Source organism: Frateuria sp. GZRe12 (genome assembly GCF_051900535.1).
Taxonomy (GTDB): domain Bacteria; phylum Pseudomonadota; class Gammaproteobacteria; order Xanthomonadales; family Rhodanobacteraceae; genus Frateuria_A.
Genome location: NZ_JBHZGI010000004.1, coordinates 336,443 through 386,929 on the forward strand (window position 1 = coordinate 336,443; position 50,487 = coordinate 386,929).

Below are 50,487 nucleotides of genomic sequence, written 5' to 3' on the forward strand. Positions count from 1 at the left end.
GCCCGAACAAGTGGAACCGGCAGTGATCGCGCGCCTGGCCGAGGCCGGCGTGCGCGTGGTCGCCGGCCACACCGCCGCCGACTACGCCACCACGCGCGCCGCGCTCGATGCCGGCGTGTGCGGTTTCACCCACCTTTACAACGCGATGACCCCGCTCACCAGCCGCGAGCCGGGCGTGGTCGGTGCGGCGCTGGACGATCCGGCCAGCTGGTGCGGGCTGATCGTGGACGGCCATCACGTGCATCCAGCCTCGCTGCGCATCGCCATCAACGCCAAGCCGCCGGGCAAGTGCGTGCTGGTCACCGACGCGATGCCGCCGGTGGGGAGTGCGCGTGCCGAGTACGTGCTCAATGGCCAGACCATCGTCGCGCGGGGCGGCATCTGCATGAACGACTCAGGCGTGCTCGCCGGCAGCGCGCTGGACATGGCCGGCGCCGTGCGCAACACCGTCAACCTGCTCGGGCTTCCGCTGGCCGAGGCCTCGCGCATGGCCAGCGCCTATCCCGCCGAGTGGCTGGGACTGGAACAGACCCACGGCCGCATCGCGCCCGGCCAGCGTGCCGACTTCGCCGTGCTGGACGACACGTTGCACGTGCGCGAGACCTGGATCGGCGGCGAGCGCCGGGCCGCGTGACCGCTCTTTCTGCCCACTGACGCCAGTCCGGCTGCCGCAACGACCGCGAGGCGATCCAACGAACAACCCGGGCCACCGTCCGGAGGCCGCAGGCTTGCATCCCGTCCCGGCGGACCGAAACCGCTACGGTCGCGACGGCGCGAGTCCCGCGGACTGCAGGTCGCTGCCGGCGATGCGCAGGCTGCGCGCGAGGTACTCGCGCAGCGCCGGATCCAGCGGCTCGGGCGCGGCGCCACCCAGATGGCGATGCAGCATCAGCACGATCAGGTAGAGCTGTGCTTCGCGCGCCACCGGATCGGCGTTGGAGTGCCCGGCATCGGCATCGACCAGCAGGCTCACGTCCTTGCCAAGTTGCTTCAGCCGTGCGGCGTAGCCCAGCACGCCTCGGATGGCCACGCGCCGGTCCTCGCCGCCCGCGTACAGCAACAGCGGTCGGTTCATTTGCTGCGCGTGGGCCAGCGGCGACTGCGCGTGCAGGCGCGCCATGGTGGCCGCATCGCGCGGGTCGAGCGAGAGCGCCGCGAGCCAGGATCCGAACGGGATGTAACGCGCCAGCGCCAGCGACTCGGTGGTGCGCCCGACCCAGTCCAGGACCCAGGCGAAGTCCGGCGGCGGCACCATCGCCACGCCGACCTTGAACAGCTGTGGCTGGAACGTGACACCCAGCAGCGTGCTGTAACCGCCGAAGGACGCGCCGATGATGCCCACGCGGTCGGCATCGCCGATGCCCCGGCCGAGCAGCCAGCGCGTGCCTTCGACAATGTCCTGCTGCACGCGCCCGTTGCCGAAATCGCCCTGCGCCGCCATCGAATAGCGCCGGCCCAGGCCGGTGGACCCGCGGAAATTCGGTTCGAACACCGCGTAACCGCGGTTGACCAGCGCCTGCACGAAGCCGCCGCCGAACTCGTCCGGACGCGAGGCGTTCCAGGGCCCGCCGTGCACCAGCACCACCAGCGGCAGGCGGGCCGGGTCCACCCCGGGCGGCAGCCACACGAAACCGTGCAGGCGCATGCCGTCGGAGGCAATCCATGCGAGCGGCAGCTTGCGCGGCATCGCCGTCTCGGGCAGCCATTGCGCGGGACGACCGTCGCGATCGGCCAGCGGGGGAAAGGCGAGGATGTCGCGCAACCCGCCAGTGCGCACGTCGTACAGATGCCAGCGCGCACCGTGCAGGGTGCTGGCCTGCTCCTCGACGAGCCAGTGCGTAGCGCCGATGGCGACCTCCAGGTTGCGCCCCGGATAGCGTGCCTGAAGCTTGTCCAGTGCGTCTTGCGCCGCCGCGTCGAGCCCATGGCTGGCCGCCACGGTGCCGCGGTAGCTGGCGATGCGCGGCGTGCCGTCGACCGGGTCGAGCGCGAGCGTGTCCAGGTCGGCCTCGCCACGCGGGTCCTCGTGCAGCGTGGTGAGCATGCCATCCGGCTCGAGCCGGCGCAGGCCGTCGAAACCGTCGCCGAGATCGCTGCGCAGGAGCAGCCGTCCCTGCGCGTCGGCCAGCGGCAGCGGCGCGCAACGATGCAGTCGGGTACAGCGCAGGACCTCGTGCAGCTCACCGGATGCATCGACGCGGTGGAACACCAGCGCCGCACCTTCCACGCGCTCGACGAAGGCCAGTCGTCCGCTGCGCTCGAGCGTGGCATCGACCAGTTGCCGCGCGTCTTCCCGCAGCAGCGTCCGATGCCCCTGCATGCCCACCCGCACCAGACGCCAGCGCTCGCGCGCGTCCGGCGAGGCCGGTACGCGCTCGCGCAGCAGCACCGCGGCCGGTTGCGACGGGTCGATACGCAACAGCTCGCGCTGCTCGCGCCCGCCCAGCGAGGCGACCAGCCGCGAACCGCCCTGACCCGCAGCCGCCACGGCGAACAGCTGGGTGGGTGAGGCGAGCACCAGCCAGCGGCCGTCGTGCGACCAGTCGATCTGGCGTGCATCGGTACCGCCCAGCAGGCGCCGGGGTTCGCCGCCGTCGGCCCGCAACACCCACAGGCTGCGGTGACCGGCTTGCTCGCGCAGGTAGGCGACCTGCCGCCCATCGGGCGACAGCGCCACGGCGGGAGTCGCGCTGCGGACCAGGAAGTCGGCGCGGGGGAAGCGCGGCGCGACCGGTCGGGCGCGTTCGCGCGCGACGGCCGCGGGGAGCGTGTCGTCGGCGGCGCGGCAAGGCAGCGCCGGCAGCAGGAACGGCAGGACGCACAGGAGGCGCAAAAGATGGATGGTCGAGCGCATGAGCGTCTCCTCGGGCGTCGGACGCTTCGTCGGTGGGTGCGAGGCAAGAGCGACCCCTCACCCCAACCCTTTCCCCCCTCTTCGATACGAGCAGGGGGAGAGGGAGCGGTTCCGGGCCAGGCGGGAACTGCGGGCTACGCGGCGGCCGGTTCCAGGCGCGTGCGGGGCACCGGTTCGCCGGCCGGATAGAGCAGCCACAGGCTGGCCAGCGCCGGCAGGCCGATCGCACCGCAGGCGACCACCCAGGCGACCTGCCCCGGCAACGACAGCGGGCGGCGGCGTACCAGCCCCAACGCTGCCAGCAACGCCGCCAGCATCAGCGCGCCGGCCAGCCACAGGATCGCTCGCGGCCTCGGCTCCGGGTTGGCGACCTGCATCGGATCGGGCGCGGCGAACAGGCCGGTCACGCCCTGGCGCAACGCATACAGCGCGGGCGAGGGCCACCACGACTGGTAACGGAACCATGCGGGGTAGTCGAACGCGATCGGCCGCCGCGCGGCGAGCGTGACGCGGCCGTCGTCGTGCACCCAGGTGACGGTCTGGTACGGCGCGGCGCCCGCCATCGTGTAGTCGTAGTTGGTGTACGCGTTGGAAACCAGGTAACCGTCGACCAGCTCGATCAGTTCCAGGTTGTGCAGGCCGCCGGGACCGCCGGGAATGGGCATGCGCTGGCGCGGACGGAGCAGGTTTTCGCTCGCCACTACGTCGCGGCCGTCGAAGAAATACAGCGCCCGGTTGCTCAGGGCGACCAGGTTTTCGCCCACCGGCGCGGTGGCGAGCAGCCATTCGCCGTCCGGCAGCCGGAGGCGCGGGAACACGCGGCCGGTTTCGCTCACGTAGTGGTAGAGCATGTTGCCGGCCAGCAGGCTGCGATCTTCCTTCGGCTGACCGGGGAGTCCGCGGGTGGCCACGGCCGGCGCCGGGAACGCCGCGTTGGCGCCGCCGACGCCGAGCGTACCGATGGCACGGCCGCCGGCGATGCGGTAGCCGGACAGGCGCATGCGGTCGTGGCTGAAGGTCCAGCGCACGCCGCGCGCCGGATCGTCGAAGTCGACCGGCGCGGCGTTGGTGAGCGCGCCGCGGACCGGCACCTCGTCGAGGTCCGGCGCGATCGCCACCACGTCCGACAGCGCCACCTGCTCGCGCCACAGCGGCGCTTCGGGTGCGGCACTGGCCGCCAGCCCGGCGAGCATGCGCCGCTGCGGCGTCATGCGCTCGGTTTCGTTCTGGCCGCCGCGCGGCGGTGTCTCGGTGTTGTTCGGATGGGTGCCCTGGACCATCCAGATCACCTGCGCGCCGACCTGCACCACCACGATGATGGCCACATAGACGGCCATTTGCAGCGGCAGGGCCAGCAGTACGGTCGCCCCCGCGCTTCGCGGCGGCGCCGACAGGTCCGGCTTGAACGACGCCACCGCCATCGCGGCAAGCCATGCCAGGGCGAAGACCTGCATCAGCAACGCCCACGCACCGCTGGCCTGGCTGGCGACCGGCACCAGCAGCAGCGCCAGCGCGGCGATCGCGCTGCGCGGGCGGCCCAGCATGCAGCAGGCACCGGCGAGGTAGCCGCAGGCGGCCAGCGACCATGCCGCCAGCGGCAGCAGCCAGTGGCGCAGGTCGACCACGCGCGCGGTAAGCCCGGCCTGGTAGGCGGCGGCCAGCAGCACCGGCAGCGCCACCGCGACCGCCAGCCACACCAGCCCCGCGCCGAGCAGCGCGGTGGCGATGCGCCCTGGTGCGAGCGGGCGGTGCAGCAGGTTGAGCCACACGTTCGGGCGGCGGTAGCTGCCCATCTGGTAAAGCCCCAGCAGCACGCCGGCCAGCACGTCGACACCACCGAATACGCGGTAGACGAAGATCGGCTGCTGGGCCAGGTCGACCAGGCGGGTGAAGAACAGCAGCACCAGCAGATGCACCGCGAACGCACCGAGCGCCCAGCCGCGGAAGCGCAGCAGCTCGGCCTGGATCAGGTCACGCGTGTCGCCCCTCCTCATGCCGCCGCCGGCATCGCGTGGTTCTTCGCCAGGAAGCCGTTGACCGCGCGGTCCAGGCTCACCGGCATGCTCTGCACCGTGCGCGCGCCGGCGCCGCGCAGGAATTGCGCGAACGCCTCGTCCTGGTCGAGCACCAGGTAGTGGTGCAGGCCGTCGATGCGCTGCACCTGCAGCAGGCCCGGCACGCTGGCCGGCGGCGGGCCGGCGAACGGGATGTCGGCGACCCAGTGCGTGACGCGCGCGCAGAACTCCTCCGGCGCCGACATGTGCGCGAGGCGCCCCCGCTCGAGGATGATCAGGTTCTCGGCGACGCGCTCGATCTCTTCCATCTGGTGCGAGCAATAGATCACCGTGCAGGATTCGGCGGCGCTGGAATACATCAGCGATTCGAGGAACGCGCGCTTGGCGACCACGTCCAGGCCCAGCGTGGGCTCGTCCAACACCAGCAGCTCCGGGCCCTGCGCCAGCGTCAGCGCGAGGTTGAAACCGGCGCGCTCGCCGCGCGAGAGCTGGCCGACCTTCTGCTCGGGCAGCACGTGGTAATGGCCGATCACCTCGTCGTACGCGCGCTGGTTCCAGCGCGGGTACTGGTGGCGCTGCATGGCGGCCACCGCCGAGACGCGCATCCAGCCGGGCAGCGTGTGTTCCTCGTTGACGAAGCCGATGCGCCCGCGATCCTCGGGCGTGAGCCGCTGGCTGTCGCGGCCCAGGATGCGCGCGCTGCCGCTGGTCGGCGGCAGGAAGCCGAGCAGGATGCGGAACAGCGTGGACTTGCCGGCGCCGTTGGCGCCGACGATGGCGTGGATGCGGCCGGCGGCGATGGAAAGGTCCAGCGCGTCGAGCGCGAGCTTGGCGCCGTAGCGCTTGGTCAGGGCGCGGGTTTCGATGACGTGGTCGGTCATGGCTCAAGGTCTCGGGACAGGTCAGGCGCTTTTGCGGGACAACACCTGCAGCGCGCGGTCCAGTCGCGACAGCGCGCGCTCGGGCGGGTAATCGAGCGCCGCCACCTCGTGCACGAAGGCCTGGATGGCCTCGTCCATGCGCCGATCGCGTTCGCCGTTGGAGAGCCGCTGGCGCGGCGTGGCGACGAACAGGCCCAGGCCCTGGCGCGACTCCAGCCAGCCTTCGGCGGTGAGCTCGGCGTACGCCTTCGCCACGGTGTTGGGGTTGATCGTCAGCTGCTGGGCCAGGCCGCGCACGCTGGGCAGCTGGTCGCCCGGACTGAGTTCCGCGGTGGCGATCTTCATGCGCACGCCGTCGACGATCTGCTTGCTGATCGGACGCGCATCGCCGGTGGCGATCTGGAGCATCAGGGCCTGGCTGCGGGGCATGGTCGTCTGTCCTGTCTGTACTGTGTGTAGTAGTACAGGCGTCTTTATGGCCTGTCAAGCGCCGTAGATGCGCTTCAAGCCACCATCGCCTCGGCACGAAGTTGCGGCGGACCAAAGCCCACCACTGCAAGTGGCCGCCGGGGCAGGACAGCGCAGCGCCGCCCTTCGCCCCGTCGATCTGCTACGTTCCCGGCCCTGCCCGTTTGCCGCTGGACGTTCCCGATGTCGCTCCGCCCGCTGTTGCCCCTGCTCGCCGCCGCCGCGCTCGCCGGCTGCGCCTCCAGCCCCACCACGCCCGCCGCGGCACCCGATGGCACCCGCGCGGACGTGGCGATCCTGGAGACCACCGACGTCCATGCGAACGTGCTGAGCTGGGACTACTTCAAGGCCAAGGACGACCCGACGGTCGGCTACGAGCGGGTCGCTACGCTGATCCGCCGGGCACGCGCCGAATTCTCCAACAGCTTCCTGTTCGACAGCGGCGACACCATCCAGGGCACCGTGCTGGCCGACTACCAGGCGATGGTCACGCCGCTGGGCTGCGCGCAGGAGCTGGCCATCTACCAGGCGATGGACGCGGTCGGCTACGACGGCGGCACCGCCGGCAACCACGAGTTCAACTACGGCCTGCCGTTCCTCTCGCAGGTCACCGGCACGCCGATGGAGATCGACGGCAAACGCACCACGCATTGCGCGGGCCCGCACTTCCCGCTGGTGCTGTCCAACGTGTTCGACGCCAAGAGCGGCAAGCCGATCTTCAAGCCGTGGACGATGGTGACGAAGACCATCGAGGCCTACAGCGCCGACGGCAGCCGCCTGCAGGTGCCGCTCAAGGTGGCGATCATCGGCTTCACGCCGCCGCCGATCCTCAAGTGGGACCAGCGCAACCTGCAGGGCAAGGTCACCGTCAGCGGCGTGGTCGAGGCGGCCCAGCGCTACCTGCCGCAGATCCAGGCAGAGCATCCGGACCTGGTGGTGGCGATCCTGCACGGCGGTCTCAACACCGCGCCTTACACCAGCGACATGGAGAACGGCGGCTGGTACCTGGCTGGCGTGCCTGGTATCGACGTGCTGCTGCTGGGCCACTCGCACACCGAGTTTCCGGGGCCGCGCTACGACGGCATGAAGGACGTCGACGCCAAGCGCGGCTTCGTGCGCGGCAAGCCGGCGGTGATGGGCGGCTTCTTCGGCAAAGACCTGGGCGTGATCAAGCTGGCGCTCGAACGACAGAGCGGTCGCTGGACCATCGACCGCGACGACACCCACTGCGAAGTGCGCCCGATCTGCCCGCAGAAGAACCGGTGCGTGCCGGCCGACCCGACGATCGCACCGCTGGTGGCGCAGGCGCACAATGCCACGGTGGCCTACGTGAACACGCCCATCGGCGAAGCGAAGCTGCGCCTGTCGAGCTATTTCTCCGACGAGGGCGACATGACCGCGCTGGCGGTGGTCAACGCCGCGCAGCGCGATTACGTGCAGCGTGAGCTGCCCAAGCTGCACCCGGAACTTGCCGGCGTGCCGGTGCTCGCCGCGGCGGCCGCTTTCCGCACCGGTTTCGGCGGTCCCGACGACTACACCGACGTGCCGCCGGGCCCGCTCACCCTGCGCAGCGCGGCAGACCTGTACTTCTATCCGAACACGCTCGCCGCGGTGAAAACCGACGGCGCGGGCGTGAAGGCGTGGCTGGAGACCTCGGCCGCGCGCTTCAACCGCATCGACCCGGCCACGCCCGGCGAGCAGGCGCTGATCAACACCCACGTGCCGGGCTTCAACTTCGACCAGATCCAGGGCGACCTCGCCTACGTGATCGACGTGAGCAAACCCGTCGGCGAGCGCATCGTGGAGCTCCGGTACCAGGGCAAGCCGGTGACGCCGTCGCAGCCGTTCATCGTCGCCACCAACAACTACCGCGCCAGCGGTGGCGGCAACTTTCCCGGGCTCGACGGCCGCAATATCGTGCTCGATACGACCGATGGCGTGCGCGAGATCGTAGCCGCCTGGCTCAAGCGCATCGGCACGCTCGATCGCGCCGAATTGCCCGGTACCTCGTGGCGCTTCGCAGCGCTGCAGACGCGGGGCGCGGTGACTTTCACCGCCGCCGCGGGCAAGCAGGCCATCGCCGCCGCCGACGGCGTGGCAGGCATCCGCCAGTTGCGCGAGAACGGCGACGGCACGGCGACGTACGCTATCGACCTTGCCGGACGCGTGCCGCCCAAGGTCGACGGCCAGCCGGCCCACCGTCGTCGCCATGCCGGCCACTGAGCCTTTCCCATCGGTCGCCAGTGCGTTCGCCCCCGCCTGCGTGGGCAACGTCGGCGTGGGCTTCGACATCCTGGGCCACACCCTCGCCGGCGCCGGCGACCGCGCGCAGGTCCGCCGCATCGACGAGCCGGTGGTGCGCATCGCCGCCATCGAGGGCGTGGTGCGCGACCTGCCGCTGGAGGCCGAACGCAATACCGCCGGCGCCGCGCTGCTCGCACTGCGCGCCGGTCGGGATCTTTCGCACGGCTTCGAGCTGACCCTGCACAAGGGCATCGCGCTGGGTTCCGGGATGGCCGGCTCGGCGGCCTCCTGCGTGGCCGCGCTCATCGCCGCCAACGCGCTGCTGGATGAGCCGCTCCCGCGCGAGGCGCTGTACGGCTTCGCGATGGACGGCGAGGCGGTGGCCAGCGGCGGGCGCCACGGCGACAACGTCGGCCCGCAATTGCTCGGCGGCCTGGTGCTCGCGACCGCCACGCGGCTGGTGCGCATTCCGGTGCCGGCGGCCTGGCATTGCGCGCTGGTGCACCCGCACTGCGTGCTGGAAACGCGCCGCTCGCGCGCGGTACTGGCCGGAAGTTATGCGCTGTCGGAATTCGTCGCGCAAAGCGCCAACCTGGCGCAGGTGATCGCCGGCTGCTGGCGCGCCGACGCGGCGCTGGTGCGCGAGGGTCTCAAGGACGTGCTGGTCGAACCGCGCCGCGCGCCACTGGTGCCCAATTTCGCCCGCGTGCAGCAGGCCGCGCTCGACCACGGTGCCCTGGGCGCCAGCATCTCCGGCGCAGGCCCCAGCGTGTTCGGCTGGTTCGAGGACGCGCACCGGGCGACCGCCGCCGCCGAGGCGATGCGCGCCGCGTTCGCCGACGCCGGCCTGGACAGCGACGTGCTGGTCGGCGCCATCGACGGCCCGGGCGCGCAGTTGCTCGCATGAGCGCACTGCGCTACCTGAGCACGCGCGGTCGGGCGCCCGCGGTCACCTTGAGCGAAGCGATCGCCGCCGGCCTGGCGCCGGATGGCGGGCTGTACGTGCCCGAACGCCTGCCGTCGATCGACCTGGCCGCGTTCGATCCGGACGGCGACCTGGCCGCCACCGCGACCACCCTGCTCACGCCCTTCTTCGCCGGCGATCCGCTGGCCGACGCCCTGCCCGCGATCTGCGCCGAGGCATTCACCTTCAATGCGCCGCTGCGCCCGCTCGCGCGCCCGGACGCGTCGTTGCTGGAGCTTTTCCACGGCCCGACCGCCGCCTTCAAGGACTTCGGCGCGCGCTTCCTCGCCGCCTGCCTGCGCCGGCTGCGCGACCCGGATGCGCCGCCGTTGACCATCCTTGTCGCAACCTCCGGCGACACCGGCGCCGCGGTGGGCGCCGCGTTCCACCAGCGGTCCGACCTTGAGCGCAGCGGCGTGCGCGTGGCGATCCTCTATCCGGACGGCCGCGTTTCGCCGCGTCAGGCGCACCAGTTGGGCAGCTTCGGCGACAACGTGCACGCATTGCGCGTGGCCGGCAGCTTCGACGATTGCCAGCGCTTGGTGAAGGCGGCCCTCAACGACGCCGGCCTGCAGCGCGAGGTACCGCTCAGTTCCGCCAACAGCATCAGCCTGGGCCGGCTGCTGCCGCAGATGAGCTACTACGCCCATGCGGCCCTGCGCTGGTGGCGCGCCCATGGCCGGCCGCTCGATTTCATCATCCCCACCGGCAACCTCGGCAACGCCATGGCCTGCGTCTGGACGCGCGGCATGGGCCTGCCCGTCGGCGACATCCGCCTGGCCTGCAACGCCAACGGCACGCTGCCGGACTTCTTCGCCGGCGCCGGTTACCGGCCGCGCGATGCCATCGCCACGCTGGCCAATGCCATGGACGTGGGCGCACCAAGCAACTTCGAGCGGCTGCGCTGGACTTTCGGTGGCGACGATGACGCCGTCCGCCACGCCCTGCGTGCCGCGAGCATCGACGATGCGACCATCCGCGCCACGCTGCTGCGCCACGCGCGCGACCACGACGAAGTGGTCTGTCCGCACACCGCTACCGCACTGGCAGTGCTCGACCGCGAGCCGCGAGGGGATGCGCGTCACTGGGCGGTGGTCGCGACCGCGCACCCGGCCAAGTTCGATGCGGTGCTGGAACCGCTGCTCGGCCACGCGCTCACGGTGCCACCGGCATTGGCCGCCATGCTCGAGCGTCCCGCGGTGGCGGCGCCGATGGGAGTCGACGAGCAGGCCCTCGGGCAGTGGTTGCGCAAGCTGGCCTGACCGTCCCCGCGATGCGGGGGACCACGAAAAGGTCGAGCGCCGTGCGGCGCACGCGACGAACGGCATCCGGCCGATCGGGCTATCCACGGAAAGGCGGCCAGTCCCGACGCTGCGTTTCGTCACTACGCGGTGCGGGTGGATACCGTGGCTGTGTGGTTGATGGGGCGCTGGAGGGACAGCGCGGGCGCGCAGCCAGCGCCCTGGCGCCGTTGGGCAACCCATCCGGACGTCTGGACGTCCGCAGTCGGCCGGCTCAGAACAGGTCGATGCTGCCGGTGCTCATCGGCTCGGCCACCAGCGCACCCTGGCGGACCAGTTCCTCGTAGCCGTGGGTGCGGTTGCGGCCGTGCTCCTTGGCGAAGTACAGCGCCTTGTCGGCGCGGTCGATCACCGTCTCGGGGTAATCGCCCATCGCGGCCAGCGCGTAGCCGACGCTGACGGTCACGTGGCCGACCTGCGGGAACAGGTAGCTTGCGACCCGTTCGCGGAAGCGTTCCAGCGCGCGGCGGGCCTCGGCCTCGTCGTGGCCGGCCAGCAGGATCACGAATTCCTCGCCGCCGAAGCGGAACAGCACGTCGCCCTGGCGGAAGCTGGCGCGCATCTGCTGTGCCAGCAGCAGGATCACCTCGTCGCCGTAGATGTGCCCGAAGGTGTCGTTGATGCGCTTGAAATGGTCGATGTCGAAGATCGCCAGCCACACGCCATCGGACGCGGCGCGGCCGGCGCGTCGTTCATCTTTTTCCCTGGCCGCGCCCGGGCAGTGGAACAGCCGCTGCAGGTGGCGTTCGAAGGTGCGCCGGTTGTACAGGCCGGTGAGCTTGTCGCGTTCGCTCTCGTTGAGCAGGGTGATGTAGTTGGCGTAGATCCGCGCGAAGCCTTCGGCCAGTGCGTGGGCCGCGTCCAGCGGAGCGTCGGATTCGAGCTGCAGCGCACCCAATGCGCGTCCTTCGTGCAGGATCGGCACGTACAGGCGATGGCCGTCGGCGTTCGCCTCGGCGTGGCTCTGCTGCCGGTCCATGCAGCGCCAGACCGGTGCCAGCTCGGGATCGTCCGCGGCCGGGGTGCAGGCGCGCAACGAGAACACGCCCTGCGCGTCGGCGGTGCAGCGCACCAGGCTTTCCACTTGCCGACCGTCGACCGCGCGCTTGCACAGAATGACCGCCCGGGCCGGTGCGAGCTCGGCCAGCGACAGCGCCAGGCTGTGGTCGAGCGCGTCGATGTCGCGGTGATGGGTGAAAGCGGCCACCGAGTCGAGCAGGCGTGCGTGCGCCGGCGCCATCGGGCTTCGTGAGGGCGGCGCAACCGCGGGGATGGCCCGAGCGGGCACGGCGTCCTGCGCGACGATGTCGTATGCCACGGACATGCCCGGCCTCCTGCGCAAAAGAAGCTCTCGCCTCGGGCCGTCGCTTGCACGACGGGTATCTTCGTCCGGGTTATCGGCCGCGACAGGGCGGGCTTGAGCGGCGAGCCCGGCACGGCGGTGCAGCACACCCTTTGCACGCGCTTGACGGGCGTTGCGCAACGCTGGCGTTCCTCCATCCCCGCCCTGGAGCCAAGATCATGCCGAACAACCCCCAGCATCCCGAGCCGCCGATTGCGCAGCCCGGCAAGCAGCGCCCGGAAGAGGAAATCCGCAACCCGGGCCACGCCAGCCCCGCACAGGACGCCGACGCCGATCCGCTCGGCAGCCCGCTGACCGAGAACGACCCGCTGGACCCGCTGCCCTGAGCTTTGCTTGAGTCCTCTCCCCCGCCGGGAAGGATTCGGTAGACGAGGTTGGCGAGGAGAAAAGCGCCGTGCCGCCCAGATACCCGGCGACACGCCGGGCTAAACTGCCGCGCATGGCTCCTCCTCCCCGCAAGCGCCAGCGCCGTACGCCGCCGACCACGACGCGGCCGCGTCCCGCGGCACCCGCCCGTCCGGTCCGCCCGGCCGACAGTTCGACCCGCGCCACGCGCGTGCTCGACCTGCTGCTGCGTCCGCTGCCGCCGCACTGGCGCGAAAAGGCCGCGGACTACCTCGTGCTCACCCGCATGGACCGCCCGATCGGCGCGCTGCTGCTGCTGTGGCCGACCTGGTGGGCGCTGTGGCTGGCCGCCGGCGACTTTCCGCCTTGGGGTCCGCTGGTGATCTTCACCCTAGGCGTGTTCGCCATGCGCTCGGCGGGGTGCGCGATCAACGACTATGCCGACCGCAAGCTCGACCCGCAGGTGGCGCGCACCGCCGGACGGCCGATCGCCAGCGGCCGGGTCAGCCCGCGCGAGGCGCTGGTCGTGTTCGGCGCGTTGCTCGCGTTCGCCTTCGTGCTGGTGCTCTTCACCAATGCGCTGACGATCAAGCTGTCCTTCGCCGGCGCCGCGCTGGCGGCGATCTATCCGTTCACCAAGCGCTGGACCTATCTGCCGCAGGTCGTGCTGGGCGCGGCGTTCGGCTGGTCGATCCCGATGGCGTTCGCGGCGGTGACCAACACGGTGCCGCCGCTGGGGTGGCTGCTGTTCCTGGGCAACATCCTGTGGTCGGTGATCTACGACACCCAGTACGCGATGGTCGACCGCGACGACGACCTCAAGGCCGGCGCCAAGTCCACCGCGATCCTGTTCGGCGATGCGGACGTGCCGATCCTGGGGATGCTGATCGGCACGTTCCTGCTGGCGATGCTGTTCGTCGGCCAGCGCGCACAGCTGCCCTGGCCCTACTGGCTCGGCCTGCTCGCCGCCGCCGGCCTGTTCGGCTACCAGCTTTGGCTGATCCGCGCCCGCGCCCGCGACGCCTGCCTGGCCGCGTTCCGGCACAACAACTGGGTCGGCCTCACCTTGTGGATCGGCATCGTGCTCAGCCTCGCCGTGAAATGAAGCTGCGTTGTGCCGCGCGGTGAGGGAATAGCCCCCTTTCGCAGTCGAAGGCCGCGCGATCCGGGATCACCGCTGCCGCGACGACGGCGCCCGGGCCAGCGCCCAGACGTCCACCCGCGCCACGCCCGAGCGCTTGAGGACCCGCGCGCATTCGGCCAGCGTCGCGCCGGTGGTCATCACGTCATCCAGCAAGGCCACGTGCGCGGGCAGCGGCGCCCCGTCGCGAAGCGCGAACGCCCCGCGCACGTTGCGCCGCCGCGCCGCCGCATCCAGCTCGGTCTGCGCCACCGTGGCGCGCGAACGGAGCAGCCCGTCGTGACGCACCGGGATGCCCAGCGCCCGGCCGAGCGGCCGCGCCAGCTCCAGTGCCTGGTTGTAGCCGCGCTGGCGCAGGCGCGCACGATGCAGCGGCACCGGCAGGATCAGCGCCGGTCGCGCGACCGGCGTCGCCGCACGCTGCCACAGCGTGGCGAGCGTGCGACCGGCGGCGAGGTCACGGCCGAACTTGTAGCGCGCCTCCAGCCGGTCCAGCGGCCAGCCGTAGCGGAACGGCGCCCATGCCGCATCCCACGGCGGCGGCTTGCGCTGGCACGCGCCGCACATCGCCACCGCACTGGGCAGGGGCAGCGCGCAATGCGCGCAACAGCAGGTATTGCGCGGCAATTCCGCGGCACAGGCGCGGCAGAGGTCCAGGCCGTTGCTGCCGGCGTCGCCGCAAAGCAGGCAGCGCCATGGCAACAGCCAGGCATGCAGGCTTGAGAGCGGGCGGAAAAGCGCATCCATGCGCATCGGTGCGCTTCAGTTCCCGGGCTTGTACAGCGCCGCGTCGAGGATCGACCACAGGTGGATGATCCAGCCCATCCAGAAGATCCACAGCGCAGCGGCGAGCACGAACATGATGATCGCCTTGAGCAACCGCCCCTGCACCAGCTGGCCCAGGCCGGGAATGAAGAAACTGCACACCGCCGCGATGACGTTGCCGGTGCTGCCCTGACCTGCGCTCATCTGCTTTGCTCCGTGGGGTGGGTACGCCGATGGTAGCGGACGGGCGCGGACGTAAAGCCCGTCAACCCGACGCCAACCTCGTCGGTTGACAGACGCGAGGGCCCTTCCCACACTGCCGCGTCCCCACGGAGCCGCGCCATGTCCCCTGCCCCGATCCGCCACGACTGGACGCGCGCGGAAGTCGCCGCGCTGTTCGCGCTGCCGTTCAACGACCTGTTGCATCGCGCGCACACGGTCCATCGCGAGCATCACGATCCCAATGCGGTGCAGGTCTCGACGCTGCTGTCGATCAAGACCGGCGGTTGTCCGGAAGACTGCGCCTACTGCCCGCAGGCACAGCGCTACCAGACCGGCGTAAAAGCCGAGAAGCTGATGAGCGTGGATGCCGTGCTCGAGCGCGCGAAGGCCGCCAGGGATGCCGGCGCCAGCCGCTTCTGCATGGGCGCGGCCTGGCGCAGCCCCAAGGACCGCGACGTCGCGAAAGTGGCCGAAATCGTTTCCGCGGTGAAGGGCCTTGGCCTGGAAACCTGCGCCACGCTGGGCATGCTGAGCGGCGAGCAGGCCGACGCGCTCAAGCAGGCGGGCCTGGACTACTACAACCACAATCTCGACAGCGCGCCGGAGTTCTACGACCAGATCATCCACACGCGCGAGTACCAGGACCGCCTGGACACGCTCGACCACGTGCGTTGCGCGGGCCTGAAGACCTGCTGCGGCGGCATCGTCGGCATGGGCGAATCGCGCGAGCAGCGCGCGGGCCTGCTGCAGACGCTGGCCAACCTGCCCGAGCACCCGCAGTCGGTGCCGATCAACCAGCTGGTGCAGGTCGAGGGCACGCCGCTGCATGGCACCGCGGCACTCGATCCGTTCGAGTTCGTGCGCACGATCGCGGTGGCGCGCTTGTTGATGCCGGCCTCGATGGTGCGCCTGTCCGCCGGCCGCCAGCAGATGGACGAAGCGGTGCAGGCGCTGTGCTTCCATGCCGGCGCCAACTCGATCTTCTACGGCGAGAAGCTGCTGACCACCGGCAACCCCGACGTCGCCTCCGATCGCGCGCTGTTCGCCCGGCTGGACCTGCATCCGCTGGAAGTGGTCGAACGCTCGGGCACGGTGCACGCCGACATCCTTCAATCCGCCTGATCGCCGCCGTGCGCGCCGACCTGTTACAGCGGCTGGGCATCCAGACGTCCGAACGGTCGCACGGAAACCTGCTGCGCCGGGCTCGCATCGTCGATCATGCCGAGGGCCCCTGGCTCGAGATCGGCGACCGCCGCCTGCTCGCCTTCTGCTCCAACGATTACCTGGGCCTGGCCCGGCATCCCCAGCTGATCGCCGCCTTCAAGCGCGTGGCCGACGACGAAGGCGTCGGCAGCACTGCCGCGCACCTGGTCTGCGGCCACCGTCGCGAGCACGCGATGCTGGAGGAGGCGCTGGCCGACTGGACCGGCCGCGAGCGCGCGCTGCTGTTTTCCACCGGCTACATGGCCAACCTGGGCGTGATGCAGGCGCTGCTCGGCCGCGGCGACCTGTGCGTGCAGGACAAGCTCAACCACGCCTGCCTGCTCGATGGCGCCACGCTCGCCGGCGCCACGCTGCGCCGCTATCCGCACGGCGATGCCGCCGGTGCCGCACGCCAGCTCGCCGGCACCCCGGAGGCCGCCACGTTGCTCGCCACCGACGGCGTCTTCAGCATGGACGGCGACCGCGCGCCGCTGCGCGAGCTGGCCGCGCTGTGCCGCCGCGAAAACGCCACGCTAATGGTCGACGACGCACACGGGCTTGGCGTGCTCGGACCGGAGGGAGCCGGCAGCGTCACCGAGGCGGGCCTTGGCACGCGTGAGGTACCGGTGCTGATGGCCACCCTGGGCAAGGCGCTGGGCACTCATGGTGCGTTCGTCGCCGGCTCTGCCGGGCTGATCGAGGGCCTCACCCAGTTCGCCCGCACCCACGTCTACACCACCGCCATGCCACCGGCAGTGGCTGCCGCGACGCTCGCGGCGGTGCGGCTGGCACGCGGGGAAAGCTGGCGGCGCGAGAAGCTCGTCGCGCTGATCGCGCGCTTCCGAACCGGCGCCGCGCACCTGGACTTGCCACTGGCCGCCTCGGACACGCCGATCCAGCCGCTACTGCTGGGCGATGCCGACAGCGCACTCGCGGCGGCACGGGCATTGGAAGCGCGCGGCCTGCTGGTGACCGCGATCCGTCCCCCCACGGTGCCGGCCGGCCAGGCGCGCCTGCGCATCACGCTGAGCGCCGCCCACGAGGAGGAGCATGTCGACCGCCTGCTCGAAGCGCTGGCGGCGTTGCCGCGGGGCGAAAGCGCCGCGCCGGTATAATCGGCGACTCGCCGCGCCCCTTCCCGCATGATCGTCAACGTTGCCGCCTACCGTTTCGTCCCGCTCGCGGACCTGCCCGCGCTGCGCGAATCCCTGCGCGCGCGCGCCGAGGCGCTGGCGCTCAAGGGCACCATCCTGCTCGCGCCGGAGGGCATCAACCTGTTCCTGGCCGGCACCCGCGAGGCGGTCGACGATTACCTCGGCTGGTTGTGCGAGGACGCGCGCTTCGCCGGGCTGCCGGTGAAGGAGTCGTTGTCCGTGGCGGTGCCCTTCGGTCGCCTGCGCGTGCGGCTCAAGCGCGAGATCATCACCCTGCGCGCGCCGGTCGCGCCGCACCAGGGCCGCGCACCGGCGGTCGAGGCGGCCACGCTGAAGCGCTGGCTCGACCAGGGCCATGACGATGCGGGTCTTGAGGTGGTGTTGCTGGATACCCGCAACGACTACGAAACCGACGCAGGGCGATTCGCCGGCGCGGTCGACTACCGCGTGCCCAGCTTTACCGCCTTGCCCGGCGCGGTCATGGCCGACCGCGAGCGCTATCTCGGCAAGACCATCGTCTCCTATTGCACTGGCGGTATCCGCTGCGAGAAGGCCGCGCTGCACCTGAGCGAGCTGGGGTTGGGCGAGGTGCTGCAGCTCGAAGGCGGGATCCTGAAATACCTGGAAGAAACCGACGGCAGCCATTGGGAAGGCGAGTGTTTCGTGTTCGACGGACGTGGCGCGGTGGACAAGAAGCTGCGCCCCTCGCCCCAGCCCTCTCCCCCGCGAGGAGAGGGAGTCGGGACTGCGCCATGACCCTGCATATCGACACGTTCGGCGACGGCACGCAGCCGCTGGTACTGCTCCACGGTTGGGCCATGCACGGCGGCGTGTTCGCTCCGCTGGTCGAGGCACTGGCGACGCAATGCACCCTCTACGTGGTCGACCTCCCCGGCCATGGCCACTCGCGCGCCTGCGGCTTGCCCCTCGAACCGCGCGCGATCGCCCAGGCCATCGCCGCGGCCACGCCGCCGGCCCCCTGGCTGGGCTGGTCGCTGGGTGGCCTGGTCGCACTCACCGCGGCGCTCGACATGCCCACCCAGGTGCGCGGCCTGGCCATGCTCTGCGCCACCCCCCGATTCGTGCGCGGCGCGGACTGGCCGCACGGCAGCGACGCCGCCCTGGTGCACCAGCTCGCGACGGACCTCGAAACCGACTACCACGCCACGCTCGAGCGCTTCCTCGCACTGGAAGCGATGGGCAGCGCCGATCCCAAGGCCGAGCTGCGCCGCCTGCGCGCGGAGGTGTTCGAGCGCGGCGAGCCGGAGCTGCGGGTGTTGCAGGAGGGCATCGGCCTGCTCGAACGCAGCGACCTGCGCGCGCGCCTGCCGCAACTGGCCGTGCCGAGCGTGTGGATCGCCGGTCGTCGCGACCGCCTGGTGCCGCCCGCCGCGATGGCCTGGTCGGCCGAGCGCTGCGGCGGACGCTTCGTGGAAATCCAGGGCGCCGGCCATGCACCCTTCATTGGCCACGCCGGTGCCGTGGCCGACGCCCTGCAGCCCCTGTTCGCGGAAACCCCGGCATGAGCACGTTCCATCTCGACCGCGCCCGCGTGCGCCGCAATTTTGCCCGCGCCGCTGCGACGTACGAGCAGCACGACGTGCTCCAACGCGAGGTGCAAACCGACCTGCTTGGCCGTCTGGACTTCTATCTGCAGGCGCCCGAGCGCGTGCTGGACGTGGGCGCCGGCACCGGCCGCGGCAGCGCGCTGCTGAAAAAGCGCTACCCGAAGGCGCAAGTGATCGCGGTGGACCTGGCGCAGCCCATGCTGCACGCGGCGCGCAAACACCAGGCGCTGCTGCGGCCGTTCCAGCGCGTCTGCGCCGAGGCCACCGCACTGCCCCTGCCTGACCGCAGCGTGGACGTGCTGCATTCCAACCTGTGCTTCCAGTGGATCGACGACCTGCCGGCGCTGTTCGGCGAGTGCGTGCGCGTGCTCAAGCCCGGCGGCCTGCTCGCCTTCTCCAGCTTCGGGCCCGACACGCTGAAGGAATTGCGCTCCGCGTGGGCCGCGGTCGATGAGTACTCCCACGTCAGCCGCTTCCTGGACATGCACGACGTCGGCGACGCGATGATCAACGCGGGCCTGCGCGACCCGGTGCTGGACGTCAACCGCTACACGCTCACCTACAGCGAGCCGCGCGCGCTGCTCAAGGAACTCCAGGGCCTGGGCGCCACCCATGCCGACCGCGCGCGGGAGCGCCACCTCACCGGCAAGACGCACTACCGCGAGATGCTCGCCGCCTACGACGCCATGCGCGTGGACGGCCGCATCCCGGCCACCTGGGAAGTGGTGACCGCGCACGCCTGGGGTCCGCCGCCCGGCCAGGCGCGACGCACGCCCGAGGGCGAGATCGCAACGTTCTCCTTATCCAGCCTGCGCGGCTCGCGCCGACGGTGATGCAACCCACAGGAACGCACTTGGGCGCGATCGCCACCTGGCCGGCCGCAGGCGCACCTACGCAGTAGCTGGCAGCTCCGCGGCCATGCCCTGTTGGCGCTTGTCCAGCCGCTCGCGCCAGCGCAGGAACGGCCGCTCCACCGCGTAATGCAGCACGGCGCCCACCAGCAGCGCGCCGACGGCGTACAGCCCGAACGCGGCTAGCCCGTGCAGCTGCCACGGCCTCACCCACCACGTCGCCACCGCATGCAGCGCCAGCTTGTGGCTGAGGTACAGGCTGTAGGACATGCGCGCCATCCAGCCCGCTCCCGGCACCGCCCATCGCGTCGGCAGCGCGGTGGCCGCGCCCACGCACGACGCGAGTGCCAGCGACAGCAGCGGGTAACCGAGCACCGACGGCCAGAACCCCAGCCGCTCGCGGAACAACCACCACGCCAGCACGAACAGGCCCAGTCCGGCCACGAGCACGACGCCGGCATGCCGCTGTACGCGCATCCACGCCTGCGGCCGGCCCACCCGCAACGCGGCCAGGGCCACGCCGGCGAGCAGGCCATCCAGCCGCGCCCAGGTCGGGTAGTAGATGCCCTCGACGAAGCGCAGCCCGAACGCCGGCCCCGGCTGCCACATGACCGGCGCCATGGCGTGCAGCCAGACGTAGCCGCGCACCACCATGCCCAGCGCGACCACGCCCAGACCCACCGCCAGCGCCTTGGCCATCGACGGCCGCCGGAGCAACCACCAGGCCAGCCACGGGAACAGCAGGTAGAAATGTTCCTCCACGCACAGCGACCAGGCATGCGAGAACGCCTTGTCGTGCTCGTAGTCGATCAGCAGGTTGAGCGTGAAGCTGAGGAATTGCCACGCCGGCGCCAGGGCGCTCGCTTCGCGCAGCGTCGGCCATGCAACGTAGACCGCGAGCACCACCAGGAAGGCGGGAAGGATGCGGAACGCGCGCCGCCGGTAGAACGCCCGCCATGCAAGCGGCTCACTGCGCGCGAGCGGTGCCAGCAGCTGGTAGCCGATCAGATAACCGCTAAGGACAAAGAACAGGTCCACGCCCATCCAGCCGTCGTTGCCCAGCCAGGCGAACGTTTCGCCCAACCCGCCGACCACGTAGGAGTGGAACAGCATGACCCACACGATGGCCCAGGCACGAAGCAGGTCCAGGCCGGGAAGGCGATGCATCGGAATTCCTTTCGCATGCAATGGAACGCGCAGTCTGGCTGATGCCGGCTTCATGTTTCAGGCGGATCGCGGGCGGATCGCGGCCCGCCCGATGGCCGCGCGTCCCTGGCCCTTCGCTGGCGCGGTCTTCACCCGCCGAAGCCTAGGCTGGGCAGCCTCATCCACTTCCCAAGGAGCCGCGATGGGGTTGCAAGGCAAGGTCGCGCTGGTCACCGGCGCGGCACAGGGCATCGGTCGCGCCATCGCACTGCGGCTGGCGCAGGACGGGGCGGCGGTGGTGATCGAGGACCGTGTCGCCAACGACCGCGCCCGCGAGACCCTGGCGGAGGTGCAGGCCACCGGCGCGCGCGCCTGCCTGATCGAGGGCGACATCGGCCAGGTCGAGGCCGTCCAACGCGTGATGGCCGAGGCAGTGGCGCAGATGGGCCGCGTCGACATTCTGGTCAACAACGCGGGGGTGGAACGGCGCGCCGGCTTCCTGGACGTCACCGAGGCCGATTATGACCTCGTGCTGGACGTCAACCTCAAGGGCGTGTTTTTCCTCACCCAGGCGTTTGCCCGCCACGTGCGCGACCGCGGCGAGGGTGGGCGCATCGTCAATATCAGCTCGGTGCATGAGGAGCTGCCTTTCCCGCACTTCGCCAGCTACTGCGCCAGCAAGGGCGGCCTGAAGATGCTGATGCGGGACCTGTCGGTAGAGCTGGCGCCCCTGGGCATCACGCTCAACAACATCGCGCCGGGCGCGATCAAGACGCCGATCAACGCGCACCTGATGAGCGACCCTGCGTTGATGAAAGCGCTGATGAAGAACATCCCTTTGCAGCGGCTGGGCTCGCCCGAGGAAGTCGCGGGCGCGGTAGCCTTCCTGTGCGGCGACGACGCCCGCTACATGACCGGCAGCACGTTGTTCGTCGACGGCGGACTGTTGTGGAACTACGCCGAGCAATGAGCGACGACACCAAGCGCAGGAACGAGGAAAACGCGGCCAGCGTCCCCAGGGCCGACACGCTCACGCCGGCGGACCGCTACCAGGAGCTGTTCATCGCGGTGCAGATGGGTGGCGTGTTCACCGACAGCAAGACCTTCGTCGACTGCGTGCCGCGCGGCGATCCGGAAGACATCCTGGAGTCCTACCGCGAGCGCTGCGACGACGAGGGCTTCGACCTGGCCGGCTTCGTGCACGCGAATTTCGATCCGCCCGAGGTGCACACAAGCCACTACAAGTCCCCGCCCGGGCAGTCGCTGAAGGCGCACATCGACAGCCTGTGGGACGTGCTCACCCGCCATCCGCGCCAGCACCCGCCCAACGCCTCGATCCTGCCGCTGCCCAACGACTACGTGGTGCCGGGCGGGCGCTTCGCCGAGCTGTACTACTGGGATTCGTACTTCACCATGCTCGGCCTGGCCGAGAGCGGCCGGCACGACCTGCTCGCCGCGATGGCGAACAACTTCGCCTACCTGATCGACACCTACGGCCACGTGCCCAACGGCAACCGCACCTATTACCTCAGCCGCTCGCAGCCGCCGGTGTTCGCGCTGATGGTGGAGCTTTTCGAATCGCATGGCGTGTGCAAGGCGGTCGAATACCTGCCGCGACTGCGCAAGGAATACAACTTCTGGATGGCCGGCGCCGAGGAGATGCGCAAGGGCGACGCCCGCGGCCACTGCGTGTGCCTCGACGACGGCAGCATCCTCAACCGCTACTGGGACGAGCGCGATACACCGCGCGAGGAGTCCTACCGCGAGGACGTACTGACCGCGCGCAAGTCGCCGCTCCCGGCGCACCGGGTGTACCGCGAGCTGCGCGCCGGCGCGGCGTCCGGCTGGGACTTCAGCTCGCGCTGGTGCGACGGCACCGAGTTGTGCACCATCCGCACCACCTCGATCCTGCCGGTGGACCTGAACGCGTTTCTGTACAAGCTGGAGCGGCAGATCTGCCTGCTCAACCATGCCGTTGGGCAGCGCAAGCAGGCGGAGAAGTTCCAGCAGCGCGCGGAGGCGCGCAAGCAGGCGATCGAGCGTCTGCTCTGGAACGACAAGGCCGGCGCCTACCTCGACTACGACTGGCAGCGCGAAGAGCCGCGCGAGGCTCTCAACAGCGCCGCGGCCGCGCCGCTGTTCATCGGCCTGGCCAGCCGCGAACAGGCCCACCGTACCGCCAAGGCTCTGCGCGACCGGCTGCTTCGCCAGGGCGGCATGGGCACCAGCGAACAGGACAGCGGCCAGCAATGGGACCAACCCAACGGCTGGGCGCCGCTGCAGTGGATGGCGATCCGCGGCCTGCGCAACTACGACCTCGACGCGGACGACATCGCCTGCAGCTGGCTGCGCACCGTGGGCACGCTCTACAAGAAGGAAAGCAAGCTGGTGGAGAAGTACGTGATTACCCACGACGGCGAAGATGCCGAGGGCGGTGGCGGCGGCGAGTATCCGCTGCAGGACGGATTCGGCTGGACCAACGGGGTCACGCGGCGGTTGCTGCACGAGGATCCGGGCAACGAGGCGAACGAGGCGAAGGCGGCAAGCAAGCCGTAGCGTTCTCCGGGCTTCGGCTTCAGTGGCACGTCGGCCGCATGTCAGAGGCCAAGCTTGCGCATCAGCGACTGCGCATCGAACGGCGCGTGCACTTTCGCATCGTTGTCGAAGTAGCAATACACGTCACGGCCAGCGCGCTTCGGCGGCGGCCGCTTGCTGGCGCGCACCGGATCGTCCGGTTCGCCGCCCTGCGACCACGCACGGATGCGCACGGCCCAGCGGTCGAGCGCCGCATCACTGTAGCCGCTGGTGTAGAGCTTCTCGTCGCCGTGCAGGCGCAGGTACATGAAGTCCGCGGTGACGTCTTCTAGGTAAGGCCAGCGGCCGGCAGTGTCGGCCACCACCAGTGCCACCTTGTGCCGGCGCAGCAGCGCGATGAACGCCTCGCAAATGAAGCTCTCGTGGCGGATCTCCAGCGCATGGCGCAGGCGCCGCTTGCGGTCGGGCGTGACGGTGGCGCCGTGCTTGAGGCGGTGGTCGTGGTGGCGCGCCCGTTCGGCGGCCTGGAAGGTGTCGCGGGGCAGTGCGCCGAGGAAATGGTCGAACAGCGCCTCGTCGAAGCGCTGGTTCGGCGGGCATTGCCACAGGATCGGCCCCAGCTTCGGGCCCAGCTCGAACAATCCCGAGGCGAGGAAGTTGGCAAGCGGACCGTCGAAGTCCCGCAGCCGCTTGATGTGCGTGATGAAGCGCGGCCCTTTCACTGCGAACACGAAGCCGCGCGGCGTGTCGGCGTTCCAGCGCGCGTAGCTGTCCGGTCGTTGCAGGCTGTAGAAGGAGCCGTTGAGCTCCACGCTGCCGACCTGGCGCGAGGCGTATTCCAGCTCGGCCCGCTGCGGCAGGTCCTTGGGATAGAACACCCCGCGCCAGGGCGCATAGCGCCAGCCGGATATGCCGATGCGCAAAGTCGCCACCGCGGTCTCCGTCGTACGGGAAGGCCATCATGCAAGCGCACGTGCGGTGAGCGCGTGGTGAGACGTCGATCCGTTTCACGGATGACCGGCGCGTCGCCGGCGCGCGTGCGCCGGGAGGTCCAGGCCTTCCCCTGCAGCGCGCAGGGGAGCCCGCGGTCAGAACAGGTACTTGGCGGTGGCGCCCACGCCCCAGTCCGGGCTGCCGTCGGCCATGCCGCCCATCACGTAGCTCTGCAGCCGCCAGTCGGCGCCGATCTTGTGGTTCCAGTACGCGGTCAGCTCGCTCTGCGCGGCACCGCCCTCGGCAATCTTCTCGCGGTAGTAGTAGTAGGCGCCGACATCGTCGGCCTGGCTGAGCTTGAAGCCTGCGCCGAGGTTGGCGTTGAAGCCGTTCTGCAGGCGGATGTAGTCGGAGCTGCCGTACTTCATCCAGCCCATGCCGCCGAACACGGTCCAGTCGCCCCAGGCCTTGTAGCCGTCCAGCGCCAGGCCGTAGTCGTTCTTGCCGGTGCCCAGGCCCTTGTCCGCGTCGGCGGTACCGAACTTCACCTTGCCGGTGAGATCCAGGCCCGCGCTGTAGTCGGCGCTGGTGAAGAGCTGGTAGCCGGCCGAGGCGACGACATCGCCCAGGCCGGAGGCCGAGCCGGTGGTCGAGGTGGAGCCGCCGCCACCGGTGCCGCGGCCATGGCCACGGCCGCGCGGATTGCCGTTGTTGACACCGCCGGTGCCGGGGATCACGTCGTTCGAGCCGCTGATGCCGATGTAGGGCACGGTCAGCTTGAGGGTCCAGCGGTCGTCCTGCCAGCCGGCCGTGACCGGTACCGACCAGATGTCGGTGGTGGTGTCGGTGCCGTACTTGCCGGTGCTGTAGTTGGCGCCCGCGCCGACGCTGAAGTGGCCGTCGTCGGCGTGGGCCGCGCTGACGCCGAGCAACAGCAGGCCCAGCGCGCAGAAAGTGCTACGCATGCAATGTCTTTCCTGTGTGTCGTGGGGAGGGCGACGCCGGCCAGGTCGGCCGGCGTCGCGGGTGGAACTCAACCGCCGGGGCGGCCGGCGCGGTCCGGACGCTCGGGGCGTTCAGGCCGCTCGGGACGCGTCGGGTGTTCGGGACGCTCCGGGCGGTCGACGCGTGCGACATGCTCCGGCGCGGCCGGATGATCCGCGGCGTGGCCACCGGCGAACGCCACCTTCTCTACCTTGGCGGCCGCATGGTCGCCGGCGTGCGCCGCGGCGTTGGGCGAGCGCATCACGTCGCCGAGCTTGACGCCCATGGCCTGGGCAATCGCGCCCCAGCCTTCACCGTCCGCGCGTTCGGTCAGCACGCCGTCGAAATCGATCGAGGTGCCGTCCTCGAGCGTGAGCGTGCCGCCATTGAGCGCGGCGGCGATCTCGTCGGCCGTGGGCTCGGTGATGCCCGCGCCGGCCAGGCTGGCTTCGGCGAGCGACAGGGCGATCTTCACGTTGCCGTAGCCGAGCGCGCCGGTGGCCGGCTGGAAGGTGGTCTGGGTGGTGGTGCCGTCCGCCTGGGTGGTGGTCTCCTCCAGCGTGATCTCGCTGCCGTCACGCAGCCCGTCGACCAGCGCCTGCGCATTGGCATCGGAACCGGCGAAGCTTTCGAACTGGCCGGCCAGCTGCTGCGCGGCGTGGTTGTCGCTCGTCGTCGTCGGCGTGTCGCCCTCAGGCGCGGTCTGCGCGATGGCCGGGCTCAGGGCAAGTACCGCCGCCAGAGCAGCGGCAAGAATGGAAACGCGGGTATTCATGGCACTCTCCGGTGGTTGACGGGCTGCGCCCGTCCAGCCGTTGGAACATTCGTCATGCGCGGCCGATGGGTCGCGTCCGGTGCGCATGCTTTGCCCTTGGGTGGTGTCCGCGCAAGCGCTGTCGACGCGGCGCATTCAGCGGTGTTTCACCACGTTCCCTTGGCGCGTGACCGGCATCGCGGATGCGTTGCGCACGCAGTCACACCTGGCGGTGGCGGAAGCAGCCGACCAGGTGGTCGTTCACCATGCCGGTGGCCTGCATGAGCGCGTAGCAGATGGTGCTGCCGACGAAGCGGAAGCCGTCCTTCTTGAGTGCCTTGCTCATGCGGTCGGAAGCGGCCGTCGTCGCCGGTACCTCGGATGTCGTCTTCCAGCGGTTGCGCAGCGGCTCGCCGTCGACGAACGACCAAAGGTAGGTATCCAGGCTGCCGTGGGAGGCGATCGCACCGAGCGCGGCACGGGCGTTGTCGCGCGTGGCGGTGACCTTCAGGCGGTTGCGGATGATGCCGGGATCGGCGAGTGCCCTCTCCAGTTCGCGCTCGGTCATGCGCGCCACGCGCTCGATGTCGAAGCCGTGGAAGACCTCGCGGTAGCGCTCGCGCTTGGCCAGCACCGTGCGCCAGGACAGGCCGGCCTGCGCGCCTTCCAGGCAGAGGAACTCGAACAGCATGCGGTCGTCGTGCAACGGCACGCCCCACTCGGCGTCGTGGTAGGCGCAAAGCAGGTCGTCGGTGGCCCAGGCGCAGCGCTGCATGGAGATTCTCCTGATGGCAGGGCGCCAATGTAGCGCAGCACGCGGCGTACACTGGCGCACTTTCCCTGCGCGCGCTCCCATGTCGAACCCTTCTCCGCAGCGCGGCGCGCTGGCCGCCCTGGCCGGCACCATCCTGATCTGGGCCTACAGCTGGGTGGTGATGAAGCAGGCGCTGAATTGGGCCGGACCGTTCGACTTCGCCGCGATTCGGTACCTGCTCGGCGCGGTCGTGCTGTTCGCCGCGCTGGCCGTGAGCCGCCAGTCGTTGCGTCCGCCGCCGCTGGTTCCCACGGTGCTGATCGGCCTTTGCCAGACCGCCGCGTTCCAGGGGCTGGAGCAGTGGGCGCTGGTGGGCGGCGGCGCCGGACACGTGGCGCTGCTCGCGTACAGCATGCCGTTCTGGTCGGTGCTGCTGGCCTGGCCGCTGTTGGGCGAGACGCCCTCGGCACGGCACTGGCTGGGCCTGGCGCTCGCGGCGGCCGGACTGCTTTGCATCCTCGAACCCTGGCATGGCCTGGGCAGTCCGTTGAGCACGATGCTGGCGCTGGCCGGTGGCGCCGCCTGGGCGGCCGGCACGGTGCTCAGCAAGCGGCTGTTCCAGCGCCACGCGGTGTCGGCGCTGTCGCTGACCAGTTGGCAGATGCTCGTCGGCGCGCTGGTACTCGGCGCGGTGGCGCTGCTGGTGCCCTCGCGACCGATCGCGTGGAACTGGGCCTTTGCCGGCGCGCTGGCCTACAGCGCGGTGATGGCGTCCAGCGTGGCCTGGGGCTTGTGGCTGGTGGTGCTCAAGCGCCTGCCCACCACGGTGGCGAGCCTGTCCAGCCTGGGCGTGCCGGTGGTCAGCGTGCTGCTGGCCTGGCTGATCCTGGACGAGCGGCCCGATGCGATGGAATGGCTGGGCATCGCGCTGGTGCTGGCGGGGCTGGCGGCCGTGGTCGGCGTGCGCCTGGGCAGGAGCGAAGGGCGGCCCTTGTAGGAGCGCAGTCTGTACGCGACCCGCTTCTGCGGAGGCTCGCCATCGCGCACAGGGTGCGCTCCTGCAACCCCGCCGGGGTTACCAGGGCAGCGCGTCGAGGTCGACGTTGCCGCCGGTGAGCACCACGCCGACGCGGCGGCCGGCGAAACGCTCGCGATCTTTCAGGATCGCGGCGAAGGCGGTGGCGCTGGACACTTCCACGACCTGCTTGAGCTCCTGCCACAGCAGGCGCATGGCGGCGATGGTGTCCTCGTCGGTCACCGTGACGATGTCGATCCGATGCTGGCGCAGCGCGTCGAGGTTGGGCTCGCCGACCAGTGCGCGAAGGCCGTCGCAGATCGTGTGGGGCACCACGTCGGTGACACGCACGCCGCGGGCGAGGGAACGCGCGGCGTCATCCGCACCGGCCGGTTCGCCCGCATGCAGGGTGATCGTCGAACGCACGGCATGCGCGGCAATGGCCACGCCCGAGGCCAGTCCGCCACCGCCGACTGGCGTGACGATCGCCTCGATGTCCGGCGCCTGCGCCAGCAGTTCCAGCGCGATCGTGCCCTGCCCCGCCATCACCTGCGTGTCGGCATACGGATGGACCAACACTGCGCCGGTCTCCTGCACCAGCTTCGCGGTGGTCGCCTCGCGCGCGGCCTGGGTCGGTGCGCAGCGATGCAGCACCGCGCCGGCGCGTTCGATCGCCTCGAGCTTGGCGCGCACCGCGCCCTCGGGCACCACCACGTGGGCGCGGATGCCGCGGGTCGCCGCCGCCAGCGCCAGCGCGTTGCCGTGGTTGCCGGAGGAATGCGTGACCACGCCACGCGCGGCGGCTGCCCCGTCCACTGCCCACACCGCGTTGCAGGCGCCGCGGAACTTGAACGCGCCGCCGCGCTGCAGGTTCTCGCACTTGAAGTGCAGTTGCGCGCCAGAGAGCGCGTCGAGCGCGTCGCTGCGAAGCACCGGCGTCACGCGCGCGTGCGGTGCGATACGGGCGGCGGCGTCCTGGATCTGGGCGAAGCTGGGCAGGGCAGTCATGGGGTATCGATCTCCACGCCGCAGCGGAACGTGCGTGCGGCACCAGGTTCAAGTCGAATCGCCTCGGCGCAATCGGGCCGGTTGAATGCGTCGGGCAGGCTTTCCATCGGTTCGAGCGCGAGCGAGTGGCGCGCGCCCCGCTCGAGCGTGTCGCCGGTGTAGGCGAGCAGCACGCCATGTTCCTGCCACACCGCGATGCCGATGTTGCCTCGCGGATCGCGCAGCCGAGCGCGCACGCGACCGTCGGCCTCGCTCTGCAGGTCGGCGTAGGTGTGGTTGAGTTCGACCCCGCCGATGCCGCGGCGCTGGCGGAAGTCGAGTGCGGGCGCCTGGGCGAGCGGTTGGTAGGCGGCCTGACCCGGCAACGGGATGTGGTCCGCGTCGGTACGGATCACGCAGGCGGCGGGAATGGTGAGTTCCCATGAAGCCAGCGCGTCGTTGCCCAGGCGAAAGTACGGATGCCAGCCGACGAACGCCGGCGCCACGCGATCGCCGACGTTGCGCAGGGTGGCCTCCAGCGTGAGCCCGTCCGTCGCGAGCAGGTAACGCACGGCCAGGTCGAGCGCGAACGGATAGCCCGGCTGCGGCGGGATGTGCGTCGCGAACAGCACGTTTGCCGCCTGCTCGTCCGCATCGAGCGCGGCCATGGCGAAGTCCGCATCGCGCACGAAGCCGTGCCTGCTGGCGCGCGACGTTTCGGTCGCGCCCGGCATGAGGTCGTACTCGTTGCCGTCGAAGCAGTAGCGCGCGTTTGCCACCCGGTTGGCAAACGGCGCCAGCACGGCGAAGCGCGAGCCCGGTCGGGCCGCCAGTTCGGTCGCATCGCGATGGCCGTCAGCAAGTTCCACGCGCTCGCCGCGAACGGTCGCTTCGATGCCGAGCACACAGGCACCGCGGCGCGCGATGCGCACGCGGCGACCACGCGCGCCGTCGTTCAATACGACGACCGGCTGCGTGCCCAGCCACTCGATGGCGACGTCGAAAGCACCCATGTCCCGTCCGGTCGCGAAAGCGTCGCATGTTAGCCTGAGCCTTCCCCCAGCGGCTTCTCCCCATGACTGCGCGCGACGAACAAACCCCCTCGCCCATCCACCTTGCCGACTACCGTCCACCGGCCTGGGCGGTCGAGCAGGTCGAACTCGAATTCGACCTCGGCATCGACAGCAGCGAGGTGCGCTCGCGCCTGCATCTGCGCCGCGATCTGGCGCAGGACGCGCCGCTGAAGCTGGACGGCGAGGGTCTGGAGCTCGTCGCCATCGAACTGGATGGCCGGCCGCTGGACGAGAGCGCCTATCGCTACCGCGACGACGCGCTGGAGGTCGACGGTGTCGCTGATGGCAGCGTGCTGGAGACCCGCGTGCGCGTGCGTCCGGCCGCCAACACCGCGCTGGAGGGCCTGTACCTGTCCGGCGCGCGCGAACGCGGCTTCCTGCTGACCCAGTGCGAGGCCGAGGGCTTCCGCCACATCACCTTCTTCCCCGACCGCCCGGACGTGCTCGCCCGCTACACCGTCACGCTGCGCGCCGACCGCGAGCGCTTCCCGGTGCTGCTCGCCGGCGGCAACCCCGACGGTACCGGCGATCTGCCGGACGGTCGCCACTGGGCCCGCTTCGTCGATCCGTATCCCAAGCCCTGCTATTTGTTCGCGCTGGTCGCCGGCCGCCTGCAGAAGCTCGAGCGCGACTACCGCACGGCCGACGGCCGCGACGTCAGACTGGTGATCTGGGCCGAATCCGACGTGATCGAGTGCTGCCACTACGCCATGGACGCGCTCGAGCGCGCCATGCGCTGGGACGAGCAGGCCTACGGGCGCAACTTCGACCTTTCCGTGTTCCATGTCGTCGCCACGCACGACTTCAACATGGGCGCGATGGAGAACAAGGGGCTGAACATCTTCAACGCCAAGTACCTGCTGGCCGACCCGGATACCACCACCGACGACGAGTACCGCGCGGTGGAGGCGGTGATCGGGCACGAGTACTTCCACAACTGGAGCGGCAACCGCGTGACCTGTCGCGACTGGTTCCAGCTGTCGCTGAAGGAAGGCCTCACCGTGTTCCGCGAACAGCAGTTCTCGGCCGACATGAATTCACCCCCGCTCAAGCGCATCGACGACGTCGCGCTGCTGCGACGCGCCCAGTTTCCCGAGGATGCGGGCCCGCTGGCGCATCCGGTGCGTCCGTCGCAGTACAGCGAGATCAACAACTTCTACACCGCCACGGTGTACGAAAAAGGGTCGGAGCTGGTGCGCATGCTGGCCGGACGGCTCGGACACGATGGCTTCCGCCGCGGCATGGACCTGTACTTCGAGCGCAACGACGGCCGCGCCGCGACGCTGGAGGATTTCCTCGCAGCGCTGGGCCAGGCCAACGGCATCGATCTTTCGCCCTACCTCGCCTGGTATGGCCAGGCGGGCACGCCGCGACTGTCGGGGGAAGGCCGTTTCGACCAGGCCCACCGCTCGTACACCCTTACCCTGCGCCAGCACACGCCGCCCACGCCGGGGCAGCCCGACAAGCGACCGCTGCCGATTCCGGTCAAGCTCGCGCTGTTCGATGCGGACGGGCGCATGCTGCCGTTGCACGAGGGCGCGCGCGAGCAGGTGGTGGTGCTGGATGCACCGGAGCAGTCGTTCGTCTTCCCCGATATCGAGCGCGCGCCGGTGCCCTCGCTGCTGCGCGGCTTCTCGGCGCCGGTGGTCCTCGACTACGCGTACGCACCGGCCGAGCTCGCCTTGCTGCTGACCCACGACACCGACGGCTTCAACCGCTGGGAGGCCGCGCAGCAACTCGCCTGGCGTGCCTATGCGGAGTTGCGCGACGGCCGTGGCCACGAGGCGCTGGCGGTGTGGGGCGACACGCTCGCCGGGCTATTCGACCAGCCCGCGCTGGACCCGGCGCTGCTGGCCGACCTGCTCACGCCACCGGGAGAAGTGGAACTGGCCGAGCGCGAGACCGATGTCGACCCGGCGCGCATCCACGCACTGCGCCAGTCGCTGCAGCGCGAGCTTGCCGCCCGCATCGGCGCGCCCGTGCTGGCCGACCGTTACCGGGCGCTGACTGCCCGGGCGAGCGATGCGCTGGATGCCGCCAGCCAGGCACAGCGCCGGCTCAAGCGCCGCGTGCTGGAGCTGCTGGCGCTGCTGGATGCGCCGGCGGCGCAGGCCTTCGCGGCCGCCCTGTTCGACCGCGCCGCGACGATGACCGACCGCCTTGCCGGTCTCGCGGTGCTGGTGCGGAGTGGGGCGCCGCAGGCGGCCGATGCGCTGGCCCGCTACCGTGCGCGCCATGCCGACAACGCGCTGGCGCTGGACAAGTGGTTCGCGGTGCAGGCGCAAATTCCCGGCGAACCCGCGCTGGCGCGCGTGCGGGCGCTGGAGGCCGATCCGACGTTCACCCTGAAAAATCCCAACCGCGTGCAGGCCCTGCTCGGTACCTGGGCGCGTGGCAATCCGAGTGGATTCCATCGCGACGATGGCGAGGGTTACCGGTTCCTCGCCGCGCGGCTGGCGGAACTGGATGCGCTCAACCCGCAGGTGGCGGCGCGATTGGCGACCGCGTTCAACGGCTGGCAGCGGCTGGAGCCGGCGCGGCGGGAACAGGCGCACGCGGCGGTGGCGGGGCTGGCGGAGCAGCGGCTCTCGCGCAACCTGGCCGAGATCGTCGGCAACATGCTCAAGGGCTAGCGGCGGCACATCGCCGCAGGGACGTCGCCGGACGGAACGCTCTTGGCGCTCCGCCCGGCGACGGGGCGGTCAAGCGGCGAGCTGGCTCAGCGCGTTGCGCAGGCGGACCATATGCGTCTCCAGGCGCGGACGCAGGTTCTGGCGCTCCTGTTCGGTGCGCGCGGCCAGGTGTTCGATCGCCATCTGCACCTTGCCGATTTCGATCATCAGATCGTGGCGCGGATAGACGGGCTGGAAGTCGAAGGTGGTGTTCATGACGGAACGCAGAGGATGGGGTTGGTGAAGCGGACTCTGCAATGGCCGTGCCAGAGCGTGACCGCCGTCACATTCGGCTCTGGGCCTGGCCGGCGGGCTGACGCTCTGCGTCAGCTGCCTTACAAAAAAAAGCCGGAATTAGTCACTTTTTATTCACGGCCGTACTGGGAATATCGCTTCCGCAGTCGCGACGGATCGCGACGGCGCTTGCGACTTTCCGGTTTCTGGCGCCCGGCAACACGGTCATCCTGGATTCCCCCTGTTCCTGAGACCGCCGGGCGCCAGATCTAAGCACGACCAAGCCCCGCCACTGGCGGGGCTTGGTTTTTTCAGGGTCCGGAAAAGGCGACGGCGCCGTGGGAATCCCCAGCGGCGCCGTCATGCTTCCTCTCCTGGTACGCGGTCGGGCCCCTGTCTGCCCAACCTCGGCGCGCGAATCGCGCGGCGTCTGCCCATGGAAAGTGCATGCGAAGTGAAGCAGCAATCGTGCCAAGCTCTTGATTATGTTCGGGCGCCGACTCCAAAGCGCTAACATACGCACGTTCCGTCTCTCGCACGCGCCAGGCGCCTTCTTTCGATGATCCATCCCACCCGCTACGACGTGATCGTGGTCGGCGGCGGCCATGCCGGCGCCGAAGCGGCGCTGGCCGCGGCCCGCTGCGGCGCGCGCACGCTGCTGCTGACCCACAACCTGGAAACCGTCGGCGCGATGAGCTGCAACCCGGCCATCGGCGGCATCGGCAAGGGCCATCTGGTCAAGGAGATCGACGCGCTCGGCGGCGCCATGGCGCATGCGGCCGACCGTGCCGGCATCCAGTGGCGCACGCTCAACGCCTCCAAGGGCCCGGCCGTACGCGCCACGCGCTGCCAGGCCGACCGCGCGCTGTACCGCGCGGCGATCCGGCGCATCGTCGAGGCGCAGACGAACCTCGATCTGTTCCAGCAGGCGGTCGACGACCTGCTCATCAAGGGCGACCGCATCGCCGGCGTCGTCACGCAGATGGGCGTGACCTTCCGTGCGGGCGCGGTGGTGCTCACCGCCGGGACCTTCCTCGCCGGCAAGATCCATATCGGCCCGGCGCAATACGCCGGCGGGCGCGCGGGTGATCCGCCCGCCAGCGCGCTGGCGATGCGCCTGCGCGAGCTGCCGTTGGCGGCCGACCGGCTCAAGACCGGCACGCCGCCGCGCATCGACCTGCGTAGCATCGACTTCGGCGGGCTGGAGGAACAGCCGGGCGACGATCCCGCGCCGGTGTTCTCCTACCTGGGATCGCGCGCGGAACATCCGCGCCAGGTCAGTTGCTGGATCACCCATACCTCCGAGCGCACGCACGAGATCATCCGCGGCGCGCTGGACCGCTCGCCGCTCTTCAGCGGGCAGATCGAGGGCACCGGCCCGCGCTACTGTCCTTCGATCGAGGACAAGGTCGTGCGCTTCGCCGACAAGGGTTCGCACCAGATCTTCATCGAGCCCGAAGGGCTGGACAGCTTCGAGATCTATCCCAACGGCATTTCCACCTCGCTGCCATTCGACGTGCAGCTGGAGGTGGTGCATTCGATCGCCGGCTTCGAGCGCGCGCACATCACGCGTCCGGGATACGCCATCGAATACGACTACTTCGACCCGCGCGGCCTGCGGCCATGGCTGGAGACCAAGGGTATCGGCGGGCTCTACTTCGCCGGCCAGATCAACGGCACCACCGGCTATGAGGAAGCCGCCGCGCAGGGCCTGGTCGCCGGGCTCAACGCCGCGCGCATGGCTCGCGGCGAGGCGCCCTGGTTCCCGCGGCGCGACGAGGCCTACATCGGCGTGCTGATCGACGATCTCACCAGCAACGGCACGCTGGAGCCCTACCGCATGTTCACCTCGCGCGCCGAGTACCGGCTGCACCTGCGCGAGGACAACGCCGACCTGCGACTGACCGAGCAGGGTTTCGCGCTCGGCGTGGTACCGCAGGCGCGTTTCGATGCCTTGCGCGCCAAGCGAGATGCGGTCGAGCGCGAGACGCAGCGGCTGGCCTCGCTGTGGGCGGCACCGACGAACGCGCTTGGGGCGACGATCGAGCGCCAACTCGGCTTTGCGGTCAGTCGCGAAACCAACGCACTGGACCTGCTGCGACGCCCCGAACTCGACTACGGCAAGCTCACCGCCGTCAGCGAGCTGGGCCCCGCGGTGGAACGCGAAGATGTCGCGGCGCAGGTCGAGGTGCAGGCGAAATACGCCGGTTACCTGGAGCGCCAGCGCGAGGAGATCGCGCGCCAGCGCCGCCACGAGCACACCGACATTCCTGCCGGTTTCGATTACGACAAGGTGCGCGGCCTTTCGTCCGAAGTGTTGCTCAAGCTCAAGCGCACGCAACCGGCCACGCTCGGCCAAGCCGCGCGAATCAGCGGCGTCACGCCCGCGGCGATCTCGCTGTTGCTGGTGCACCTGAAGCGCCGCAGCGCCTGACACCGAACTCCTGCAGGAGCGCACCGCGTGCGCGACCGCGATGTCCACGCTCTCGGCGGATTGGGGCCACGGCCGGGCACATAGTGCGCTCCTACAACGCGTCCGGTGCCGTGGCATCATCGGGCGCATTGAACTTTTTCGGAGCTAGCGGATGGAAATCTGGATCGGCCGCGACGGCCAGCGCCACGGTCCCTACAAGGAGGAGGACGTGCGCCAGTGGCTGCGCAGCGGCCAGCTCGCCGCCGAGGACCTGGGCTGGTACGAGGGCCTGGCCGACTGGCAACCGCTGTCGGTGCTGTTTCCCGACGCGCTGGCCGGCACGCCTCCGCCGCTGGGACCCACCGCCGTGGTGCCGCCGCCGACCACCACGGCGGCATTGGAGGACTACGCCGGTTTCTGGAAGCGGCTGGTCGCCTACATCATCGACGTGATCGTGCTCTACATCCCGCAGATGCTGATCATGAACGCGTTCGGCAACGAGGCGGCGCAGGCGAAGCTGGAGCAGGTCATGCTCTCGGCCGCCTCCGATCCCCACGTGATGCTGGCGGCCTACGGCCAGTACTACGAAACCATGCGCATGGGCATCGCGCTGACCGCCGTGCTGGTCTGGCTGTATTTCGCCATCTGCGAGAGCTCGGCCTGGCAGGCCACCGTGGGCAAGCTGGCGATGGGCATCCGCGTGACCGACCTGGACGGCGGGCGCATCGGCTTCTGGCGCGCGCTCGGCCGCTACGCGGCGAAGATCCTCAGCTGGATGATCGTGGGCGTGGGCTTCCTGATGATCGGCTGGACGCGGCGCAGGCAGGGCCTGCACGACATGCTCGCCAACACCCTGGTGCTCAACGGCCGCGCCGGCGCGTTCCACCATCCTGCCCCGCGCAACGACGGATCATTCCACGCCTGACCGTAGGGCGGACTTCGGCCCACCATCGCCATCCCGCATGGTGGGCAAACCCAGCCGACGAACCGCGCCACGGTTGTTATGATCGACGGCTCCCTGCACCACGAAGCCGTTGATCACATGCTCAGCATCGAACACCGCATTGCCCAGGACATCGCCGCCAAACCCGACCAGGTGCGCGCGGCGGTCGGCCTGCTCGACGAGGGCGCGACCGTGCCCTTCATCGCCCGCTACCGCAAGGAGGCCACCGGCGGCCTGGACGACACGCAGCTGCGCCTGCTCGAAGAGCGCCTGCGCTACCTGCGCGAGCTGGAGGAACGGCGCGGCGCGATCCTCGCCAGCATCGAGGAACAGGGCAAGCTTTCCGATGCGCTGAGGAACGACATCCTCGCCGCCGACACCAAGGCGCGGCTGGAAGACCTCTACCTGCCCTACAAGCCCAAGCGCCGCACCAAGGCACAGATCGCCCGCGAGGCGGGTCTGGAGCCGCTGGCGACCGGCCTGCGCGACGACCCCACGCTCGTCCCCGAGACCTTCGCCGAATCGTTCGTCGATGCCGACAAGGGCGTGCCCGACGTGCGCGCGGCGCTCGATGGCGCGCGCGCCATCCTGATGGAGTCCATCGCCGAGGACGCGCACCTGGTCGGCGAGCTGCGCGACTGGCTGTGGGAGAAGGGCCAGATCCGCGCCAAGGTAGTCGCGGGCAAGGAAAACGAAGGCGCCAAGTTCCGTGACTACTTCGACCACATCGAGCCGGTCGGCAAGATCCCGTCCCACCGCCTGCTGGCGCTGATGCGCGCGCGCAACGAAGGAGTGATCGAACTGGAGCTGCAGCCGGCGCTGGACGCCGAGCAAGGCCATCTGGAGGGCGAAGGCCGCGTCGCCGCGCATGCCGGCATCCATGACCGCGGCCGCGCCGCCGATGCCTGGCTGCGCGAAACCGTGCGCCTGACCTGGCGCGTGAAGCTGCACCTGCACCTGACACTGGACCTGTTCGGTCGCGTGCGCGAAGGCGCCGAGGACGAAGCGATCCGCGTGTTCGGCGAGAACCTCAAGGACCTGATGCTGGCCGCGCCGGCGGGCGCCAAGACGGTGATGGGCCTGGACCCGGGCATTCGCACCGGTTGCAAGGTGGCCGTGGTCGATGCCACCGGCAAGCTGCTGGCCACCGAGACGATCTATCCGCTGGAGCCCCGGCGGCAGTGGAACGAATCGTTGGTCGCGCTGGCGAAGCTGTGCACGCAGCACGGCGTGGACCTGATCGCGATCGGCAACGGCACCGCTTCGCGCGAGACCGACAAGCTGGCCGGCGAACTGATCAAGAAGCTGCCGGATGCCAAGCTGTCGAAGATCGTGGTCAGCGAGGCCGGCGCTTCGGTCTATTCGGCATCCGAAACGGCTGCGAAGGAATTCCCGAACCTCGATGTCAGCCTGCGCGGCGCCGTGTCCATCGCGCGCCGCCTGCAGGATCCGCTGGCCGAGCTGGTGAAGATCGAGCCCAAGGCGATCGGCGTGGGCCAGTACCAGCACGACGTCAACCAGGTGAAGCTCGCGCGCGCGCTCGATGCCAAGGTCGAGGATTGCGTCAACGCCGTCGGCGTGGACGTCAACACCGCTTCGGCCGCGCTGCTCTCGCGCGTGGCCGGGCTTTCGGCGAGCGTCGCCGAGAACGTGGTCAAGCACCGCGACGCCAACGGCCCGTTCGCCAACCGCAAGGCGCTGCTGAAGGTGCCGCGGCTGGGCGACAAGGCGTTCGAGCAGTGCGCCGGCTTCCTGCGCGTGCCCAGCGGCGACAACCCGCTCGACGCCAGCGCAGTGCATCCGGAAGCCTATCCGGTGGTCGAGCGGATCATCGCCCAGTGCGGCCGCGAGGTGCGCAACATCATCGGCGACACCGGCTTCCTGCGCGGACTGAAGCCTGAGCAGTTCACCGACGAAAAGTTTGGCGTGCCGACCGTGCGCGACATCCTGAAAGAGCTGGAGAAGCCGGGCCGCGACCCCCGTCCGGAGTTCGTCGCACCGAGCTTTGCCGAAGGCGTGGAGGACCTCAAGGACCTGCGTCCGGGCATGATCCTGGAAGGCCGCGTCACCAACGTCGCCGCGTTCGGCGCGTTCGTCGACATCGGCGTGCACCAGGACGGCCTGGTTCACGTGTCCGCGCTCTCGCACACCTTCGTCAAGGACCCGCGCGATGCGGTCAAGGCCGGCGACATCGTCAAGGTCAAGGTGATGGAGGTGGACCTTTCCCGCCAACGTATCGGCCTGTCGATGCGTCTGGACGATGAGCCGGGCCAGGCCCGCGGCGCCCGCCCCGGCGACGACAACCGTGGCGCCCGCCCGCAGCGGGCCGCGCCGCCGCCCAAGCCCGCTGCGCCGCCGGCCAACAACGCCTTCGCCGACGCGCTGTTGCGCGCACGCCAAGACAAACGCTGAGACGGCACAGATGCCCCGATGCGCGCCCGGAGTCCGTTCCGGGCGCGCGTGCGGCCATCGTCCGCGCTGGCTCAGGCCGGCTGGTAGACGACGGCCATCGCGCCGGAGCTGAAGGCTGTCACGCTGAGCAGCCGCAAATCGGCCGGGCTGCGTAGCCCGGCAAACAGCGGCTGGCCCTGGCCCAGTACCACCGGATGGATGGCCAGTCGGTATTCGTCGATGAGGCCGGAAGCGACGAGGCTGCGGGCGAACCGGGCGCCCCCGTGCGCCAGGATGTATTTGCCCGGTTGCTGCTTCAGCCGCTGGATTTCCTCCACCAGTTCGCCGCGTGCCACTGTCGGCCTGGTCCAGGAGTCCAGGACCGCCGCCGTGGGCGTGGCGCCATGCCGTTCCGCGTTGCGCGCCTTTGCTTCGGCGAAGGCGTGGCTCGTCCGATCGCCCCGCGTGCCGTCCTCGAGCCCTTGCCTTGAGAAAATGATCTTGGGGATGTCGTTCATCGGCCGCGCGAGCGGCATCTCCGAGTAGGGCCAGAACGCCGCCATGTCGTAATAGCTGCCACTGCCCATGATGTGCACGCCCGCTTCGCCGAGCGTATCGAGGACCCATCGGGTCGAATCGTCTCCGCCGGAAGTGCGGAACACCCAGTCGGCCTCGCCGTTCGGTCCGGCGACGAATCCGTCCAGCGAGACAGACATCTTCAGTACCAGTTTTCTCTTCGCTGCCGTCGGGGTCGCCATACTTCTTCCTTGCGTTGGGTTGGTTCGCAAAGACACAGGATGCCTGTGCCGCCCTTCTGCCCTCTATGTATCGCGACGAACGGCGCGATGACGTTTCGACACGGCGCGCTTCGTGCGCGGGAGATCGGACCGGCAACGGGGTCCACGCGCTGGTTTGCCGAGGGCCGCTACTCCCGCACTGCTCCGCCGGCGCACGCGATGCGCCGCAGCATGCGCTTCCGTATGGAGTGCATTACCGTAACGCTCAAATAACGAAGGCCATCCCGGCCCCTCAAGGAGCGTCACCGTCATGCCCCGTACCCGTCTTGCCGGCGCCATCCTCGCCGGTCTGCTGTTCAGCGCGGCCGCTGCGGCCACCGATTTCGACCAGGTCGTCGTGTTCGGCGACAGCCTGAGCGACAACGGCAACATCTCGCTGGCGACCGCGCCCGGCGTGCAGCCGCCGCTACGCTTCACCACCAATCCCGGCACCCTCGCCATCGAGAACGTGGCCAGCGCGCTGGGCCAGCCGATCGCGCCGTCGCTGACCGGGGGCTCGGACTACGCTTGGGGCGGCGCCGGCGTGCTCGTCAATTCGCCGGGCACGCCCGGCTCGGTACCCACGCTGACCAGCCAGGTGGGTGGCTACCTTGCCGCCGGCACGGTCGACGCCAACGCGCTGTACTCGATCTGGGGCGGCGCCAACGACATCTTCTATCACGCCACCGCCGCCGGCGCGGGGGCCACCGCCCAGCAGCTGATCGCGCAGACGATTTCGCAACAGGTCTCGCTGGCGATCGCCAACAACATCATTCCGAACGACCCGGCCGCGATCGCCGCCTTCACCGCGCAGATCACGCCGACCGTCACCGCCCAGGTGAACGCGGCGGTGCTCGCCGGCGCCGGGGTCAGCGCGTTCGAGAGCGCGGAACAGGCGCAGGCGGGCGTTGCCGCCGCGGCCCAGCAGGAGGTCAAGCTGATCGGCCAGCTGCAGGCGGCAGGCGCCAAGAACATCCTGGTGTTCAACCTGCCCAACATCGGCCTGACGCCCTCGGCGCTGGCGCAGGGCCCCGAGGCGGCGGCCTCGCTGGGCGGGCTTGGCATGATCTTCAACGGCCAGCTCAATGCCGGCCTGTCGCAGATGGGCGTGGGCATCGTCCCGGTCGATGTCTACAGCCTGTTCAACGAAATCATTGCCTCCCCGCAGCTCTACGGTTTCAGCAACGTCAACACGCCGGCCTGCGGCGCTGGCGCTTCCTCGGTGCAGTGCGGTCCCGCCGGGTCGGGCCTACCCTATACCTACCCCGATGGCGCCGACCAGAGCTACGTGTTCGCCGACGGCGTGCATCCGACTACCGCGGCGCATGCGGTGCTGGGGCAGTACGTGATGTCCATCCTCGAGGCACCCGGCCAGGTTTCGCTGCTGGGTGAGGCGCCGCTGGCGGCGACTGGCGCGCAGTACCGCGCCATCCGCAACCAGCTGCTGGCCGATGGCCAGGGCAGCGACACCCGCTTCTTCGCCAGCGTGGACTATGGTCGGCAGCGTTTCGACGCGACCGGCGGCTCGCCCCGCACCGACAGCGACAACGTGAACCTGACCCTCGGCACCGACGCGCGCGTGAACGATCACGTGTCCGTCGGCGTGGCGCTGTCGCTGGGCCAGAACAATGCCGATTTCAGCGATGGCGCAGGCGGCTACAAGATGCAGGACGTCTCCGGCCTCGGTTACGCGCTGTTCCACAGCGGCGGCGGTTACGTCGGGGGCTTCGCCAGCTTCGGCCAATCCAACTTCAAGGACATCAACCGCCGCATCCAGCTGGGCGCTGCCACCCGCAACGAGAGCGGCAAGGCGGATGGTTCCCATCTCGGTGCCGGCCTCGAGGGCGGCTGGTGGTTCGGCAGCGAGGGCCTGAAGACCGGCCCGTTCGCCCGCGCGGAGTGGCAGACGGCCAAGGTCAACGGTTACGCCGAGATGGGCAACGACAGTACCGCCATGTGGTTCGGGCGCCAGCAGCGCGACGCACTGCTCGAATCGCTCGGCTGGCGCCTGCAGGGCCAGTGGCAGGCCGGCGGCGCCACGCTGATGCCGTTCGTGGAAGTGTCCTGGAACCACGACGACAAGGCCGATGCGCGCGAGGTCCAGGCCGGCCTGGTCGGCATGCCCGGGACCTTCGCGCTCACTGGCTACGTGCCGGACAAGACCTGGTTGGGTGCCGACCTCGGCCTGTCCGCCCAGTTCAGCACGAATGTCACCGGCTGGTTCGGCTACCACGGCCGCTTCAGCGATGACACCCAGAAGGACGACAGCGTGAACCTGGGCGTCAAGATCGGCTTCTGACGCCGATCGCGCTCCCACGAAAAAGCCGCCCTCGGGCGGCTTTTTTTCTGACCGGACGTCCAGACGGCTGGACGTCCGTTGGTAGCGTGCGGGGAGCTTACTTGCCCTTGCCGCCCGTGGCCAGCTTGAGAATGTTTTCGGCCTGGCTCTTCAGGCTGGCGGCCTCGTCATCGCCGAGCGTGTCGGTCTTGCTGCCGGAGACGACCTGCTTGAGCACCAGGTTGCCGTCCTTGTCCCAGCCGGCGCGCTCGGTCGAGCTGGGCTTGGCATCCTGGCTGGCCTTCTTCTGCTGCACCACTACCCACGGCTTGCCGTCGCGGTAGGCATAGTCGGTGCTGGTGAAGCCTTTGTCGCCGTAATCGGCGCGGCCGCGGATGAACTGCACCTGCCCGTTCTGGCGGAACACCTGCCAGGCACGCGAGACGTCCTTCTCCAGCTTGGTGCCGTTGCTGATCTTCATGCCGCCGATCTGCTTCTGCACGGACTGGAAATCGGCCAGCTCCTTTTCGCCCGGGGTCTGCTCGGCGACCAGTTCGATCGTGACCTGATTGGGTGCACCCTTGGTCAGCACCGGCGCCTGCAGCGCCATCTTGTAGTGACGCTCGCCGTCGGTCAGGTCGGCCTTGACCACGTACAGGTCGGCCGGGTTGACGTCGGCCGGGTCGAAGGTGAGCTCGAACGACTGCGGGAACTGCACCGGCGCGATGGTCTTGGTGGCCAGCGGCGCGGCGCCAGCCTGATCGGTCGAGGACACGTCGACCAGGTTGACCGTCAGCTTGGCGTCGGGCGAGACGGCGGTGTCGCCGCGCACGTTGATCGTGCCGCTGACGGAGTTCGCCTTCGCCGCAGTGGTGGCGGCGTTGTCGCCGGTGCCCTGTTCGGGGGCGTTGGAGCCGTTGCAGCCCGCCAGTGCCAGCGCAGCTACCGACATCAGCGACCAGACCATCCTGCGCATGGGGAAACCTCTATTCAATTGAAAAGCATTTGCTTTGGGGAATGCACGCAAACCGTACGTCGTCTCGCGTACGTTTTGCGCGGGGGAAGTTCCAAGCATAGCGGAAAAAATCGCCCCCGGGCAAAAGTCAAGCCAGACTGATGGCAGCCCCTGCAACGTCCCTTTTCCCATTCACATGGCATAAACACGTGCAAGGCAGGGCCAAAGCTCGCGGTAAGCACGGCGCGCTACGATGGCGTTCAGCGGCTTCCGGTCGGCGGCTGCCAGTGATGCTTCCTGATGTCGGGAAAAGCCCATGAACCTCGCACCGCCCTCAACCCAATCCGAAAGCCCCGGCACGTTCGCCGACCGCATCAAGTTGCTGATCCAGCGCGTCGGCAGCGCCACCGAGATCGCCCGCATGTGCGGCTTCTCCGAAGGCGTGGTCCGCAGCTGGCGCGACGGCAACACCGACCCCTCGCGCGCACGCTGCGTGACCCTGGCACGTACCCTCGGGATTTCGCTGATCTGGCTGGTCGCCGGCGAGGGCGCGATCCTGACGGACGTGGATCAATCCGGCACCGACGAGCAAACCAGCAGTGACACCACCCAGCGGCCACGCGCACGCCTGGACGGCGCGGCTGGCCACGTCCTGGTCACCTCGAGCACCAGCGTGGACACGCAACGCCTCAACGCCGCGGTGCGCATCCTGCAATCGGAGCTGGAACTGGCCGGACAGCGACTTCCGCTGGCCGACCACACCGATCTTCTGGCCAAGCTTTACGAAGCCATGGGCCCGGGCGGCATCCGCGTGGATACCGACGCGATGCTGACGTTCAACCGACAGCTGGCCGAGCGGATCGGGCGCGCCGGCGCCTGATCCGGCCGATCATGGGTCGCGTCACGGCATTCGAGTTCGCGCGCGAAAGCCGGGAGGGCGCGTAGCTGTCTGCCACAGACAGGGACTTGCGCATCGAAGCCGACGGCCATCGGGTCCAGGCGCGGCTTTTTGATGGCCAGGGCGGGCGGAAAGATGCGTGCCCACCCCGATCCGACACTACAAGCGCGCGATATCGGCGACCGCCGCGAACTGCGCTTTCAGGCTGGCCAGCAAGGCCAGGCGATTGGCGCGCACGCGGACATCCTCGGCGTTGACCAGCACGCTGTCGAAGAATGCGTCCACCGGCGCCTGCAGCTGCGCCAGGCGCGTGAGCACGGCGGTGTAGTCGCCGGCGGCCCGCGGCGCGGCGGTATCGGCCAGGGCGGCGTCCAACGCGTTGGCCAGGTCGTGTTCGGCGGGCGATTCGAAACAGGCCGGATCGACCACACCGCCCGGCGCGACGCCGGTTTCTTCCTCGGCCTTGCGCAGGATGTTGGCCACGCGCTTGTTGGCGGCGGCCAGACTGGCCGCCTCGGAACGCCGGCCGAATTCCCCCACCGCACGCAGGCGGCGGTCGAAGTCCGGCAGCGTGGCCGGTCCCACCGCCAGCACTGCCTCGAACTGCTCGGGAGTGAAACCCAGCTCGGCGTAGTAGCCGCGCAGGCGATCGAACACGAACTCGGTGAGTTCGCCCAGCAACGCAGCGCGGCGCGCGCCGGCATCGAACGCCGCTGGCTTGCCGTCCTTGCCTGGCTTCAGACCGGCGGCCAGCGCCGTGTCCGACAGCAGGTCCAGCGCCTCGGCGAAGCTGGCGCGCAGATCCAGCTCCAAGCCAGCTTCGACCAGCGTACGCGCCAGGCCGAGCGCCGCACGGCGCAGCGCGAACGGATCCTTGTTGCCGCTGGGCTTCATGCCGACGGCGAAGATGCCGGCCAGCGTGTCCAGGCGCTCGGCCACCGCGAGTACCTGGCCGACGGCATCGGCGGCGATGGCGTCGCCGGCGAAACGCGGCTGGTAACAGCTGTCCAGCGCCTGCGCCACTGCTTCGCCTTCGTTCTGGCGCTGCGCGTAGTAGCGACCCATCACGCCCTGCAGTTCGGGGAACTCTCCGACCATGCGGGTCAGCAGGTCGCACTTGGCCAGCGAGGCGGCACGCGTGGTGGCGCCGGCGTCGACACCCACGCGGCTGGCGATCACGCGCGCGAGTTCGGCCACGCGCACGCTCTTGTCCCACAGGCTGCCCAGGGCCTGCTGGTAGGTGACGCTCTTCAGCGGCTCCTGATAGCTGGCCAGCGGCGTCTTGAGGTCCTCGTCCCAGAAGAACTTGGCGTCGGCAAAGCGCGGACGGATCACGCGCTCGTAGCCCTTGCGGATCTCGGCCGGATCCTTCGACTCGATGTTGGCCACGCCGATGAAGTGCTCGCTGAGCGAGCCGGTGGCGTCGAACACCGGCACGAACTTCTGGTTGGTCTCCATGGTGGTGACCAGCGCTTCGGGTGGCACGGCGAGAAACTCGCGCTCGAAGGCGCAGGCGATCGCCGCCGGCCATTCGGTAAGGTTGGCGATCTCGTTCAGCAGCGCATCGTCAAGCCGCGGTTCGCCGCCGGTCTGCCCGGCGGCACGCGCGACTTCCGCTTCGATGCGTTCGCGGCGTTCAAGCGGATCGGCGAGCACTTTTGCTGCGCGCAGCGCGTCGAGCCAGCCGTCGGCGTCGGTCACGTGGACGGGGTTGGGATGCATGAAGCGGTGGCCGCGCGACTTGCGGCCGCTCTTCAGGCCCAGCACCTCGCCGTCGATGATGTCAGCGCCATGCAACATCACCAGCCAGTGCGCCGGGCGCACGAAGGCGTAGTCGTGGTCGGCCCAGCGCATCGGGCGCGGGACCGGCAACCCCTTGAGCGCCTCCTCGACGATCTCCGGCAACAGCGCGGCCAGCGGCTGGCCGGGCTTGACCGCGCGGAACACGAACCACGCGCCCTTGTCGGTCTCGAGCCTTTCCAGCTGCGCCACCTCGACGCCGCAAGACTGCGCGAAGCCGATCAAGGCCTTGGAGGGCTGTCCCTGCGCGTCCAGCCCAGCCGTGAGCGCCGGACCGCGGCGTTCGACATGCTGCTCCGGCTGCGTGGCCGCCACCGCCGGCACGTACACGGCCAGCCGGCGCGGCGTGCAATAGGCCCGCGCCTCGTCCAGCGCGCCTTCGATGCCGCGCTTGCCCAGGCCCTGGACGATCCCGTCCAGGAACGCCTGCGAAAGTTCGTCGAGCGCCTTGGGCGGCAGCTCCTCGGTACCCAGTTCAACCAGCAGCGATTTGGCGGCGCTCATGCGGCCTGCTCCTTCGAAACGTTCTTCAGGCCGGGAAAACCGAGCTTCTCGCGCTGCGCCACATAGGCTTCGGCAACGGCGCGCGAGAGTGTGCGCACGCGCAGGATGTAGCGCTGGCGCTCGGTCACGCTGATCGCGCGGCGGGCGTCGAGCAGGTTGAAGGTATGGCTGGCCTTCATCACCTGCTCGTAGGCCGGCAGCGGCAGTCCGGCGCCGATCAGCTGGTTGGCGGTGGCCTCGCAGACGTCGAACCAGCGCAGGAGTTCGGCCACGTTGGCATGCTCGAAGTTGTAGGTGCTCTGTTCCACTTCGTTCTGGTGGAACACATCGCCGTAGGTGACGACGCCACGCGGACCGTCGGTCCAGATCAGGTCGTAGACGTTGTCCACATTCTGCAGGTACATCGCCAGGCGCTCGAGGCCGTAGGTGATCTCGCCGGTCACCGGGCGGCATTCCAGTCCGCCAGCTTGCTGGAAGTAGGTGAACTGGGTCACTTCCATGCCGTTGAGCCAGACCTCCCAGCCCAGGCCCCAGGCGCCGAGCGTGGGCGATTCCCAGTTGTCCTCGACGAAACGCAGGTCGTGCACCAATGGATCGAGCCCGAGCTCTTTCAGCGAGCCGATGTACAGCTCCAGGATGTTCTCCGGGTTGGGCTTCATCACCACCTGGTACTGGTAGTAGTGCTGCAGGCGGTTGGGATTCTCGCCGTAGCGGCCATCGGTAGGGCGGCGCGAAGGCTGCACATAGGCGGCGGCCCAGGGCTCGGGCCCAAGCGCGCGCAGGAAAGTGGCGGGGTGGAAGGTACCTGCGCCGACCTCGGTGTCCAGCGGCTGCAGGAGCACGCAGCCCTGCGCGGCCCAGTAGCGGTTGAGGGTCTGGATCACGTCCTGGAAAGTGCGCGCTGGCATGGCGATTGGCCCAACTACAAAGCGCGTTAGTATAGCCAAAGCCCGCGCAGGCACTGGTCCGGCGGCGCTCGAACGCACCCGGGGAGGCCCGTCTTCGATGGCCGCATCACCGCAAATCGCATCCCTGCTCGGTCGTCGTGGCCGGCTGGGGCTGGACGACGTGCTGGCCGCGCTGGTGGTCGACGGCTACGTCGCCGCCGATGACGCCAAGAACGTGCGCATGGGCGTGCGTGCGGGACGCAGCACGGTCGAGCTGCACCCGCTGGTGCTGATCGCCAATGCCAAGCTGGCGAACCTGCGCGAACCGGGCCGTCCGCTGAGCCTGGAGGCGTTGACCGAATGGCTCGCCGGCCAAGCGGCGCTGCCCTACCTCAAGATCGACCCGATGAAGATCAACGTGGCGGCGGTGACCCAGGTGGTCAGCCATGCCTATGCCACGCGCCATCGCATCCTGCCGGTCGCCGCCACGCCGGCCGAGGTGACCTTCGCCAGTTGCGAGCCGTTCGACGCAGCCTGGGCGGGCGACCTGGCGCAGATGCTGCGCCGGGACGTGCGCCGGGTCGTGGCCAGCCCGCTCGACATCAACCGGTACCTGGCCGAGTTCTACGGGGTGCAGCGCTCGATCCAGATGGCGCAGGACGCCAAGGGCCTCGGCTACGACAGTTCGGCTGCGATCCTCAATTTCGAGCAGTTGGTGGAGCTGGGCAAGACCGGCGAGGTCGGCGCGGACGATCGCCACGTCGTGCACATCGTCGACTGGTTGCTGCAGTACGCCTTCGAACAGCGCGCCTCGGACATCCACCTGGAGCCGCGGCGCGACGCCGGGCAGATGCGCTTCCGCATCGATGGCGTGATGCACAAGGTGTTCGAGCTGCCGCCACCGGTCATGACCGCAGTGACCGCGCGCATAAAGATCCTGGCGCGCATGGACGTGGCCGAGAAGCGCCGTCCCCAGGACGGACGCATCAAGACGCGCTCGTCCGCCGGGCGCGAGGTCGAACTGCGCATCTCGACCATGCCCACCGCCTTCGGCGAGAAGGTGGTGATGCGTATCTTCGATCCGGACATCGTGGCCAAGGATTTCTCGCAGCTGGGTTTCTCGCCCGAGGAAGGCGAAATCTGGCGCTCGATGGTCGAACGCCCCCATGGCATCGTGCTGGTGACCGGCCCGACCGGTTCGGGCAAGACCACGACGCTGTATTCGACGCTCAAGCACCTGGCGCGACCGGAGCTCAACGTCTGCACGGTGGAAGACCCGATCGAAATGGTCAGCCCCGAGCTCAACCAGATGCAGGTGCAGGCCTCGATCGACCTGGACTTCGCCGCCGGCGTGCGCACGCTGCTGCGCCAGGACCCGGACATCATCATGATCGGCGAGATCCGTGACCTGGAGACCGCGCAGATGGCGGTGCAGGCGTCCCTGACCGGCCACCTGGTGCTGTCCACCCTGCACACCAACGACGCACCGAGCGCGGTGACCCGCCTACTCGACCTGGGCGTGCCGCATTACCTCATCCAGTCGACGTTGACCGGCGTGGTCGCCCAGCGCCTGGTGCGCACGCTATGCCCCCACTGCAAGCGCGAGGCACCACAGGATCCGCACACCTGGACCGCGCTTACGCACGGCTGGTCGCTGCCGACGCCGCAGAGGGTTTTCGAACCGGTCGGCTGCCTGGAGTGTCGCAACACCGGCTTCATGGGCCGCACCGGCGTCTACGAGATGCTGCGCGTCAGCTCGCGCATGCGCGGCCTGATTTCGGCCCAGCTCGACCTGGCCAGGCTCGGCGAGGCGGCGCTCGCCGAAGGCATGCAGCCGCTGCGTATTTCGGCCGCGGCGCAGGTGGCCAAGGGCTTGACCACGGTGCAGGAAGTGCTCACCGTATTGCCACCGATCGAACACGAAAGCCAGGCCTAGGCTATAGCCATCCAGACGTCCGCATGAAACCCATCCTGATCATCCGTACCGGCCGTGCGCCCGATGCCATCCGTGCGCGCCACGGCGACTTTCCGCATTGGTTCCGCCTCTGCGCGGCACTATCGCCGGTCCGCCTTCAGGTGGTCGACGTCGCTGCGGGGGAGAGCCTGCCCCCGGCGAGCGACGTCGCTGGCGCGCTGATCACCGGTTCTGCCGCGATGGTTACCGAACGTGCCGCCTGGAGTGAACGTACCGCTGGCTGGATCCGAAACGCCATGGATGCGCACCTGCCGCTGTTCGGCGTCTGCTATGGCCACCAGCTGATGGCGCATGCGCTGGGCGGTCGCGTGGACTATCTCCCCGGCGGGCGGGAAATCGGTACTCTACCGATTGAGCTCACCGCGGCTGCCGGCCAGGACCCGCTTACCGCCCGGCTCCCCGGCAGTTTCCGCGCCCACACCACGCACGAACAAAGCGTGCTGGAGCCGCCACCCGGCGCCACGGTGCTGGCGCGCTCGGCGCGTGATCCGCATCATCTGCTCCGCTATGCGCCCCATGCGGTGAGTGTGCAGTTCCACCCGGAGTTCAACGCGGACGTGATGCGCGCCTACATCCATCGCAAGCGCGAAGCGATGCGGAACGAAGGCAGCGATCCGCACCGGATCTGGCGGGAAGTGGCCGCCACGCCAATCGCACGCCGGGTCATGCGCGGCTTTGGCCTTCGTCATGGGCTCAGCGCGGCCTAGCCGCACCCCTCAAGCGGAAGGCGGCGCAGGCAAGCGAGCTTGCGTCCGGCTTGCAAACGCCGCATCCGGTTTGACAGTGGCGCTCACCTGGGTTTTGTCGGCATCGGGAAAGGCGTCACCTTCTGGCCATCGCTGGCATCGCGGATGACCAGCGTGCCCTTTCGTTCGACTTCCTCGATGCGAACGATCGACTGCATCGGCAGGTGAAGTACCTGCGTATCGGCGAATTCATCGCGCAGGCGTTCCTCGGTGGGGTCCACCAGCAAGCCCGACCCGACCGGCTCGAACACCAGCTCGCCGACTTCGGTGAAGCCCCACAGCGCACTGGTGCCCACGTGCCGCGCGTACAGCTCGTAGCACTTGCCCAGGTGCAGGAAAGTGATCTTGTAGAGTTTCTTGGTACGCATGGCGCGCAGTCTAGCCGCGCAGGCGGCGCGCAATAGCTTCGCGCGAGAACAGCGCAAACAACATGCCGAACAGGAATCCGGCGATGTGTGTCCACCACACGACCGCTCCGTAGCTCGGCCCGGCGTAGCTGAAGAGCAGCTGCAGCAAAACCCAGATGCCGATCAAAAGGTAGGCTGGCACGCGCACGAATTCGAGGAACAGCCCCAGCGGCAAGACCAGTCCCAGCCGCGCCCGCGGGAACAACGCTGCATACGCACCAAGTACCGCCGATACCGCACCGCTGCAGCCGATGATCGGCAACCGCACTCCGGCAAGTGTCAGCGCGCCCACCAGATTGGCGACAATCCCGCCCGCAACGAACAGCGAAAGAAACCGGACCGAGCCCAGCGTGCGCTCCGCCGGCAAGCCAAAGATCACCAGGAAGAGCAGGTTGCTCAACAGGTGGATCCAGGCCACGTGGATGAACAGCGCGGTGAACAACCGGAGTAGGGCCGGGTCACCCATCTGGCGCCACAGCGCTTCGCGCGTGTCGAAAATATTGGCCGGGATCGTTCCCCACTCCAGCAGGAACGAGATCCGCTTCGGTGGCGCCATCAATGCCAGCGCCACGAAGCTGGCTACGCACACGAGTACCAGCAGCAGCGTCGCCCACTGCATCGTGGAACGTCGCCGTGTCTCCACATGAACGAACAAGGCTGCGTCTCCCTCGGCGCCGCGTCGTGGTCCTTTGCATCATAGAGGCATGGGCCGGCCGGATGACAAAGCGCTCCACAAGCAGCGGTTGCTCGAACCGGAGAGTACAGAGCCGGGTTCGGAGGCGCGCCTTTGCGCCTCCACTCCGCTGGAGCCTGTTGAAAACGGAAAAAGATGCAACAACTAGCCAGCAGGCATGGCAGGAGCAGTCGCTCGGGGGCCCGTACGAGCGCACCTGAGCGCGCCCGGCATGTCGATGGACGGCGACGCGTCAGAAGGCGTGGAAAGTCTACGCGGTAAAACCGGACGCGATGCACCGACCAAGCGGTGTCCCGGTCCGGCCCTGCGGTTTTGGTGTTCGGGTTGCCCGGGTGGGCGCCGTGCCGCGACCGCAGATCGCCGGCCGTACGCAGGGCGCCGCTACGGGCATGGA

The 50,487-nt window shown here is 69.5% G+C and carries 43 protein-coding genes (1 of these 43 running past the window's edge); 22 read left to right on the top strand and 21 right to left on the bottom strand.

The window, feature by feature from the left end:
• Positions 1-634, top strand: the 3' portion of a protein-coding gene (nagA, locus tag ACFWZ4_RS11910) for an N-acetylglucosamine-6-phosphate deacetylase (protein WP_439704888.1). 521 nt of this gene lie to the left of the window's left edge; 634 of the gene's 1,155 nt are visible here — the last part of the coding sequence; its start codon lies beyond the left edge, outside the window; its stop codon occupies positions 632-634.
• 123 nt (positions 635-757) lie between these two features.
• Here nagA and ACFWZ4_RS11915 read toward each other — a convergent pair whose 3' ends face one another.
• The 4 genes from ACFWZ4_RS11915 to ACFWZ4_RS11930 all read right to left on the bottom strand — a co-directional run bounded on the left by ACFWZ4_RS11915 (position 758) and on the right by ACFWZ4_RS11930 (position 6,179).
• Complete coding sequence (locus ACFWZ4_RS11915; protein WP_439704889.1) at positions 758-2,854, bottom strand: S9 family peptidase; 2,097 nt, start codon at positions 2,852-2,854, stop codon at positions 758-760.
• Positions 2,855-2,988: 134 nt separating this feature from the next.
• Positions 2,989-4,848, bottom strand: coding sequence for a hypothetical protein (locus ACFWZ4_RS11920; RefSeq protein WP_439704890.1), 1,860 nt, complete (start codon positions 4,846-4,848; stop codon positions 2,989-2,991).
• Positions 4,845-5,750 carry an ABC transporter ATP-binding protein gene (locus tag ACFWZ4_RS11925; RefSeq protein WP_439704891.1) on the bottom strand — a complete coding sequence of 302 codons (906 nt, stop codon included), beginning with the start codon at positions 5,748-5,750 and terminating at the stop codon, positions 4,845-4,847. Before ACFWZ4_RS11925 ends, ACFWZ4_RS11920 begins: the two co-directional genes overlap by 4 nt.
• Before the next feature lie 21 nt (positions 5,751-5,771).
• On the bottom strand, positions 5,772-6,179 hold the full coding sequence (locus ACFWZ4_RS11930; RefSeq protein ID WP_439704892.1) for a GntR family transcriptional regulator: 408 nt from the start codon (positions 6,177-6,179) through the stop codon (positions 5,772-5,774).
• A 222-nt stretch (positions 6,180-6,401) separates the two neighbouring features.
• Here ACFWZ4_RS11930 and ACFWZ4_RS11935 point away from each other — a divergent pair, with 222 nt between their 5' ends.
• The 3 genes from ACFWZ4_RS11935 to thrC are packed head-to-tail and all read left to right on the top strand — an operon-like array spanning position 6,402 to position 10,688.
• Positions 6,402-8,441: a bifunctional 2',3'-cyclic-nucleotide 2'-phosphodiesterase/3'-nucleotidase gene (locus tag ACFWZ4_RS11935; protein WP_439704893.1), complete on the top strand. Its 2,040-nt coding sequence runs from the start codon at positions 6,402-6,404 to the stop codon at positions 8,439-8,441.
• Positions 8,428-9,369 carry a homoserine kinase gene (locus ACFWZ4_RS11940; RefSeq protein ID WP_439704894.1) on the top strand — a complete coding sequence of 314 codons (942 nt, stop codon included), beginning with the start codon at positions 8,428-8,430 and terminating at the stop codon, positions 9,367-9,369. The genes ACFWZ4_RS11935 and ACFWZ4_RS11940 overlap by 14 nt, the downstream gene beginning before the upstream one ends.
• Positions 9,366-10,688, top strand: coding sequence for a threonine synthase (gene thrC / locus ACFWZ4_RS11945; protein ID WP_439704895.1), 1,323 nt, complete (start codon positions 9,366-9,368; stop codon positions 10,686-10,688). The genes ACFWZ4_RS11940 and thrC overlap by 4 nt, the downstream gene beginning before the upstream one ends.
• A 253-nt stretch (positions 10,689-10,941) precedes the next feature.
• On the opposite strand, the gene ACFWZ4_RS11950 is transcribed toward thrC, so the two are convergent.
• Positions 10,942-12,051 carry a diguanylate cyclase gene (locus tag ACFWZ4_RS11950; protein WP_439704896.1) on the bottom strand — a complete coding sequence of 370 codons (1,110 nt, stop codon included), beginning with the start codon at positions 12,049-12,051 and terminating at the stop codon, positions 10,942-10,944.
• A 197-nt stretch (positions 12,052-12,248) separates the two neighbouring features.
• Between ACFWZ4_RS11950 and ACFWZ4_RS11955 the strand changes: the two genes are divergently transcribed.
• Positions 12,249-12,416, top strand: coding sequence for a hypothetical protein (locus ACFWZ4_RS11955; RefSeq protein ID WP_439704897.1), 168 nt, complete (start codon positions 12,249-12,251; stop codon positions 12,414-12,416).
• A 230-nt stretch (positions 12,417-12,646) separates the two neighbouring features.
• Complete coding sequence (gene ubiA / locus ACFWZ4_RS11960; protein WP_439704943.1) at positions 12,647-13,540, top strand: 4-hydroxybenzoate octaprenyltransferase; 894 nt, start codon at positions 12,647-12,649, stop codon at positions 13,538-13,540.
• 66 nt (positions 13,541-13,606) lie between these two features.
• Here ubiA and ACFWZ4_RS11965 read toward each other — a convergent pair whose 3' ends face one another.
• Together ACFWZ4_RS11965 and ACFWZ4_RS11970 are read right to left on the bottom strand one after the other, a co-directional pair.
• The gene (locus tag ACFWZ4_RS11965; protein WP_439704898.1) at positions 13,607-14,323 is read right to left on the bottom strand and encodes a ComF family protein; all 717 of its coding nucleotides are present in this window, start codon (positions 14,321-14,323) and stop codon (positions 13,607-13,609) included.
• Between the two features lie 15 nt (positions 14,324-14,338).
• On the bottom strand, positions 14,339-14,545 hold the full coding sequence (locus ACFWZ4_RS11970; protein WP_439704899.1) for a hypothetical protein: 207 nt from the start codon (positions 14,543-14,545) through the stop codon (positions 14,339-14,341).
• Positions 14,546-14,683: 138 nt separating this feature from the next.
• Between ACFWZ4_RS11970 and bioB the strand changes: the two genes are divergently transcribed.
• The 5 genes from bioB to bioC are packed head-to-tail and all read left to right on the top strand — an operon-like array spanning position 14,684 to position 19,321.
• The gene (gene bioB, locus ACFWZ4_RS11975) at positions 14,684-15,685 is read left to right on the top strand and encodes a biotin synthase BioB (protein WP_439704900.1); all 1,002 of its coding nucleotides are present in this window, start codon (positions 14,684-14,686) and stop codon (positions 15,683-15,685) included.
• An 8-nt stretch (positions 15,686-15,693) separates the two neighbouring features.
• A complete protein-coding gene (gene bioF, locus ACFWZ4_RS11980; RefSeq protein WP_439704901.1) occupies positions 15,694-16,881 on the top strand; it encodes an 8-amino-7-oxononanoate synthase in 1,188 nt (395 codons plus the stop codon).
• Between the two features lie 27 nt (positions 16,882-16,908).
• Positions 16,909-17,676, top strand: a complete 768-nt coding sequence (locus ACFWZ4_RS11985) for a sulfurtransferase (RefSeq protein ID WP_439704902.1) — start codon at positions 16,909-16,911, stop codon at positions 17,674-17,676.
• The gene (bioH, locus tag ACFWZ4_RS11990; RefSeq protein WP_439704903.1) at positions 17,673-18,446 is read left to right on the top strand and encodes a pimeloyl-ACP methyl ester esterase BioH; all 774 of its coding nucleotides are present in this window, start codon (positions 17,673-17,675) and stop codon (positions 18,444-18,446) included. The genes ACFWZ4_RS11985 and bioH overlap by 4 nt, the downstream gene beginning before the upstream one ends.
• A complete protein-coding gene (gene bioC, locus ACFWZ4_RS11995; protein WP_439704904.1) occupies positions 18,443-19,321 on the top strand; it encodes a malonyl-ACP O-methyltransferase BioC in 879 nt (292 codons plus the stop codon). The genes bioH and bioC overlap by 4 nt, the downstream gene beginning before the upstream one ends.
• A 57-nt stretch (positions 19,322-19,378) precedes the next feature.
• Here the strand turns inward: bioC and ACFWZ4_RS12000 are convergent, their stop codons facing one another.
• Positions 19,379-20,506: an acyltransferase family protein gene (locus ACFWZ4_RS12000; protein ID WP_439704905.1), complete on the bottom strand. Its 1,128-nt coding sequence runs from the start codon at positions 20,504-20,506 to the stop codon at positions 19,379-19,381.
• Between the two features lie 181 nt (positions 20,507-20,687).
• Here ACFWZ4_RS12000 and ACFWZ4_RS12005 point away from each other — a divergent pair, with 181 nt between their 5' ends.
• Positions 20,688-21,455 carry an SDR family NAD(P)-dependent oxidoreductase gene (locus tag ACFWZ4_RS12005; protein WP_439704906.1) on the top strand — a complete coding sequence of 256 codons (768 nt, stop codon included), beginning with the start codon at positions 20,688-20,690 and terminating at the stop codon, positions 21,453-21,455.
• Complete coding sequence (treF, locus tag ACFWZ4_RS12010) at positions 21,452-23,041, top strand: alpha,alpha-trehalase TreF (RefSeq protein ID WP_439704907.1); 1,590 nt, start codon at positions 21,452-21,454, stop codon at positions 23,039-23,041. The genes ACFWZ4_RS12005 and treF overlap by 4 nt, the downstream gene beginning before the upstream one ends.
• A 41-nt stretch (positions 23,042-23,082) precedes the next feature.
• On the opposite strand, the gene ACFWZ4_RS12015 is transcribed toward treF, so the two are convergent.
• The 4 genes from ACFWZ4_RS12015 to ACFWZ4_RS12030 all read right to left on the bottom strand — a co-directional run bounded on the left by ACFWZ4_RS12015 (position 23,083) and on the right by ACFWZ4_RS12030 (position 26,466).
• Positions 23,083-23,952: a DUF72 domain-containing protein gene (locus ACFWZ4_RS12015; RefSeq protein ID WP_439704908.1), complete on the bottom strand. Its 870-nt coding sequence runs from the start codon at positions 23,950-23,952 to the stop codon at positions 23,083-23,085.
• A 156-nt stretch (positions 23,953-24,108) separates the two neighbouring features.
• Entirely contained in the window at positions 24,109-24,918 is an 810-nt protein-coding gene (locus tag ACFWZ4_RS12020; RefSeq protein ID WP_439704909.1) for a transporter, read from the bottom strand.
• Positions 24,919-24,986: 68 nt separating this feature from the next.
• Positions 24,987-25,712: a hypothetical protein gene (locus ACFWZ4_RS12025; protein WP_439704910.1), complete on the bottom strand. Its 726-nt coding sequence runs from the start codon at positions 25,710-25,712 to the stop codon at positions 24,987-24,989.
• A 199-nt stretch (positions 25,713-25,911) separates the two neighbouring features.
• Positions 25,912-26,466, bottom strand: a complete 555-nt coding sequence (locus ACFWZ4_RS12030) for a DNA-3-methyladenine glycosylase I (RefSeq protein ID WP_439704911.1) — start codon at positions 26,464-26,466, stop codon at positions 25,912-25,914.
• Positions 26,467-26,545: 79 nt separating this feature from the next.
• Here ACFWZ4_RS12030 and ACFWZ4_RS12035 point away from each other — a divergent pair, with 79 nt between their 5' ends.
• A complete protein-coding gene (locus ACFWZ4_RS12035; RefSeq protein ID WP_439704912.1) occupies positions 26,546-27,442 on the top strand; it encodes a DMT family transporter in 897 nt (298 codons plus the stop codon).
• A gap of 78 nt (positions 27,443-27,520) precedes the next feature.
• Here ACFWZ4_RS12035 and ACFWZ4_RS12040 read toward each other — a convergent pair whose 3' ends face one another.
• The gene (locus tag ACFWZ4_RS12040) at positions 27,521-28,468 is read right to left on the bottom strand and encodes a pyridoxal-phosphate dependent enzyme (protein WP_439704913.1); all 948 of its coding nucleotides are present in this window, start codon (positions 28,466-28,468) and stop codon (positions 27,521-27,523) included.
• Positions 28,465-29,460 (bottom strand): aldose 1-epimerase, encoded by a 996-nt coding sequence (locus ACFWZ4_RS12045; RefSeq protein WP_439704914.1) that lies wholly within the window; start codon positions 29,458-29,460, stop codon positions 28,465-28,467. Before ACFWZ4_RS12045 ends, ACFWZ4_RS12040 begins: the two co-directional genes overlap by 4 nt.
• 62 nt (positions 29,461-29,522) lie before the next feature.
• Here ACFWZ4_RS12045 and pepN point away from each other — a divergent pair, with 62 nt between their 5' ends.
• Positions 29,523-32,153 carry an aminopeptidase N gene (pepN, locus tag ACFWZ4_RS12050; protein ID WP_439704915.1) on the top strand — a complete coding sequence of 877 codons (2,631 nt, stop codon included), beginning with the start codon at positions 29,523-29,525 and terminating at the stop codon, positions 32,151-32,153.
• A 69-nt stretch (positions 32,154-32,222) separates the two neighbouring features.
• Here the strand turns inward: pepN and ACFWZ4_RS12055 are convergent, their stop codons facing one another.
• Positions 32,223-32,408: a hypothetical protein gene (locus tag ACFWZ4_RS12055; RefSeq protein WP_439704916.1), complete on the bottom strand. Its 186-nt coding sequence runs from the start codon at positions 32,406-32,408 to the stop codon at positions 32,223-32,225.
• A 577-nt stretch (positions 32,409-32,985) separates the two neighbouring features.
• Between ACFWZ4_RS12055 and mnmG the strand changes: the two genes are divergently transcribed.
• The 3 genes from mnmG to ACFWZ4_RS12070 all read left to right on the top strand — a co-directional run bounded on the left by mnmG (position 32,986) and on the right by ACFWZ4_RS12070 (position 38,194).
• Positions 32,986-34,860 (top strand): tRNA uridine-5-carboxymethylaminomethyl(34) synthesis enzyme MnmG, encoded by a 1,875-nt coding sequence (mnmG, locus tag ACFWZ4_RS12060; RefSeq protein ID WP_439704917.1) that lies wholly within the window; start codon positions 32,986-32,988, stop codon positions 34,858-34,860.
• Positions 34,861-35,011: 151 nt separating this feature from the next.
• Positions 35,012-35,764 carry an RDD family protein gene (locus ACFWZ4_RS12065; protein ID WP_439704918.1) on the top strand — a complete coding sequence of 251 codons (753 nt, stop codon included), beginning with the start codon at positions 35,012-35,014 and terminating at the stop codon, positions 35,762-35,764.
• A 117-nt stretch (positions 35,765-35,881) separates the two neighbouring features.
• The gene (locus ACFWZ4_RS12070) at positions 35,882-38,194 is read left to right on the top strand and encodes a Tex family protein (RefSeq protein ID WP_439704919.1); all 2,313 of its coding nucleotides are present in this window, start codon (positions 35,882-35,884) and stop codon (positions 38,192-38,194) included.
• A gap of 71 nt (positions 38,195-38,265) precedes the next feature.
• On the opposite strand, the gene ACFWZ4_RS12075 is transcribed toward ACFWZ4_RS12070, so the two are convergent.
• Positions 38,266-38,931, bottom strand: coding sequence for a dihydrofolate reductase family protein (locus ACFWZ4_RS12075; RefSeq protein ID WP_439704920.1), 666 nt, complete (start codon positions 38,929-38,931; stop codon positions 38,266-38,268).
• A gap of 289 nt (positions 38,932-39,220) precedes the next feature.
• On the opposite strand from ACFWZ4_RS12075, the gene ACFWZ4_RS12080 reads away from it, so the two are divergent.
• Positions 39,221-41,248, top strand: a complete 2,028-nt coding sequence (locus tag ACFWZ4_RS12080) for an autotransporter outer membrane beta-barrel domain-containing protein (RefSeq protein ID WP_439704921.1) — start codon at positions 39,221-39,223, stop codon at positions 41,246-41,248.
• Between the two features lie 97 nt (positions 41,249-41,345).
• Here the strand turns inward: ACFWZ4_RS12080 and ACFWZ4_RS12085 are convergent, their stop codons facing one another.
• Entirely contained in the window at positions 41,346-42,203 is an 858-nt protein-coding gene (locus ACFWZ4_RS12085; RefSeq protein WP_439704922.1) for a DUF1481 domain-containing protein, read from the bottom strand.
• Between the two features lie 295 nt (positions 42,204-42,498).
• Here ACFWZ4_RS12085 and ACFWZ4_RS12090 point away from each other — a divergent pair, with 295 nt between their 5' ends.
• Positions 42,499-43,062, top strand: coding sequence for a helix-turn-helix domain-containing protein (locus tag ACFWZ4_RS12090; RefSeq protein ID WP_439704923.1), 564 nt, complete (start codon positions 42,499-42,501; stop codon positions 43,060-43,062).
• 177 nt (positions 43,063-43,239) lie between these two features.
• Here ACFWZ4_RS12090 and glyS read toward each other — a convergent pair whose 3' ends face one another.
• A complete protein-coding gene (glyS, locus tag ACFWZ4_RS12095; protein ID WP_439704924.1) occupies positions 43,240-45,384 on the bottom strand; it encodes a glycine--tRNA ligase subunit beta in 2,145 nt (714 codons plus the stop codon).
• Positions 45,381-46,292: a glycine--tRNA ligase subunit alpha gene (gene glyQ / locus ACFWZ4_RS12100; protein ID WP_439704925.1), complete on the bottom strand. Its 912-nt coding sequence runs from the start codon at positions 46,290-46,292 to the stop codon at positions 45,381-45,383. Before glyQ ends, glyS begins: the two co-directional genes overlap by 4 nt.
• 97 nt (positions 46,293-46,389) lie before the next feature.
• Between glyQ and ACFWZ4_RS12105 the strand changes: the two genes are divergently transcribed.
• Positions 46,390-48,207, top strand: a complete 1,818-nt coding sequence (locus ACFWZ4_RS12105; protein WP_439704926.1) for a GspE/PulE family protein — start codon at positions 46,390-46,392, stop codon at positions 48,205-48,207.
• A gap of 23 nt (positions 48,208-48,230) precedes the next feature.
• Positions 48,231-48,953, top strand: coding sequence for a glutamine amidotransferase (locus ACFWZ4_RS12110; RefSeq protein ID WP_439704927.1), 723 nt, complete (start codon positions 48,231-48,233; stop codon positions 48,951-48,953).
• Positions 48,954-49,036: 83 nt separating this feature from the next.
• On the opposite strand, the gene ACFWZ4_RS12115 is transcribed toward ACFWZ4_RS12110, so the two are convergent.
• Positions 49,037-49,360, bottom strand: a complete 324-nt coding sequence (locus ACFWZ4_RS12115) for a DUF1820 family protein (RefSeq protein ID WP_439704928.1) — start codon at positions 49,358-49,360, stop codon at positions 49,037-49,039.
• A 10-nt stretch (positions 49,361-49,370) separates the two neighbouring features.
• Positions 49,371-50,054, bottom strand: coding sequence for a rhomboid family intramembrane serine protease (locus ACFWZ4_RS12120; protein ID WP_439704929.1), 684 nt, complete (start codon positions 50,052-50,054; stop codon positions 49,371-49,373).
• Between the last annotated feature and the right edge of the window lie 433 nt (positions 50,055-50,487).

Bases quoted from the DNA above. Each gene is read 5' to 3' on its own strand.
- ACFWZ4_RS11970 (WP_439704899.1), bottom strand. From the start codon at position 14,545: ATGAGCGCAGGTCAGGGCAGCACCGGCAACGTCATCGCGGCGGTGTGC.
- ACFWZ4_RS12030 (WP_439704911.1), bottom strand. From the start codon at position 26,466: ATGCAGCGCTGCGCCTGGGCCACCGACGACCTGCTTTGCGCCTACCAC.
- treF (WP_439704907.1), top strand. From the start codon at position 21,452: ATGAGCGACGACACCAAGCGCAGGAACGAGGAAAACGCGGCCAGCGTC.
- ACFWZ4_RS12105 (WP_439704926.1), top strand. From the start codon at position 46,390: ATGGCCGCATCACCGCAAATCGCATCCCTGCTCGGTCGTCGTGGCCGG.
- ACFWZ4_RS11940 (WP_439704894.1), top strand. From the start codon at position 8,428: ATGCCGGCCACTGAGCCTTTCCCATCGGTCGCCAGTGCGTTCGCCCCC.
- ACFWZ4_RS12055 (WP_439704916.1), bottom strand. From the start codon at position 32,408: ATGAACACCACCTTCGACTTCCAGCCCGTCTATCCGCGCCACGATCTG.
- glyQ (WP_439704925.1), bottom strand. From the start codon at position 46,292: ATGCCAGCGCGCACTTTCCAGGACGTGATCCAGACCCTCAACCGCTAC.
- ACFWZ4_RS12025 (WP_439704910.1), bottom strand. From the start codon at position 25,712: ATGAATACCCGCGTTTCCATTCTTGCCGCTGCTCTGGCGGCGGTACTT.
- bioB (WP_439704900.1), top strand. From the start codon at position 14,684: ATGTCCCCTGCCCCGATCCGCCACGACTGGACGCGCGCGGAAGTCGCC.
- ACFWZ4_RS11965 (WP_439704898.1), bottom strand. From the start codon at position 14,323: ATGGATGCGCTTTTCCGCCCGCTCTCAAGCCTGCATGCCTGGCTGTTG.
- ACFWZ4_RS12040 (WP_439704913.1), bottom strand. From the start codon at position 28,468: ATGACTGCCCTGCCCAGCTTCGCCCAGATCCAGGACGCCGCCGCCCGT.
- ACFWZ4_RS12085 (WP_439704922.1), bottom strand. From the start codon at position 42,203: ATGCGCAGGATGGTCTGGTCGCTGATGTCGGTAGCTGCGCTGGCACTG.
- mnmG (WP_439704917.1), top strand. From the start codon at position 32,986: ATGATCCATCCCACCCGCTACGACGTGATCGTGGTCGGCGGCGGCCAT.
- ACFWZ4_RS12110 (WP_439704927.1), top strand. From the start codon at position 48,231: ATGAAACCCATCCTGATCATCCGTACCGGCCGTGCGCCCGATGCCATC.
- ACFWZ4_RS12075 (WP_439704920.1), bottom strand. From the start codon at position 38,931: ATGGCGACCCCGACGGCAGCGAAGAGAAAACTGGTACTGAAGATGTCT.
- pepN (WP_439704915.1), top strand. From the start codon at position 29,523: ATGACTGCGCGCGACGAACAAACCCCCTCGCCCATCCACCTTGCCGAC.
- ACFWZ4_RS12020 (WP_439704909.1), bottom strand. From the start codon at position 24,918: ATGCGTAGCACTTTCTGCGCGCTGGGCCTGCTGTTGCTCGGCGTCAGC.
- ACFWZ4_RS12115 (WP_439704928.1), bottom strand. From the start codon at position 49,360: ATGCGTACCAAGAAACTCTACAAGATCACTTTCCTGCACCTGGGCAAG.
- ACFWZ4_RS12065 (WP_439704918.1), top strand. From the start codon at position 35,012: ATGGAAATCTGGATCGGCCGCGACGGCCAGCGCCACGGTCCCTACAAG.
- ACFWZ4_RS12005 (WP_439704906.1), top strand. From the start codon at position 20,688: ATGGGGTTGCAAGGCAAGGTCGCGCTGGTCACCGGCGCGGCACAGGGC.
- ACFWZ4_RS11920 (WP_439704890.1), bottom strand. From the start codon at position 4,848: ATGAGGAGGGGCGACACGCGTGACCTGATCCAGGCCGAGCTGCTGCGC.
- glyS (WP_439704924.1), bottom strand. From the start codon at position 45,384: ATGAGCGCCGCCAAATCGCTGCTGGTTGAACTGGGTACCGAGGAGCTG.
- bioC (WP_439704904.1), top strand. From the start codon at position 18,443: ATGAGCACGTTCCATCTCGACCGCGCCCGCGTGCGCCGCAATTTTGCC.
- ACFWZ4_RS11985 (WP_439704902.1), top strand. From the start codon at position 16,909: ATGATCGTCAACGTTGCCGCCTACCGTTTCGTCCCGCTCGCGGACCTG.
- ACFWZ4_RS12080 (WP_439704921.1), top strand. From the start codon at position 39,221: ATGCCCCGTACCCGTCTTGCCGGCGCCATCCTCGCCGGTCTGCTGTTC.
- bioH (WP_439704903.1), top strand. From the start codon at position 17,673: ATGACCCTGCATATCGACACGTTCGGCGACGGCACGCAGCCGCTGGTA.
- ACFWZ4_RS11915 (WP_439704889.1), bottom strand. From the start codon at position 2,854: ATGCGCTCGACCATCCATCTTTTGCGCCTCCTGTGCGTCCTGCCGTTC.
- thrC (WP_439704895.1), top strand. From the start codon at position 9,366: ATGAGCGCACTGCGCTACCTGAGCACGCGCGGTCGGGCGCCCGCGGTC.
- ACFWZ4_RS12090 (WP_439704923.1), top strand. From the start codon at position 42,499: ATGAACCTCGCACCGCCCTCAACCCAATCCGAAAGCCCCGGCACGTTC.
- ACFWZ4_RS11950 (WP_439704896.1), bottom strand. From the start codon at position 12,051: ATGTCCGTGGCATACGACATCGTCGCGCAGGACGCCGTGCCCGCTCGG.
- ACFWZ4_RS11955 (WP_439704897.1), top strand. From the start codon at position 12,249: ATGCCGAACAACCCCCAGCATCCCGAGCCGCCGATTGCGCAGCCCGGC.
- ACFWZ4_RS12070 (WP_439704919.1), top strand. From the start codon at position 35,882: ATGCTCAGCATCGAACACCGCATTGCCCAGGACATCGCCGCCAAACCC.
- ACFWZ4_RS11935 (WP_439704893.1), top strand. From the start codon at position 6,402: ATGTCGCTCCGCCCGCTGTTGCCCCTGCTCGCCGCCGCCGCGCTCGCC.
- ACFWZ4_RS12035 (WP_439704912.1), top strand. From the start codon at position 26,546: ATGTCGAACCCTTCTCCGCAGCGCGGCGCGCTGGCCGCCCTGGCCGGC.
- ACFWZ4_RS11925 (WP_439704891.1), bottom strand. From the start codon at position 5,750: ATGACCGACCACGTCATCGAAACCCGCGCCCTGACCAAGCGCTACGGC.
- ACFWZ4_RS12045 (WP_439704914.1), bottom strand. From the start codon at position 29,460: ATGGGTGCTTTCGACGTCGCCATCGAGTGGCTGGGCACGCAGCCGGTC.
- ACFWZ4_RS11930 (WP_439704892.1), bottom strand. From the start codon at position 6,179: ATGCCCCGCAGCCAGGCCCTGATGCTCCAGATCGCCACCGGCGATGCG.
- ACFWZ4_RS12000 (WP_439704905.1), bottom strand. From the start codon at position 20,506: ATGCATCGCCTTCCCGGCCTGGACCTGCTTCGTGCCTGGGCCATCGTG.